A 55476-nucleotide genomic window follows, 5' to 3' on the forward strand; every position below is an offset into this window, starting at 1 on the left:
CAGCGAGCGCGGTGGCGATGTCGAGGGCCAGCGCGGCGGCCACCTGTGGCGCGCCGAGCTCCAGCAACGACACCGCGGGCTTGTCCTTCTTGATCGCGCGGACCAGCGTCGTCGCGACGCGCTGACGTTCGGACACCGCCCGCGAGCGCTGCCACAGCCGCGCCGGGCCCCGCCGCTTCGAGGGCAGCTGGGCGAGCACGGACGCGCCGAGGTGCGCGGAGATCTCGCGGCGCAGCACCGGCCGGTCGCGCGACACCGCGCCGATGGCGGCGATCGCGAGCCCCAGGACCAGGCCGAGGGCGAAGCCGATGCCGGAGTTGGTGGCGGTGGTCTTGAGGAACGCCTTCGGCAGCGCGCGGGGCGCGTCGACGATCTGGGTGCCCGCGGCGACCTGCGGGCTGCCGATGCCGGCCTGCTGGGCGCGGGAGTCGAAGTCGGAGATCTGCGACGCGAGCGCGGCGCGGCGGCCATACATGCCTTCGAGGGTGCTGGCGTTCGCGTTGCGGCCCTTGCCGGTCTCGTCGGCGATCTGCTGGTCGATCTTGGTCAGCTCGTCCTGGGCGTTCTTCCGCTGGTCGAGGATGGCCTTGGACTGCGCGGCCGCGGCGGCCTGGCTGCGCTGGACGTGGTCGGCGATGAACGTGTCGGCCAGCGCCTTCGCCTGCGCCACGGCCTCTTCGTCGCTCTTCGCCTTGACGGTGATCTGCATGACGTTGTTCGTCACGGGCAGACCCGCGTAGTTCTTCATGAACTCTTCGGGCGACTCGGTGCTGTTGAGCTTCTTCAGCGCGCCTTCGGCGATCTGGGTCGTCGACAGCACGGCGACGTCGGTGCGCATCAGCGTGCCGCTGTCGGTCGGCGAGTCGTCCTGGTGGACCACGATCACCTTGGTGACCGCGGTCGGCGCTGCCGGCAGCACGATCGCCACCAGCGCCCCGGCGATCAGCCCGAGCAGCCCCGTGGCCAGCCAGAGGCGTTTGCGGCGGCGGATCGCGACGAACAGCCGGTGGAGGTCGACCAGCGGTGCGGCCTGAGTTTCGGGGGTAGTCGTCACGCCGAACCTGCCAGGGCTTTCTCGGGGGCTTCCGCCACGGGTTCGGCTTCCGGCGCGGACGGCCGGACGGGATGGGTGAGGACCGCGCCGACGATCTCCTGGCCCGCGTCGGAGCAGGCTTCGGCGAGCCGGACGAGCTCCCACGCGGTGCGGGAGCCGGCGCCGAGCACCACCAGGACGCCGGAGCCGGGGCCGGCGTCCGGCACCGTCGGCCGCCCGGCGGCGAACTCGAAGATCCGCAGCGGCACGGACAGCCGGTCGGCCAGCTCCGCGAGCTGCCCCGCGGCCAGCTTGCCGGTTCGGTCGTCTTCGGCCACGAGCAGCAGGACGTCGGCGGGGCCGGTGGCCAGGCGGGCCAGCACCCGGCGGTAGCGGATGTCGCGGTTGACCGCGTCGGCCGACGTCGCGACCGGCGGCAGCACCCACGGCCGGTCGCCGCCGAGCAGCCGCCGCAGCTTGCCGTAGAGGCCGGTCGCCGGGAGGCGGTCGCCCTGCGGCGTCGTGACGTCGACGCCGGCGAGGATCGGCGTGCCGAGCGCCGAGGCGATCTCCGGCTCGCCCCGCAGCCGCCGGTCGGCGCGCGCGGCGAACAGGTGGCCGAACACGCCGATGAGGAAGAAGAGGACCGCGCCCCCGGCGACGAGCTGCACCATCGTCGGGGCGGCCGGCCCGGCCGGGCGCTCGGACGGCCCCAGCACCACGGTGTTGCCGACGCCGGTCGCGAGGTCGGCCTGGTTGAGGTCGTTGATGGCCTGCTCCAGCGACGTCCGCAGGCCTTCGAGCTGCGTGCGGACCTGGACGCTCTCCACGGTCAGGTCGCCGCCGACGGTCTTGGCGATGTCGCTGATCTTCTCCGTGGTCAGCTTGACCTGGGTGCGCAGCGACTCGCGCTGCTCCTGGGCCAGCTGCACCGACGCGTCCGCCGAGTTGCTGGCCAGCTGGCCGGAGTACTTGACGAACTGCTGCGCGACCTGGTCGGCGAGCTGCTGGGCGTGCTCGGCGGTGTCGGCCGAGACGGTGACCGTCACGACGTTGCCGTTCGCCACGGACGCGGTGACCTGCTTCTTCAGGTCGGTGCCGGTCGGGTGCCACGGCAGCACGGCGGCGGCGCGGTCGAGGACGACCGAGCTGGTCGCGACCTCGGCCTGCGTGAGCAGCTCGTCCGCCTGACGCGGTCCCTGGAGCAGCACGCTCGAGGAGGTCTGGTAGCCGGGTGAGAAGAGCACCGACGCGCCGGCACCGACCGCCGCGCCCAGGACGGCGAGGGCGACCAGCAGCCGCCAGCGCCGGCGGAGGACCTGCCCGATCAGGGCCAGGCGCACCGTGTCGTCAGTCAACGGCGGGATCTCCATTCCTGAGACGGGTACGCCGAACGGATTCACATGATCGGCCGGTTACCCGAACCGTCGTCGGACCGGGAGCTTTGGTTACAGGTCCGGTGACTTCTTGACCTAACGGCGATCAAGACTTCACGGCGTGCTCATACGCGGCGAGCAGGTTCTTCGCCGAGTTCTCCCACGAGAGCGCGCCGGCGACCCTGGCCTGCCCGAGCTTGCCCATCCGGACCCGCTCCTCCGGGTCGTCGAGCAGCTGCGAGACGAGCTTCGCGAACGCCGACTCGTCGTTCGCCGGGGCGTAGACCGCCGCGTCGCCCGCCGAGACGCGCGCCTCGCGCAGCTCGAACGAGACGATCGGCTTGCTCATCGCCATGTACTCCATGACCTTGTTCATCGTGGAGACGTCGTTCAGCGGGTTCAGCGGGTCCGGCGACAGGCAGACGTCGGCGGTGGAGAGGTAGCGGACCAGGTCCTCGTCGGGGATCCGGCCGGTGAACTCGACCTGGTTGGCCAGCCCGAGCTTCGCCGAGAGCGCGACCATGTCGTCGAAGGCGTCGCCGGAGCCGACGAACACCGCGTGCCAGTCGGTGCGCCCGATCTCGTCCCGCAGCTTCGCGAGCGCGCGCAGGGCGTAGTCGACGCCGTCCTGCGGGCCCATGACGCCGAGGTAGGCCAGCAGGTACGGCTTGCCCTTCTTCAGCTCGGGCTCGGCCGGGACCTCGTGGAACCGCTCGACGACCGGGGCGCTGCGCACCACGTAGACGTCTTCGGGCCGCTTGCCGCCGCGGATGCGGGCGACCTGCTTGTAGCTCTCGTTCGTCGAGATCACGACGTCGGCGGCGCGGTAGGTGGCGCGTTCGAGCGCGCACACCCCGCGGTAGAGCAGGTCCTGCCCGCGGTCGAACCGCGAAAGGTACAGCTCGGGACAGAGGTCGTGCTGGTCGAAGATGAACCGCGCGCCCTGTCGCTTCAGCACCTTCGCGACCAGGTACAGCAGGTCCGGCGGGTTGCAGGCGTGCACGACGTCGACCGGCCCGACCTTGCGCGCCAGCCGCAGCGTGTGCCACAGCGCACTGCCGTACTCCTGCAGGTAGCCGGCGGGCCCGCCGGTCGCCGCCTTCAGCGGGTACCGGTGGATGTGGACGCCGTCGACGACGGCCTCGGCCTCGGTGTCGCGCTTGGTGCCCTGCGGGCAGATCACGTGGACTTCCCACCCGGCGTCGCGCAGGGTCGTGGACTCCTGCCAGACCCGCCGGTCGAAGGGAACGGAGAGGTTTTCGACGAGGATGAGCGCTTTACCAGGCAAGGCCGGCGTATCCCTCTTCAAGGCGACGCTCGGCGGCGTCGGGCAGGCGGACGAGGTCGATGATCGCCCGGTCGCCGCCGTGCGGCAGGGCCGCCAGCACGTCCGGGTCCTTGGTGCCGACGAGCAGGACGTCGGCGTGGTCCATGACTTCTTCGACGGACCCGGCGAGGAGCTGGCCGAGGTGCGGCAGCCGGCCCTCGATGTACTCGCGGTTGGCGCCCATCAGCCGCGAGAGGCTGACGTTGGCGTCGTAGATCTTGAGGTCGAAGCCCTTGCCGAGCAGCTTCTCCGCCAGCTCGACGAGCGGGGACTCGCGCAGGTCGTCGGTGCCCGGCTTGAACGACAGCCCGAACAGCCCGACCTTGCGCTTGCCGGTGCGCGCGACCAGGTCGAACGCGCGCTGCAGGTGGTCGGCGTTGGACGCGAGCACGTGCGACAGGATCGGCACGCTGACGTCGTTGCGGTGCGCGGCGTAAACCAGCCCGCGCAGGTCCTTCGGCAGGCACGAGCCACCGAACGCGAAGCCGGGCTTGAGGTAGGCCGGGCTGATGTTGAGCTTGGTGTCGGCGAGGAAGACGTCGATCACCTGGTGCGAGTCCAGGCCGAGCGCCCGGCAGATCGAGCCGAGCTCGTTGGCGAACCCGATCTTCAGGCCGTGGAAGGAGTTGTCGGCGTACTTCGTCATCTCCGCCACGGGGATCGGCACGCGGAAGACGGGGCCCGGCAAGCCTTCGTAAAGCGCCGCGACGGCGTCGCCGCTCGCCGCGTCGATCTCGCCGATCACGGTCTTCGGCGGATCGAAGAAGTCGCGGACGCTGGTGCCCTCGCGCAGGAACTCGGGGTTCACCGCGACGCCGAAGTCGACACCGGCGGTGCGGCCCGAGGACTTCTCCAGGATCGGGATCAGCAGGTCCAGGCAGGTGCCCGGCAGCATCGTGCTGCGGAAGACGACGGTGTGGCGCTCGCTCTTCTTCGCGATCGCCTCGCCGATCTCCTCGGCGACGCGCTCGAGGAAGACGGTCGAAAGACTGCCGTTCGGCGCCGACGGCGTGCCGACGCAGACCAGCGAGATCTCGCTGTCGGCGACGGCTTGCGCGACGTCGGTCGTGGCTCTCAGCGCGCCGCTCGCGACGACTTCGGCGGTCAGCTCGCCGATCCGCTCCTCGACCACCGGGGCCTTGCCCTGGGTGATGAGGTCGATCTTGACCGGGTTGACGTCCACGCCGACCACCCGGTGCCCCTGCCCCGCCAGGCACGCGGCGGAGACACAACCGACGTAACCGAGCCCGAAGACACTGATCTTCACGCCAAAACCTCCGCTATTCCGCGCAACCCTCTCGTTGGTCGCCGCGCTCCCCTGGATCGTTACCGGCGGGACGGCGAACGGGGTAATGCGTGAGACGGCCGTTAGGCGCAACGGTTTTCCGGTGAGAATCACGTCTCGATTCGTCCCGGAAATGCATCTTGCAGGTTTGTCGGCAACGCGGTCGGCGCGGTTCCGGTCAGCGGCTCGCGAGGAGGCGTTTCCGTTCCGGGGTGTAGGTCCACCACGGCCGCGGCGGCGCGCCGTCGGCCTGGTCGACCGCCGACATGAAGGTGTCGAGCACGCAGGGGTCGTGCCGGTGGCCGTCGAGTTCGCACAGCCGCTCGTACAGTTCGACGGCGTCGCGGCCGGCCAGCTGCGCGGGCTCGGTGATGCCCAGCCGCGCGAGGTCGCGGACCATCGCGGGTCCGATGTTGGCGAGTTTCCGCAGTTCCTTGCTCATGCCCCCAGCACAGCAGCCGGGGCCGATCCCGTCTTGAACGGATCGGCCCCGGCTCGTGCGTGCGTCAGTTGTTGTTCACGAAGGTGGTGGCGAGGCTTTGGCCCTTGCTCGTCGCGGCCGAGTGGTTCTCGATCGGCGAGACCGTCGAGTTCTTGAAGCAGATGTACGTCACGCCGGAGTCGGTGCCGCCGTTGGACGGGTCGGGGTTGATGCCGAGGTCCTTCGCCGTGGCGTAGGAGGCTTCACCGATGATCTGCGTCGGCCCGGTGTCGCCGATGACCGCGTACTCGACCTTGCCGTTGTAGATCACGGCGCAGGAACCGCCGCCCTTCAGCTGCGACGAGGAGTACTTCCAGATGCTGCTCGAGCTCGGCACGACGATGTAGGGCAGCTTCGCCGCGTTGAGCGGCTTGCCGTCGGACTGGTGGAACGCCGTGTCGTCCTGGTAGCAGCAGTCGGTGTCTTCGTTGCACTGCGTAGAGCGCTGGCCGTCGCAGTCGATGTCCATGTCGGCTTTCCAGAACACGGCGCCGTTGGCGTCGCAGACGGCGACCGTCTTGCTGGAGACGTCTTCGTCGGTCTTGTACTTGCCGTTGGAGATCTGCTTGCAGCTGGTCGTCTTGGCCAGCAGCTGGGCCGCGGTCGGGGCGGCCGCGGTGGTGGCGGGCCGCGCGGCCGGGGCTTGCGCCGCCGACGCGAGGGCCGAGGGCATCACGGCCGCGGCGAGCGCCATGGTCGCGAGCAGGATCAGTTTCCGCATTCCTGGTGCTCCCTTTAGTTAGGAAACTTTCCTTTCGGCGGCGAGGCGACCAGGATGCACCCGCGCGAGGGCTGGTACAAGAGGTGACGGTGCGGGAATTTCCCATCATGCAGGCGAAGTTGACGAAAAGGCTGCTCACCGCAGTCGGCGGCGTGAGACGGGTTCGGGCGGTGTGCCGTTGGCCGGGACCGGCCGGTTCGGCGGAACCAGGCTTAACGGACAGCGCGCCGGAACACGCGGCTCACCCAGTTCCCGGCCCGCCCGTGCCCGGCGACGAGCAGGTCGTCCAGCCAGTCGTCGTCGAGATCGTGGCTGAGCTCGGTCCGCGCCTGCAGCCACCCGTCGTGGCTCGCCGCGCCGCCGTCGCTCGTGTACACCCGCGTCGCGCCCGCCTGCCGCAGCCGGGACAGCACCCGCCGGTCGTACGCGCCGAACGGCAGCGAGAACCGCCGCACCGGGCGGCCGCACAGGTCGCCGAGGAGCTTCGGCGCGTCCGCCAGCTCACGGCGGGCGTGCCGGTCGTCGAGGCGGCGCCAGTCGCGCGGCTCCCAGCCGTGCGAGCCGACCTCCATCCCCGCCCGCACGAGATCGCGCAGGCCGGCGCGATCGACGTAGCCGCGCTGGCCGAGGCGGCCGGCGAGCGGGAAGAACTCCGCCGTCATCCCGCGGTCGACCAGCCGCGGCAGGGCGATCTCGACGTCGGACTCGTTGCCGTCGTCGAAGGTCAGGTGGACGTCGTCGCGCTCGGCGACGACTTCCAGCACCTGCTCGAACTGCTCGACCGTCACCCAGCGCTCGTCCTCGCCGGGGTCGAGCTGACGAGCCGGCCGCCCGATCCCGTGCAAGGCAAGGTTCACCGTCACCGTTCTCACCGCCTGCCACCGCGAGTAGTCGATTTGTTACTTCGATTAATCGCCATGGCAAACGGGTGAGTTACAGGTTTTCCGGAAAATCAGCCCTTCCGGATTTCCAGCGTGCAGCACTTCGGGCCGCCGCCGGCTTTCCGCAGCTCAGAGATGTCGACGTAGACCGGCTCGTACCCCCGATCGGCGAGCAGTTCACCCAATCGGGTGGCCTCGAGGGGCAGGACGACGTTGCGGCCGTCGGACACGCCGTTGAGGCCGAAGCACTCGGCGTCTTCCTTCGTCGCGAGCACGGCGTCCGGGAAGAGCCGCTCCAGCACGCGGCGCGAGCCGGCCGAGAACGCCTCCGGGTAGTAGACGATCTGCGCGCGCGTCGTGTCGGTCGACTCGGCGAGCACGAACAACGCCGTGTCGAGGTGGTAGTAGAGCGGGTCGACCAGGTGCAACGAGACGACCGGGACGCCGAGGACCTCCTGCGCCTCGGCGTGGGCGGCCGGGTCGGTGCGGAAGCCGGTGCCGGCCAGCAGCAGGGTGCCGGTCCAGGCGAAGTCGCCTTCGGCCTCGTTGATCTTCTCGGGCATGGTGATGTCGCGGTAGCCGTGCTCGACGAACCAGCGGCGGAAGTGCTCGGCCTCGGCGGCGCGCTGCGGCGCGCGGAACCGCGAGCCGAGGACGCGGCCGTCGACGACCGTGCCGGAGTTCGCGGCGAAGACCATGTCGGGCAGGCCTGGCTGGGGGTCGATCTCCTCGACGGTGTGGCCGAGACGGCGGTAGGTGTCGCGCAGCTCGGTCCACTGCGCGACGGCGACGGCGGCGCTGACCGGCTGGGTCGGGTCCATCCAGGGGTTGATCACGTAGTCCACCGCGAAGTGACGCGGGGGGCACATCAGGTATCGACGGGTGGTCGGTACGCGCATCGGCGATGTTCCCTGCATGATTGCAGGGTAAGACGCCCCCAATATCGCAATCAATCGCTGTTCGCTGCGCGTATCTGTGCTAAGTGTTGCGTGTGAACACCATCGACCAGCGAATCGTTTCGTGCCTCGTGGCGAACGCGCGCTCCAGCTACGCGGAGATCGGCAAAGTGGTCGGCTTGTCCGCCCCGGCGGTGAAGCGGCGGGTCGACCGGCTCCTCGAAACGGGCATCCTCCGGGGCTTCACGGCGGTGGTCGACCCGGAGGCACTCGGCTGGGGCACGGAGGCGTTCGTCGAGGTCACGTGCCAGGGCAACATCACCCCGGCTCGCATCCGGGCCCGCCTGGAGCCGCTGCCGGAGGTCGTGGCGGCGTACACGGTGTCGGGCGCGGCGGACGCGATCGTCCACCTGCGGGCGGCGGACATCCACCATCTCGAGACGGCGTTGGAGCGGCTGCGCGGGCTGGAGATCGTGGACCGGACGGTGTCGACGGTGGTGCTTTCGCGGCTGCTGGAGCGGCCGCCCACGCCGGAGGAGTGAGCGCCGGCCCGGCGGAGGGTGCCCATACCCTGACCGGATGACCGACAGCATCGTCAGCGAGCACACCGGTGGCGTCGCGCTGCTGACCGTCGACGCGCCCGGCAGCCGCAACGCGCTCACCCTCGACCTCTCCGCCCAGCTCGTGGCCGCCGTCGAAGCCGCGGAACGGGACGAAGAGGTCCACGCCGTCGTCGTCACCGGCACGCCGCCCGCGTTCTGCGCCGGCGCCGACCTCTCCGCGCTGGGCAGCGCCGACGAGGCCGGCCTACGCGCCATCTACGAGGGCTTCCTCGCCGTCGCGCGCTGCACGCTGCCGACCATCGCCGCGGTCGGGGGCGCCGCCGTCGGCGCGGGGCTGAACCTGGCGCTCGCCGCCGACGTCCGGCTGGCCGGGCCGCGCGCGAAGTTCGTCGCCCGGTTCCTCGAGCTCGGGCTGCACCCCGGCGGCGGCATGACGTGGATGACGCAGCGGCTGGCCGGTCCCCAGCAGGCCGCGGCGCTGACGTTGTTCGGGCAGCCGCTCGACGCCGAAGCGGCCGTGCGCGCCGGGCTGGCGCTGCGGGTCGTCGAAGGCGACCTCGTCGCCGCCGCGAGGGAGTTCGCCGCACCCGCAGTCGCCGCGCCGCGTGAGGCGCTCCTGGCCACCAAGCGCAGCCTGCGGACGACCGCCTCCCTGGCCACGCACGCCGATGCCGTCGACGTCGAGATCGAGCCGCAGCTCGCGTCGCTGGCCTCACCCGAATTCGCCGAGCGGCTCGAGGCCATGCGGGCACGGATCCGGTCCCATTCCTGATCCCAGGAAGTGGACACCCCTAGGCGAGACCCGAGTCACAGCGAGGACAGGGGTTACCTGTTACCATCGGTCACACATATTTGTCGGACCAGCACAGAAGACGCGTTAGCGCAGCAATGAGGTCGTTCCGGACGGCGGGAGTCTAGGAACATCGTGGTCGGGCGCGAGCTAACCTCGTGGTAGAGCCTGGTGACCCGCGTGTCACGACACCGGGCAGGTGACCGATGGCCACGACGTCGGGAGAGAGGGAATCCCTGACCCATGAGCACGAGTGCGAACGGCAACGGCGCTGGTCACGGCTCGCTCGCCGCAACCAGGCCCACCGAGATCAGCAAGCTGGACCGGGTCGTCATCCGGTTCGCGGGCGACTCGGGTGACGGCATGCAGCTGACCGGCGACCGCTTCACGTCCGAGGCCGCCGCGTTCGGCAACGACCTGTCGACGATGCCGAACTTCCCCGCCGAGATCCGGGCCCCGCAGGGCACGATCCCCGGCGTCTCCTCGTTCCAGGTGCACTTCGCCGACTACGACATCCTCACCCCCGGCGACCGCCCCGACGTGCTGGTGGCGATGAACCCGGCCGCGCTCAAGGCGAACCTCGGCGACGTCCCGCGCGGCGGGACGATCATCCTCAACACCGACGACTTCATCAAGCGCAACCTGACCAAGGTCGGCTACGCGACCGACCCGCTCGACGACGACACGCTCAGCCCCTACCAGGTCCACCGGGTCGCCATGTCGACCCTGACCCAGGGCGCGCTCGCCGACACCGGCCTCGGCAAGAAGGACGCCGAGCGCTGCAAGAACATGTTCGCCCTCGGCCTGCTGTCGTGGATGTACCACCGGCCCACTGACGGCACCGAGCAGTTCCTGCGCGAGAAGTTCGCCAAGAAGCCGGACATCGCCGAGGCCAACATCCTCGCCTTCCGCGCCGGCTGGAACTACGGCGAGACCACCGAGTCGTTCGCGACGACGTTCCAGGTCGCGCCGGCCAAGCTGGCCCAGGGCACCTACCGGCAGATCACCGGCAACACCGCGCTCGCCTACGGGATCGTGGCCGCCGGGCAGCGCTCCGGCCTGCAGATCCTGCTCGGGACCTACCCGATCACGCCGGCGTCGGACATCCTCCACGAGCTGTCCAAGCACAAGAACTTCGGCATCATCACCTTCCAGGCCGAGGACGAGATCGCCGGCATCGGCGCCGCTCTCGGCGCGTCCTACGGCGGCGCGCTCGGCGTCACGTCGACGTCCGGCCCGGGTGTCGCACTGAAGTCCGAAGCCGTCGGCCTCGGCGTGATGGTGGAGCTGCCGCTGGTCGTCATCGACGTCCAGCGCGGTGGCCCGTCCACCGGCCTGCCGACCAAGACCGAGCAGGCCGACCTGCTGCAGGCGATGTTCGGCCGCAACGGCGAGTCGCCGGTCCCGATCGTCGCGCCGCTGTCCCCCGCCGACTGCTTCGACGCGGCCGTCGAGGCCACCCGGATCGCGCTGAAGTACCGCACCCCCGTGCTGCTGCTCTCCGACGGCGCGATCGCCAACGGCTCCGAGCCGTGGCTGATCCCGGACGTCGAGACGCTGCCCGACCTGCGCGTCGAGTTCGCGTCCGAGCCGAACGCCGACAACGACTCCGGCGAGTTCTGGCCGTACGTGCGCGACCCCGAGACGCTGGCCCGCGCCTGGGCCGTCCCGGGCACGCCGGGGCTGCAGCACCGCATCGGCGGGCTGGAGAAGGCCGACAAGACCGGCCACATCTCCTACGACCCGGACAACCACGACAAGATGGTCCGGCTGCGGCAGGCGAAGATCGACGGCATCGACGTCCCCGACCTGGCCGTCGACGATCCCTCCGGCGGCAAGGCGCGCGTCCTGGCGCTGGGCTGGGGTTCGTCGTTCGGCCCGATCGGCGCGGCCTGCCGGCGGGTGCGCAAGCTCGGGATGCCGATCGCGCAGGCCCACCTGCGCCACCTCAACCCGCTGCCGGCCAACCTCGGCGACATCCTCCGCAGCTACGACCGCGTCGTGGTCCCGGAGATGAACCTCGGCCAGCTGTCCCTGCTGCTGCGCGCCAAGTACCTGGTGGACGTCCACTCGCACACCAAGGTCGCCGGGATGGCGTTCAAGGCGGAAGAGCTGCAGAACCTGTTCTCGGAGATCATCACCGGCGTTACTACGGAGGCGGCGAAACAATGACCGCAATCGACATCGGGCTCCCGGCCATCGGTGGCCTGGACCTTGTGCCCACCACCGAAGAGCCGCAGAAGGCCAAGGACTACAAGTCGGACCAGGAGGTCCGCTGGTGTCCCGGCTGCGGCGACTACGTCGTGCTGAACGCGGTGCAGTCGTTCTTGCCCACGCTCGGCCTCAAGCGCGAGAACATCGTGTTCATCTCGGGCATCGGCTGCTCGTCGCGCTTCCCGTACTACCTCAACACCTACGGCATGCACTCGATCCACGGCCGCGCGCCGTCGATCGCGACCGGCCTGGCCACCACACGCCCGGACCTGTCGGTGTGGGTCGTCACCGGTGACGGCGACGCGCTGTCCATCGGCGGCAACCACCTGATCCACGCGCTGCGCCGCAACGTGAACATCAAGATCCTGTTGTTCAACAACCGGATCTACGGCCTGACCAAGGGCCAGTACTCCCCGACGTCGGGCCAGGGCATGGTCACCAAGTCGACGCCGATGGGGTCGGTGGACACGCCGTTCAACCCGCTTTCGCTGGCGATCGGCGCGGAGGCGTCGTTCGTCGGGCGCGCGATGGACTCCGACCGCAAGGGCCTCACCGAGGTCCTGCAGGCCGCGGCGGAGCACCGCGGGTCGGCGCTGGTGGAGATCTACCAGAACTGCCCGATCTTCAACGACGGCGCGTTCGACGTCCTCAAGGACGCCGACGAAGCCGCCACCCGCCTGATCCCGCTGCGCGCCGGCGAGCCGATCCGGTTCGGCCCGAACCAGGAGTTCGGCGTCAAGCGCGGCGACTGGGGCGGCCTCGACGTCGCGAAGGTCGCGGACATCGGCGAGGACAACGTCGTGGTGCACGACCCGTCGATCCACGACACGTCGTACGCGTTCGCACTGTCGCGCCTGGGCGACCAGAGCCTCAACCACGTCCCGACGGGCATCCTCCGCCAGGTCGAGCGCCCGACGTACGACGACGGCGCCCGCGCCCAGGTCGAGCAGGCCCGCGCGGCCCGCACCCCCGACCTGCAGGGGCTGCTGCGCGGCAAGGACACCTGGACGGTCGCCTGACCGAACGCCTCTGAAGGCCACCATCAGGGCACTGGATGCTCTGTTGGTGGCCTTCAGGGCATTTCGGGGTTGCCAAGATTGGGACACGTGTCCTAAGGTTTGGGTGATGCGACCTTTCGTGTTCTTCGACGTCCGGACGTCCGATGTGGACGGCAGCAGGCGGTTCTTCGGCGAGCTGCTGGGCTGGCAGACCTCCGGCCCGCTGCTGACCGCCGACGGCAAGCCCTGGGGCGGCCTGACGGAGCTGGCTCCCGACGACGACCGCGCGCCGCAGTGGCTGCCCTACGCGCCGGTGTCCGATGTGGACACCGCGGCGGCGAAAGCGGTGGAGCTGGGCGGAAAGATCGTGCGCGAGCGCACCGATCTGCCGGTCGGCTCCCTGGTGGTGGTCACCGACCCCGGCGGTGCGGCCATGGTCTTGTTCCAAGCGGCCTGAACGCCATGAAGGGCACCTTTATGGCTCTTAAGGCCATGAAAGGTGCCCTTCATGAAAAGTCAGCTGAGCGGCCGGAACCCGACCCGCTCGGCGTCCTCGGCGGTCCGGAACCACACCTCGGCCACCATCTTCGGGAACTGCGCCGATTCGTCGGTGCAGTACCGCAACGCCGTCACGCTGGCCTTCACTTCGAACCCGTCCCCGGGCCGCCCGCCACCGGGCCGCGGCATCGCCGAGCCGGGGCCGAACGGGCCGGGTGGAACAGCGTCGCCGGCCGCCTCACGCGCGGGAGGCGGCTCCGGTGCCGCCTGCGCGGCCTGGTTCGGCTGCACCGACGGCTCGAACAGCGAGCCGCTGTGCGCGCCGGAATGGTCGGTCTCGCGCCGCTCGACGGTGCGCATCGACGGCTGGATCGGTTGCGGCGCCTCGAATCCGCCGCGCAACGCCTCCCGCGGCTGCCGCTTCGGCAGCACCTGCGTCGCCTCGGCCGGGGTCTCGGGCGGCACGTCCAGCTCGCCGTTGGCCCCGGTGTCGTCGCCGGCGAACGCGTACTGCGGCACGTCCTCCGGCTCGTCCACTTCGGCCTCTTCGACCTGCTCGCCGCCGACCGCCAGGTAGCGCGTGCGCTCCATCGGCTCCTCGAACGCCGACCGCTCGCTCGGCTGCTCGTGGTCGAACCAGTCCGGCGCCGGCGCGTCCTCCCCCGGCGGCCGGAACAGCGAACCGGCGGCGGGTTCCGGGTCGAGCTGCCGCTCGAGCCGGGACAACGCCGGCGTGGCGGGCTCTGGCTCGTCCTCCGGCGCCAGGTACTCGGTCGCGGCGGCGCGGTACGGGTCTTCGTCCTCCGGCTCGGCGACCGGGGTCAGGAACTGCGTCTCCGAAGCCCGGTACGAAGCGTCGTCGGGCTCCGGCGCCGGCCGGAAGGAGTCGTCGGGATCCGGGTGCGTCCCCGGCGGCACCTGGGAGTCCAGCTCCGCGAAGTCCTCGTCGATGTCGTCGTGGACCTCGTCGCGGTTGTACGGCGCCGGGGCGACGAGCGTGCCCGGGTAGGAGGTCTCCTGCCGGGCGGGCTCCGGTTCCGGGCGCGACTGGGGGCGCGGCTCGGGCCGCGGCTCCGGCCGGGCGAAGACCTCGGTGCCCGGCGCGGCCAGCCCGGCGGCGTTCGCGGGGGTGCGCGCGGCGTCGGCGTGGGCCTGCGCCAGCGAACTCTCCAGCTTGCGGACGCTCTTGCGGAGCGGCAGCACCAGCACCAGCCAGGTGAGCAGCACCCCGACGAAGAACGCCGCGAGACTCCACAGCCATACCTGTCCGAAAATGGACATCTCTTTTTCCTGCCCCTGTTTAGTGCGTGCGCGCGACCAGGTAGTCGGCGACCGACTCGCACGCGTCCCGGGCGGGTGACGCGGGCAACGCGGCGAGCTCGGCTCGCGCGCGCTGAGCGTAGTCGGAAAGGGTGACGCGTGCTCGATCGAGTCCGCTACTCGCCCGCAGCAGCTCCAAGGCCTCCTGGACGACGGTGTCGTCGGCGATCGGGCCGGACAGCAGCTCGATGAGCCGTGGGTCCGTGCCCGGGTCGGCCAGCGCGTACAGCATGGGCAGCGTCCGGACGCCTTCGCGCAGGTCGGTGCCCTGGGCCTTGCCGAGCTCGTCGGACGGCGAGGCGATGTCGATGATGTCGTCGGAGATCTGGAACGCGGTGCCGATGATGTCACCGAACCGGCGCAGCGCCTGGATGTGCTCCTCGGCGGCGCCGGACATCATGCCGCCGAAGCGGCCGGACGTGGCGATCAGCGACCCGGTCTTCTGCGCGATCACGGTGAGGTAGTGCGCGACGGCGTCGTCACCCGGGCCGGGACCGACGGTCTCGCGCATCTGGCCGGTGACCAGCTCGCCGAAGGTCTCGGCGATGATCCGCGCGGCGTCCGTGCCGAGGTCGGCGACCAGGCGCGAGGCGTGGGCGAACAGGAAGTCGCCGGTGAGGATGGCGATGGTGTTGTCCCAGCGCGCGTTGACGCTCTCGGCGCCGCGCCGCATGTCCGCCTCGTCCATGACGTCGTCGTGGTAGAGCGTGGCGAGGTGCACCAGCTCGACCGCGGCGGCGGCGATCACGACGTGGTCGTCCTGCTTCGGGCCGAACTGCGCGGACAGCAGCGTGAAGAGCGGACGGAAGCGTTTGCCCCCCGCCTCGACCAGGTGCAACGCGGCGTCGTTGACGGCCTGGACATCGCTGCGGACGACCTCGCGAAGCAGCTTCTCGACGTCGGCCAGCCCGCCGGCGATCGCGCGCAGCAGGGTCTCGTCGGCGATCTGCAGGCCGACCGACGCGCGCAGGTCCTCGAGGGCGCCACCCGGCGCAGCGGGGAGGGATCCCGCCCCGGGGGCTGGGGATGGCACAGACACGTCGGCTCCGCTCTACTCGTGCACCGGTCGGGTTATGTCTTGAGCGTAGTGGCTACCCCGCGCGGTCGTTTACCCGCTGTCCTGCGGAAACGGTGACGAACATGACACCTGAACGGCACCTCGCGCTCCACCGGTTCCCCGGCCCTCGGCTCGGACTGGTCTCGCGGGTGGCCCTGGGCGGGCCGGTCGAACCTGCCCCGGACGAGGACACGGCCCGCGGCCTGCGCGTTATACAGGGTTGTATCCGGATACCGAAGGGATCATCCGACGGGTGGTTCATGATCCACGAAGGGGTGATCAGCGGTTTCGGGCGCAACGGACGTCTCCGGCGGGCGGATATTCAGCTCGAGGAAGAGCGTCGCTCTCCCCGGTCGTCAAGGAGGACGCGACATGCGCAACACCATCGCGAGGCGGGCCGCGCTCGCCGGGACACTGATGCTGGCCGGCCTGGCCGTGGCGGCGCCCGCGCAGGCCGCACCGCAACCGGGCGTGGCGAACATCGGCTCGGCCGAGTTCACGAAGGCGGGCTCGACGATCAAGGTCCCGAACCAGGGCCACTGTTCGGTGGACGGCCCGACGAGCGCGACGGCCCAGGTGGTGGCGAAGACGGGCATCACCTTCGGCGGCGGCACGTCGTCCTGCACGACGACGGTGACGGACCCCAACACGGACGCGACCACGACGACGTCCACGGCGACGGGCAAGAACTTCGAGCTGTCGGCCCTGGTGAGCGCGGGCGGCCCGCGCGTCAAGCTGTCGACGTTCTCGGTGAAGTGCACGGCGACCCAGACGCAGACGAACGCGAACTGGACGTACGGCGGCATGGCGGGCATCCCGAACCCGCCGAGCCCGGTCCCGGTCGGCTACACGTCGCCGATCAAGAAGTCCAACGGAACGGTGCTGGCGAACGCGGTGTTCAACACGCAGAACCTCCCGGGCGACGGCAGCATCGGCTTGACGATGCTGAAGATCAATTTCCTCCCGGCGTCGGGAATCAGCGGATCGGTGGTGCTGGGCCACACGTCCTGCTCACCGACCCCGTAGGTGAACCGAGGGCCGCGGCCGAGGGGGCCGCGGCCCTCGTTCTTTCCCGGCTTTTGGGGTGTGGGAACCCTGGTAGTCTGCTGGCCGTCGGATACGCAGGGTGCCCGGGGCGGAGCACACTGCAAGCTAGGGGAGAGCTGATGACGACGGGGTTGCACAATGCCTGAGGGGCCGATTTACGACCCACACGGCACACGACGGGCGCCGCTGCGCCCGATCACGCCGCGGGCGGGGTCTTATGGGGGCGAGCCGGGGAGCGGTGGGAGCAGTGGGGGCTTCCAGTACGACGAAGCGACGCTTCGTGAGTTGATGCACGAGTGGAACGACCTGGCGAACGAGTTCAAGCTCGACCAGGAGACCGCGATCGTCCTCGCCCGCACTCGGGGACCCGGCACCGAGTACGCGAGCGGCGACAATGCCGAAAGAATTCAAGAGTCGGGGAACGCCCTCCTACAAACGCTGAGCCAGCGTGAGGAGTACTGCCGGGGCATGGCCGCTAAATTTAAGGCTGCCTTGGGACGTTATGCACGAGCCGAGGACGACCAGACCGCCGTAATCAAGCAGACCGGGGGCAGTCTCTGATGCGCCGCACCGCTCTTCTAACGCTCAGCGCATTGGTGCTGGCCACCACGGCGTGCTCGACTACCAATCCGGGTCGGCCGTCACCTTCGAGCGGTACAACGAGCACGAACGGCTCGCCCGAGGATGGAACCGCCGTGCCAGGTCCAGGAGTCCCGAAGGTTCAACATCCGGTCGATGTCACCCGGTTCAAACGAGCCCCTTGCGATGCACTCAACGCCACTCAAATCACGGAACTGCTGGGTTCCGCAGTATCGGGAAAGTCTGACCCGCAAGCACCAGCAGGCCCTAGTTGTGCCTGGGACTCATCAGATGTCTCCCAAGCCGGCGTGGCGGTAATATTCACAGCTGCGGACAAACTCGGCCTGACCAGTGTTTATGCAGCCCAGGGCAAGCAGTACCAGTTCTTCCAGCCCCTGGCTACTATCGATGGTTTCCCTATCGTGGCGTATGGCGTGAGCGATGAACGAACAACTCGCGGCCGCTGCGCTGTCGCGCTAGGAGTGAGCGACACTCAAGCCGTTGACATCCATGTCGCACAATCTGAAGACAATATCGGTAGAAAAGATCCCTGTGATGCGGCCCATGACATTGCTTCACAGGTACTCAGCAATCTCCGCGGAGCGAACTGATGGTTACCGAAGGGCCGTTGACGGCGGCACAAATTTACGAGCAGATCACAGGCGGCGAAGGCCTTGGCTCGTTGTCCGATGCACAGGTCAGTGCCAGTCAGTTGACCAGCCGGATGGTTGAGCGGGCTCAGCGGATCAGTTCCCTCCGAGCCAAGACCATGTCCGGATGGCAAGGCAGCGCCGGTCAGTCCGCCGCTGATGCCACCCTTCCTCTCGTTCAAGCCGCCGCTGATGATGCTGTTCATCTCAAGACTGCGCAGACTGCTGTTGGTGCTCAGATGGATGCCTTTGGGACCGCCAAGAACTCCGTCAAACCCGTTGCGCCCCAGCCACCGGAACTTACCTCGGCGGATCTTCTTCGTGCCCTCGATGGGGACGGTTTCGGGTCCTACAACACCAAGGTCGCCGGCTGGCAGGCCGATAGTCAGGCCAACATCGACGCCTTCAGTGCCTATCACTCCGCCAGCGGCACCAATGGCAAGCAGATGCCCGCCCAGTACGCGCAACTCGCCGACTCCGGGGCGCCCATCGGTATGACCGGTCCCCGGGATGATGCGGATCGCAAGGCCGGCCCCAGCGATACCGGTGAATGGGCGCGCAACCCGCGGCAGCCGCAAGTTCCCGCTCAACAGAACCGGCAGACCGTCCAACCCGGACAGAGCCAGGTTCAGAATCAATTCACGGAACAGAACCAGAACCAAACCCAGAACCAGGTTCAAAGCCAGAACCAAGTTCACCAGCCCGGCACCAATGACCGGGACAACACCCACGCCAACAGCTACGTCACGCCGCCCGCCGCTCAAGGTGGGTATCAGTTCGGGCCTACCGGGCAGTCCGGCGGCAACCTTGGCGGGAACAACACCTACGCCCCGTTCGGCCCTGGCACCGGCGGCTACACGAGTGGCGGCTTCGGGCCCGGCGGCTACGGAAGCGGAACGAACACCGGCACCGGCACCGGCACCGGGTACCGCCCAGGCCCAGGCCCAGGATCAACGCCAGGGACAGGCATGCGAACCCCCGGAGCGAACACCGGCGCCCGTATGCCCGAGGAACGGCTTCCCGGCGGAACAGCCGCCCGGGGTGCCGCCGGCGCTCGGGGGGCCAATGGCATGCCCATGGGCGCGCCCGGCGGGGGACGCGGGGGCAAAGAAGAAGACAAAGAAAAGAAAACCGCTCCCTACCTCCGCAACCCCGATCCCGACGAAACCTTCGGCGGGTTCACCGAAAAGCCGATGCCGCCCGTGATCGGCGAGAACCGGCCCAAGAACTAGAGACATGCTCAAAGCCGAATTCACCCTGAACACGCTGCTCACCGCCCTGCGCAACGCCGGCTGCGGCGATCCGCACCCGGTTTTCGCCCAAGGACTCAGGTATATCCCGCCGTCGGCGACGAAGACCACGAACCGCGAAGCCTTCGAGGAACTCAGCCATTACGGCTTCACCCAAGGCGACGGCTTCACGCCCGAATTCGAAGACGTGCTGCACCTCATCGACCGCCCGAAAACCGAGTTCTTCGCCTACGCCCGGGACACCGCCAGCCAAATCGGCATCCTCGTCGCCGCGCAGAACCGGACCGCTGTCAGCGTTGTCTGCCGGGGCGAGACCGTCGAACTCGCCGAAATCTCCCCCGACACCCACCCTGCCGACGCCCTCGTCGCGAACCTGCCGCCGTACGAGCCCGCGCCGATCAAGCCTTTCTCGCTCCCCCAGAAAGACTTCGAACCGCACGAGGAAAGCGACATCTTCGACGACGCCCCCGCGCGGAGCCGGGAAGCGCAGGAGCTCGACGCCCTCTTCCGGCAGCCCCACTTCGGCCTCGGGCAGCTCTACGCCGGGACCACGACGGTCAACTACCTGGATCTGACCGAGGGACGCGTCGGGGTCGCGCTCGCCGATGGCTACATCAGCGTCTTCCCCGGCGAACCGCGGCAACTGAGCCACAAAACGAAAGCCGCCACCCCCCGATAAGGAGAGTGGCGGCCGGAAAACCGAACTCAGGAAGCGAACCCGCCCGCGCCGGCCCAGCTCAGGGCGAAGGCCGGGACCAGGCCGAGGATCAGCGTCACCGCCGTGCCGAGGAAGATCGCCGTTCCTGTGCCGAAGCCCGGCACCGAGACCGACGGGCCGTCGGCCGCCGGCTCGGAGAAGTACATCAGGACGATCACACGCAGGTAGAAGAACGCCGCCACCGCGCTGAACACCAGGGCCACCACCACCAGCGGGGCCATGCCGTCCGACAGCGCTGCCGAGAACACCACGAACTTGCCGACGAACCCGGACGTCAACGGGATCCCCGCCAACGCCAGCAGCAAGAACGTGAAGACCCCGGCCACCAACGGCGAACGCTTCGCCAGCCCGGCCCACGCCGAGAGGTGCGTTGCCTCGCCCGAGGAATCGCGGACCAGGCTGATCACGCCGAACGCCGCCAGCGTCGTGAAGCCGTACGCCAGCAGGTAGAACAGCGTGCTCGAGAGCCCGTCCTTCGTGATCGCGATCGCGCCGACCAGCAAGAAGCCCGCGTGGGCGATCGACGAGTACGCGATCATGCGCTTGACGTCCGTCTGGGTCAGACCCAGCACCGCACCGATCACCATCGAGATGATCGCGACGCCCCAGAGGACTCCACGCCATTCCCAGCTGGTCGAGCCGAACGCCACCGACAGGACCCGCAGGATCCCGCCGAACGCCGCGACCTTCGTGCACGCCGCCATGAACGCCGTCACCGGTGTCGGCGCGCCCTGGTAGACGTCCGGGGTCCACGTGTGGAACGGGCCGACCGAACCCTTGAACAGCAAGCCCACCACGAGCAGGCCGAGGCCCGCGAACAGCAGCGTGTCCGACCGGTCCGAGCCCGCCGCCGCGGCCGCGATGTCGCCCAGCTTCACGGAGTTCGCGTAGCCGTACAGCAGCGCCAGTCCATAGAGGAAGAACGCCGAGGAGAACGCGCCGAGCAGGAAGTACTTGACCGCCGATTCCTGCGACAGCAGCCGCTGGCGCCGGGCCAGGCCGCACATCAGGTACAGCGGCAGCGAAAGCACTTCCAGCGCGATGAACATCGTCAGCAGGTCGTTCGACGCGCAGAACGCCATCATGCCGCCGAGCGCGAACAGCGTCAGCGGGAAGACTTCGGTCTGCATGACCGTCGCCGTCTGGGCGCGGTCCTGGACCGTGCCCGGGCGGATGCCGGCCTGCGCGACCAGCGCGCCGCCCGGCTCGACCACGCGGTCGGAGATCAGCAGCACCGCGCCGACCGCCAGGGCGAGCAGCGTGCCCCAGAGGAACAGCGCCGGCTTGTCGATCGAGATCGCGCCGCTGAACGTCTTCACGCCGCCCGCGGGCGCGTCACCCGTGGCGTAGAGGAACAGGCTGACACCGGCCGCGACGATCGCCGCCAGGCTCAGCCCGACCTGCACGCCGAAGCGCGAGCGCTTCGACGCGAACGCCTCGACCAGCACGCTGACGCACGCCGCACCGAAGACGATCAGCATCGGCAGGACCGCCGGGTAGTCCACCGACGGCGTCGTGATCGGCGGCTCCGGCGCCTGGGTCAGGAGGATGTCGAGCACGGTTACTTGCCTCCCTGGACCGCGGACAGCGTCTGCTGCACCGTCGGGGTGACTGTGTCGAGCACCGGCTTCGGGTAGAAGCCGAGGAAGAGGACCAGCACGACCAGCGGCGCCAGGATCGCGATCTCGCGGCCGCTCAGGTCGCGGATGGCCTTCTTCGCACCCAGCTCCGGCGCGATCGCGGTGCCCGGGCCGCCGCCGACGCCCACCAGGGCGTCACCGCGGACGGGACCCTGCATGACGCGCTGGTAGAGCCACAGGACGTAAGCCGCGGCCAGGACCATGCCCACCGTGGCGAGGATCGTGTAGACCGGCTGGTCCACGAACGCCCCGATGAGCACCAGGAACTCGGAGACGAACGAGTTGGTGCCCGGCAGCGAAAGCGTGGACAGACCGGCGAGCAGGAACAGGCCCGCCAGCAGCGGCGTCACCTTGGCCATGCCGCCGTAGTCGGAGATCTTCGACGAGCCCCCGCGCGCGATCACCAGGCCGATCACCACGATCAGCATGCCGGTCGCGATGCTGTGGTTCAGCATGTACGTCGCCGAGCCGACCATCGCCTGCTCGTTGAACGCGAAGATGCCGAGCGAGATGAAACCGAAGTGCGCGATGGACACGTAGGCGATGAACCGCTTCATGTCCCGCTGCCCCGCGGCGAGGATCGATCCGTAAAGGACACCGATCACCGAAAGCACCAGCACCAGCGGCGCGAGGGTCTTGCTCGCGTCCGGGAACATCGGCAGGCAGTAGCGCAGGAACCCGAACGTGCCGACCTTGTCCAGCACGCCGACGAGCAGGACGGCGACGCCGATCGGCGCCTCCCCCGCCGCGTCCGGCAGCCAGGTGTGGAACGGCACCAGCGGCGCCTTGATCGCGAACGCCAGGAAGAACCCGAGGAACAGCCAGATCTGCGTGCTCAGCGGCGCGTCGCGGACGACCGTCACCAGTGTGGCCCAGTCGAACGTGCCGTGCCCGAGCTTGTCCTTCGCGAGCGAGTACGCCCCGATCGCCGAGGCCAGCATGATCAGGCCGCCGAGGAACGAGTAGAGGAAGAACTTCACCGCCGCGTACTGCCGGTTCGCGCCGCCGTAGCCGCCGATCAGGAAGTACATCGGGATCAGCATGATCTCGAACAGCACGTAGAACAGGAAGACGTCGGTCGCGGCGAACACGCCGATCGTGAGCGCTTCCTGCAGCAGGATCAGCGAAAGGAACCCGCCCGCGCTGCGACCCGGCGGCAGCTTGTCCAGCGTGCCGAGGCCGCCGACGACGATCGGCACCAGCAGCGCGATCACCGCGATCATGATCAGCGAGATGCCGTCCGTGCCGAACGCGATGTGCACGCCGAAGCTCGGGATCCAGTCGAAGCTCGACGTCTGCTGCAGCCGCGCGCCGGACGGCGAGTAGCTGAGCCAGAACGGGATCACGAGCAGGAACTCGAGGATCGAGAACCCCAGCGCGGCCAGCACCGCGGCGCGGTCGTTCCCCTTGAGGAACGCCAGCACCAGGGAACCGGCGAGCGGCACCAGGATGAGGATGAGCAACCAGGTCATCAGGAGAACCTCACCAGCAGGAGAGCCGCCAGAAGCAGGAACGCGCCGCCCAGCATCGAGAGCGCGTAGGACCGGACGAACCCGGTCTGGAGCCGCCTCAGCCGGCCGGAGCCGCCGCCGAGGGAGGCGGCCAGGCCGTTGACCGCGCCGTCGACGCCGCGGTTGTCCACGAACACCAGCGCCCGCGAGAGCCAGGTGCCCGGGCGGGCGACCAGCGTCTCGTTGAGGGCGTTGCCGTACAGGTCCTTGCGGGCCGCACGGGTGACGAACGAGACGCGCTGCGGCTGCTCGACCGGGACGTCGCGGCGGAAGATCAGGTACGCGATCAGCACGCCCAGCACGGAGAACACGATCGCGGCGACGGAGATCACCCAGGCGTCGAACGGCGCGTGGTGGGCTTCCTCCAGCTCGCCGACCGCCGGGGTCAGCCACTCGGCGAAGCGGTCACCGAGGGCGAAGAACGCACCGGCGCCGACCGAGCCGACCGCCAGCACCGCCATCGGGATCCACATGATCGACTTGGACTCGTGCGGGTGGAAGTCGCGGCCGTCGCTGGACTTGATGTCCTTCCAGCGCTCCTTGCCGAAGAACGTCATCACCATCAGGCGCGTCATGTAGAACGCGGTGAGCCCGGCGCCCAGCAGCGCGGCGCCGCCCATCACCCAGCCGCGCCAGCCGCCCTGGCTGAAGGCCGCTTCGATGATCGCGTCCTTGGTGAAGAAGCCCGACAGCGGCGGGATACCGATCAGGGCCAGGTAGCCGAGGCCGAACGTGATGAAGGTGATCGGCATCTTCTTGCGCAGGCCGCCGAACTTCCGCATGTCGACCTCGTCGTTCATGCCGTGCATGACCGATCCGGCCCCGAGGAAGAGCCCGGCCTTGAAGAAGCCGTGCGCGACCAGGTGCATGATGCCCAGCGCGTACGCGATGGGCCCGAGCCCGACCGCCAGCATCATGTAGCCGATCTGGCTGACCGTGGAGTACGCGAGGACCTTCTTGATGTCGTCGTACGCGCAGCCGATGATGCACCCGAGCAGCAGCGTCACCGTGCCGACGAGCGTGACGATCAGCCTGCCGTCCTCGGTGGCGTTGAAGATGTCCTTCGAGCGGGCCACCAGGTAGACGCCGGCGGTGACCATCGTCGCCGCGTGGATCAGGGCCGACACCGGGGTGGGGCCCTCCATCGCGTCCGGGAGCCAGGCCTGCAGCGGGAACTGGCCGGACTTACCGCAGGCGCCGAGCAGGAGCAGGATCGCCATCGCGGTGATCGCCCCCGGCGAGAACTTGCCGTCGCCGACCGCCTGGAAGACCTGCGCGTAGCCGGTCGAGCCCGCGTACTTGAACATGATGAAGATCGCCAGCGCGAGACCCACGTCGCCGACGCGGTTCATCAGGAACGCCTTCTTCGCCGCGGTCGCGGCGGACGGGCGGCCCTGGTACCAGCCGATGAGCAGGTAGGACGCGAGACCGACGCCTTCCCAGCCGAGGTACAGCGTCACGAAGCTGTTGCCCAGCACCAGGATCAGCATCGACGCGACGAAGAGGTTCAGGTACGCGAAGAAGCGGTACCGGCCTTCGTCGTCGGCCATGTAGCCGATCGAGTAGAAGTGGATCAGCATGCCGACGCCGGTGATGAGCAGCACGAACGTCAGCGACAGCGCGTCGATCCGCAGCCCGAAGTCGATCTGCAGCGCGCCGGCCGGGATCCACGAGTACAGCTTGGTGTCCGTCGTGGTGCCCGTGTTCGCGGTGAAGAACAGGATCAGGCCGTAGACGAAGGCCAGCGTGACGGTGGCACAGCCGAGCAGATGCCCCCAGGCCTTCGCGCGCTTGCCCATGAGCAGCAGGACGAGCGCGCCGAGGGCAGGGAAGGCCACCAGCAGCCACGATGATGCGGTCACTCGGTGTCTCCTAGTACTTCAGCAGGTTGGTGTCGTCGACCGAGGCCGAGCGCCGGGTGCGGAAGATGGCCATGATGATCGCCAGGCCGACCACGACCTCGGCGGCCGCGACGACCATGACGAAGAACGCCATGATCTGGCCGTCGAGCCCGCCGTTGATCCGGGCGAACGTGACCAGCGACAGGTTCACGGCGTTGAGCATCAGCTCGATGCACATGAACACGACGATCGCGTTGCGCCGCACCAGCACGCCGACCGCGCCGAGCGCGAACAGCAGCGCCGACAGCAGCAGGTAGTACGTCGGGGTCATTCCTTCTCCCCCTCGGTTTCCGAAGAGTGCACAGTGTCTGAGCCGACCAGCGCGTGCGCGTCCGGGTGCGGGCCCTCGTCCTTGACGAGCTTGCGTTCCTTCGCCAGCTCGATCGCCGAGGTGGACTCGATGATCGCCGAGAGCGACTCCGGGGCGACCGAGCCGTCCGGCAGCAGCGCCGGCGTCGCGACCGAGTTGGCGGTGGCGAAGACACCCGGGCCGGGCAGCGGCGACGGCCGGTCGTGCTCACCGCGGAAGCGCAGCAGGACGAGCTCCCGCTGGGTGAGCTTGCCGCCCTTGCCGTGCCGGTCGGTGAAGGCCAGCACCATCGCGCCGACCGCGGCGGTGATGAGCAGCGCCGACGTCAGCTCGAACGGGAACAGGTAGTCGGTGAAGATCAGCCGCCCCAGGCCCTTCGGCCCGCCGCCGGCCGAGGTGGCCGAGTCGAGCGGGGTGGCCGGGGTGACGTTCTCGAGCGCCCGGTAGATGCCGGTGGCCAGCAGCGCGGCGAGCCCGATGCCGAGCACCGTCGCCGCGAGCCGCTGTCCGCGCAGGACCTCGACGACCGAGTCGGAGCTCTCGCGGCCGACCAGCATCAGCACGAACAGGAACAGCATCATGATCGCGCCGGTGTAGACGATGATCTGCGTGAAGCCGAGGAACGGCGCCGACTGGATCATGTACAGCGCGCCCAGGCTCAGCATCGTGAGCACCAGCCACAGCGCCGAGTGGACGGCGTTGCGGGAGAAGATCATGCCGAGGCCGCCGAGCAGCGAAAGCGGGCCGAGGATCCAGAACGCGATGGCCTCGCCGGTCGAGACGCCGGCAGCGGCCCCCGTCGGAGCCTGGGCCAGGAGGGCGGCGATCCCTGTTTGAAAAATCACAGCATGCCCTCCCCGCGCGCGAGTTCAGGGCCGTTGACGTAGTAGTCCTGCTCGTTTTCGCCCAGCCGCATCGGGTGCGGCGGCTGCTCCATGCCGGGCAGCAGCGGGGCGAGCAGGTCTTCCTTCGTGTAGATCAGCCGCTGGCGGTCGTCGTCGGCGAGCTCGTAGAAGTTGATCATCGTCAGCGACCGCGTCGGGCAGGCCTCGATGCAGAGACCGCAGCCGATGCAGCGCAGGTAGTTGATCTGGTAGTCCGCGCCGTACCGCTCGCCCGGGGAGAACCGGGCTTCCTCGGTGTTGTCACCGCCCTCGACGAAGATCGCGTCCGCCGGGCACGCCCACGCGCACAGCTCGCAGCCGACGCACTTCTCGAGGCCGTCCGGGTGGCGGTTCAGCTGGTGCCGGCCGTGGTACCGCGGGGCGGCGGGCGCGCCGGCCTCGGGGTACTCCTCGGTGGCGACCTTCTTGAACATCATCCCGAAGGTGACGCCGAAGCCCTTGACGGGATCAAGAAACCCCATCTTGCGCTCCTTCCTTTGCGGTACCGACGGCCGCCGGCTTGCGGCGGGCCGCCTTCGCCTCGGCCTTGGCCAAGGCCTTCTGACGCGGGGTGGTCTTGGGGACCTTGAGGTCCAGCGGCGGGACCGGGAAACCGCCACCGGTCACCGGCACCGTTTCGCTGTCCTCCTCGCGGCCCGACGCGCGGACGTAGAAGAACAGCGCGATGACGATGAAGATCGCGACCGCGGCGATGATGATCGACGCGGTGTTCCAGGCGATGACCTTCGCGAAGGTCACCATGACGATCCACACCAGGTTCAGCGGGACCAGGACCTTCCAGCCCAGGCGCATGAACTGGTCGTAGCGCAGGCGGGGCAGCGTGCCGCGCAGCCAGATGAACCCGAAGAGCAGGACGAACATCTTCGCGAAGAACCACAGCACCGGCCACCAGCCGGTGTTGAGGACGTTGTTCCCGATCAGCGACAGCGGCCACGGGGCCATCCAGCCGCCGAGGAACAGCGTCGTGGCGAACGCCGAGACGATCACCATGTTGACGTACTCGGCGAGGAAGAACATCGCGAACTTCATCGAGCTGTACTCGGTGTGGAAGCCGCCGACCAGCTCCGACTCGGCCTCGGGGAGGTCGAAGGGAGCGCGGTTGGTCTCGCCGACCATCGAGATCAGGTAGATCACGAAGCTCGGGATCAGGTAGAGGAACCACGCCGGCTGCTGCTTGGCGACGATGTCGGCCAGGTCCAGCGAACCGGACTGCAGGATGACCGCGACGATCGACAGGCCCATCGCGATCTCGTAGGAGATCACCTGCGCCGCGCTGCGCATGCCGCCCAGCAGCGGGTACGGCGAGCCGGAGGCCCAGCCGGCGAGCACGATGCCGTAGACGCCGATCGAGGAGCAGGCCAGGATCACCAGCGCGCTGACCGGCAGGTCGAGCAGCTGCAGCACGGTCCGCTCGCCGAAGATCGAGACCACCGGGCCGAACGGGATGGCCGCCAGCGCGATCAGCGGCGGCACCACGCAGATGACCGGCGCGAGGAAGTACACCTTGCGGTCGGCGGTGTCCGGGATGATCTGTTCCTTGAACGGCAGCTTGAGCGCGTCCGCCAGGGACTGCAGGTAGCCGTTCGGGCCGACGCGGTTGGGGCCGGGCCGGTTCTGCATCCGGCCGACGGCCTTGCGCTCCCAGACGATCAGCAGGATCGTCAGGATCGGGCCGATCAGCAGGATGACCACGGACTTCAGCAGGATCATCCAGAACGGGTCGTCCGCCAGCAGCGCCGCCCGCGTCGCCGCGTCCGGGACACTCCCGACGGCAGCCTCGGTCAGCAGCGGGATCATTGCTCACCCCCAGCGAGGTTCACGACGGCGCCGTGCCCGGCGCCGAGCGTCTTGAACACGGCGGAGCCGTCGGAGTTGCCCGGCAGCCACACGACGCCGTCGGGCAGGTCCGCGATCTCCACCGGCAGCGTGATCGCACCGCGTTCGGTGCTGACCTTCACGGTCGTGCCCAGCCCTTCGGCGGTCGTCGCGGACAGCCGCGCGACCGGCGTGCGCTGGGTGCCCTTCAGGTGCGGCTCGCCGTCCTGCAGCGACCCGTTGTCGATCAGCTGGCGCCAGCTCGACAGGACCGCCTGGCCGGCACCGGGAGCCGCCGTGGCTCCGCCGGTCTCGGCGGCGACGTTGCCCCAACGCAGGGCCGAGGCCGGGGCGAGCTTCTCGAAGTCACCGCGGGAGGCGGCCGGCGTCTGCGTGAACAGGTCGGCGTCCATCTCGACGGCGAGGGTGTCGAGCACCCGGCAGTCCGGCAGGGCGCCGGTGCCTTCGAGGGTGACGTCGAACGGGCGGGTGCGGCCCTCCCAGTTGAGGTAGCTGCCCGCCTTCTCGTCGGACGCGGCCACCGGGAGCACGACGTCCGCGCGCTCGGTCACCGCGCTGTGCCGCAGCTCCAGGCTGACGACGAAGCCGGCGCCGTCCAGCGCGCGCAGCGCGAGGTCCGGGTCCGGCAGGTCGAACGGGTCGACACCGCCGACGAGCAGGCCGCCGAGCTCGCGGCTCGCCGCCGCCCGCAGGATGCCGGTGGTGTCGCGGCCCGGCACGGCCGGGATCGGGACGCCCCAGGCGTTTTCGACGGCGACGCGGGCCGCGTCGTCGCCCACGCGGTGACCACCGGGCAGCAGCGTCGGCACGCAGCCGGTCGCCAGCGCGCCCCGGTCGCCGGCGCGGCGCGGGATCCACGCGAGCCGGACGCCGGTGCGCTCGACGAGGTCGTGCAGCGCGGAGAACAGGCCGGGCACCTGGGCGGCGCGTTCGCCGACCAGGACGACGGCGTTCTCGCCGCGCAGGGCCTCGTCGAGGTCCGGCGCGTGCTTGGCGATGGCTTCGACGGCCGCGGCCTCTTGGCCGGGGACGCAGGCGAGCAGCTCGCCGAACGTCTTGCGCACCGACGACGTCGTCCACTGTCCCAAGTGGACGACCCGGGTGCGGTTCTTGCGGGCCGCCTTGCGCAGCCGCAGGAACACGATCGGCGCCTCGTCCTCGGGCTCGAACGCCACGCACAGGACCGTGCGGGCCCGCTCGATCTCGGCGAAGGTGACGCCGGACTCCGGCGTCACGCCCACGACGTGCGAGGTGAGGAAGGACAGCTCCTCGGCCGAGTGCGGGCGGGCGCGGAAGTCGACGTCGTTGGTCTGCAGCGCGACACGGGCGAACTTCGAGTACGCGTAGGCGTCCTCGACGGTCAGCCGGCCACCGGGCAGGACCCCGACCCCACCGTCCGAGCGGGCCGCCGTGAGACCGGCCGCCGCGGCGCGCAGCGCGTCGGTCCAGGACGCCTCTTCCAGCTCACCGGTCTCGGTGTTGCGGACCAGCGGACGCCGGATGCGGTCCTCGGCGCCGGTGTAGCGGAAGGCGAAGCGGCCCTTGTCGCAGATCCACTCTTCGTTGACCTCGGGGTCGTCGCCGGCCAGCTTGCGCTGGACCTTGCCGCGCCGGAAGTCGGTGCGCTCGGCGCAGCCGGACGAGCAGTGCTCGCAGACGCTCGGCGAGGACACCAGGTCGAACGGGCGGGAGCGGAACCGGTAGGCGGCGCTGGTCAGCGCACCGACCGGGCAGATCTGGATGACGTTGCCGGAGAAGTAGGACTGGAACGGCTGGCCGCTTGTGGTGCGCGACGCCATGTCCAGGACGTCCGCCGTCTCCGCGGTGCCGATCTGCTGGTGGGCGCCGCGTTCGAGGAGCTCGATGAACGGGTCGCCGGCGATCTCGCTGGAGAACCGGGTGCAGCGCTGGCAGAGCACGCAGCGTTCGCGGTCCAGGAGCACCTGTGTGGAGATCGGCAGCGGCTTCGGGAACGTCCGCTTGGTGTCGACGAACCGCGACTCCGTGCGGCCGTGGGCCAGCGCCTGGTTCTGCAGGGGGCACTCGCCGCCCTTGTCGCAGATCGGGCAGTCCAGCGGGTGGTTGATGAGCAGGAGCTCCATCACGCCCTGCTGGGCCTTGTCCGCGACCGGCGACGACAGCTGCGTCTTGACGACCATGCCGTCGGCGACGGTCATCGTGCAGGACGCCTGCGGCTTCGGCATCGGCCGGCCGCCCATCTCGACCTCGACGAGGCACTGGCGGCAGGCGCCGGCCGGGTCGAGGAGCGGGTGGTCGCAGAACCGCGGGATGACCGTGCCGAGCCGCTCGGCCGTGCGGATGATCAGCTCGCCCTTGGGGGCGATGACCTCTTCGCCGTCGATGACCAGCTTGACGTGGCCCTCGGGGACCACTGTCTCGGTCGTTTCAGGCTTGTCGGGGGCGATCGTCATGCCTGCGCTCCCACGAGTTCGGGCTTGGTCTGTTCGTGCCGGTTCTTCTCGCACAGCGCGAGGAACTCCTCGCGGAAGTACTTGATGCCGCTCTGGATCGGCGACACCGCGCCGTCACCGAGGGCGCAGAACGACCGGCCGAGGATGTTGTCGCAGACGTCGAGGAGGGTGTCGATGTCCTCTTCGGTGCCGTGGCCCTCGACCATCCGCTCGAGGATCTGCGCCAGCCAGTACGTGCCTTCACGGCACGGCGTGCACTTGCCGCAGGACTCGTGCTCGTAGAACTGCGTCCACTTCATCACGGCCCAGGGCACCGACACGGTCTCGTTGAAGACCTGGACGGCGGTGGTGCCGAGCATCGAGCCGGCTTCCGCGGCGCCTTCGAAGTCCAGCGGGACGTCGAGGTGCTCGGCGGTGAACATCGGGGTGGACGAGCCGCCCGGGGTCCAGAACTTGAGCGGGACGCCGTCCTTCATGCCGCCCGCCATGTCGAGCAGCTCGCGCAGCGTGGTGCCGAGCGGGCACTCGTATTGGCCGGGCTTCTCGACGTGGCCGGAGATCGAGTAGATCTTCGGGCCGGGCGACTTCTCGCGGCCCATCTCGCGGAACCAGCTCGAACCGCCGTTGACGATGAACGGCGCGCTCGCGATGGTCTCGACGTTGTTGACCGTGGTCGGCGCGGCGTAGAGACCGGCGGCCGCGGGGAACGGCGGCTTGAGCCGCGGCTGGCCACGACGGCCCTCCAGCGAGTCGAGCAGTGCCGTCTCCTCGCCGCAGATGTACGCGCCCGCTCCCGCGTGGACGGTGATCTTGAGGTCGAAGCCGGAGCCGAGGATGTTCTCGCCCAGGTAACCGGCCGCTTCGGCTTCGCGCACGGCCGCGTTGAGGCGGCGGATGCAGTGCAGCGCCTCGCCGCGGACGTAGATGAAGCAGTGGTTCGAGCGCATCGCGTACGAGGCGATGATGCAGCCCTCGATGAGCGAGTGCGGGTCCGCCATCATCAGCGGGATGTCCTTGCATGTCCCCGGCTCGCCCTCGTCGGCGTTGATCACCAGGTAGTGCGGCTTGTCGAAGTTCGGCGGCATGAAGGACCACTTGATGCCGGCCGGGAAGCCCGCGCCGCCGCGGCCGCGCAGGCCGGAGTCCTTGACCAGCTGGACGAGCTGCTCCGGCGTCCCGGCCAGGGCCTTGCGGACGGCGGTGTAGCCCTCGAGAGCCTCGTACGTCCCGATCTGCCAGGAGTTCGGCGACAGCCAGCGCTTCGTGAGGACCGGAGTGATGGGGTCGGCCATTACTTCTTCTCCACTTCAGGCAGTGGGACGTCTTGCGCGACCGGGGCGACCCAGCCGCGGTCCTGCGCGAGCTTCGCGCCCCGCAGCGTCTCGACGGCCTGCGACGGGCCGTCGACGTCGGTGCGGTACTGGCGCTCGTCCTCCGGGAAGAACCCGGCGAGCTGCAGCTCGGCGCCCTTGAAGTTCGACAGCGGCGCACCGCGCGTCGGGGCCGGCTTCTTGCCCGCCTGCAGCGCGTCGACCAGCGCGACGGCCTTGTCCTCGGTCTGGTTGTCGAAGAACTCGTAGTTGACCTGGATGACCGGCGCGAGGTCGCAGGCCGCGAGGCACTCGGCGTGCTCGAGGGTGATCGAGCCCGGCTCGTTCGGCGTGCCCGCGGTCTCGTTGTGCCCCAGCGGGTTCTCCTCGGAGCCGAGGTGCGTCTGGAGCCTCTTGTAGATCGCGTCGCCGCCCATGGCCGCGCACAGCGTGTTGGTGCAGACGCTCACGAGGTGCTCGCCGCACGGCTTGCGCTTGTACATCGTGTAGAACGTGGCGACCGCGCTGACCTCGGCGTCCGACAGCTCGAGCTGCTTCGCGCAGAACGCGATGCCCTCCTGGCTGACGTAGCCCTGCACCGACTGCACGAGGTGCAGCATCGGCAGCAGCGCCGAGCGGGACTGCGGGTAGCGCGCGATCAGGTCCTGGGCCCGCGCCACGACACCTTCGTCGAAGATGTCTTCGAGCGGCGTCTCGGCGATGATCCCGGCGGCCACCTCGGGGTCCGGCGCGATGGCGACGACGTCGGTGTCCGGCGCGGCGGCCGCGTACGTCGTGGCGGCCGCGTTCGGCCCGGGTTCGGGCAGTGCGGTTGAAGAACTCATCGGTCCACTCCCCCCATGACGGGGTCGATCGAGGCGATCGCGGCGATCACGTCCGCGACCAGGCCGCCTTCGGCCATGGCGGGCATCGACTGCAGGTTCACGAAGCTCGGTTCGCGCACGTGGACCCGCAGCGGCCGCGTGCCGCCGTCGGACACCAGGTGCACGCCCAGCTCGCCGCGCGGCGACTCGACCGGCGCGTAGACCTGTCCCGCCGGCACCTTGAAGCCCTCGGTGACCAGCTTGAAGTGGTGGATCAGGGACTCCATCGACTGGCCCATGATCTTCTTGACGTGCTCGAGCGAGTTGCCCATGCCGTCGCTGCCGATCGACAGCTGCGCGGGCCAGGCGACCTTCTTGTCCTCGACCATGACCGGGCCCGGCTCGAGCTTCTCCAGGCACTGCTCGATGATCTTGAGGCTCTCGTGCATCTCGTGCACCCGGATCAGGTAGCGCGACCAGCAGTCGGCGCCGTTGTCGACCGGGACGTCGAAGTCGAACTCGTCGTAGCAGGAGTACGGCTCGGTCTTGCGCAGGTCCCACGGGAGGCCGGCGCTGCGCAGCACCGGGCCCGTGACGCCGAGCGCGAGGCACGCGTCGACCGGCAGGTAACCCACGCCCTTGAGCCTGTTCCGCCAGATCGGCTGACCGGTGAACAGCTTGTCGTACAGCGGAAGGCGCTTCTTCATCGTCTTGATGAATTCGCTGACCTTCTCGTGGTAGTCGGCCGGCATGTCCTGCGCGAGGCCGCCGGGGCGGATGAACGCGTGGTTCATGCGCAGGCCGGTCAGGTGCTCCAGCAGGTGCAGCACCTCTTCGCGCTCGCGGAAGCCGAGCGTCATCGCGGTGGTGGCGCCGAGCTCCATGCCGCCGGTGGCGATGTAGACGAGGTGCGAGCCGATCCGGTTGATCTCCAGCAGCATCACGCGCAGCAGCTGCGCGCGGCGCGGGGCCTCGATCTGCAGCAGCTTCTCGACGCCGAGGCAGTACGCCATCTCCGTCGAAAGCGGCGCCAGGTAGTCCATGCGCGTCACGAACGTGACGCCCTGGGTCCAGGTCCGGTACTCGCAGTTCTTCTCGATGCCGGTGTGGAGGTAGCCGATGACCGACCGCAGCTGCGTGACGGTCTCGCCCTCCATCTCCAGCACGAGCCGGAGCACGCCGTGCGTCGACGGGTGCTGCGGGCCCATGTTGATGACCATGCGCTCGTCGTGCGCCGCGTCCGCGATGACGTCGTCCCAGTCGCCGCCGGAGACCGAATAGACGCGGCCCTCGGTGGTGTCGCGGGAGTCCGCGTAGTTGACGTCGTCGGTGCTGTCACTGCCCGGCGCGCTGGTGTCGGTGCCGGTCGTGACGTCGGAAAGGTTCTCGGTGCTCACGAGTACGACCTCCGCTGGTCCGGCGGCGGGATCTCCGCGCCCTTGTATTCGACCGGGATCCCGCCGAGCGGGTAGTCCTTGCGCTGGGGGTGGCCGTCCCAGTCGTCCGGCATGAGGATCCGGGTCAGCGCCGGGTGACCGTCGAAGACGATGCCGAACATGTCCCAGGCTTCGCGCTCCTGCCAGTCGGCGGTCGGGTAGAGCCCGACCAGCGACGGCACGTGCGCGTCCTCGACGTCGAGGGTGACCTCGAGGCGGATCCGGCGGCGGTAGGTCAGCGACGTGAAGTGGTAGACCGCGTGCAGCCGCTGCGGGACGTCGACGCCGTAGTCCACCCCGGACACCGAGGACAGCAGCTCGAAGCGGAGGCCGCCGTCGTCGCGAAGCACCTTCGCGATTTCGACCAGCTTCTCGCGGGCTACGTAGAAGGTGATCTCGCCGCGGTCGACCGTCGTCTGCAGGATCGACTCGGCGGGGATCTTGTGGTCGGACAGGGCCGCGTAGAACTCGTCGGCGAACTGGTCGAACCAGCCGCCGTACGGGCGCTCGGCCGGGGCGGGGCTGTAGGCCGGGAGCCGGACGCCGCCGTAGCCGGAGGTGTCGCCGGTGCCGTGGACGCCGAACATGCCCTGGCGTTCGCGACCGGTGACGACCGGCTCGGCGGGGCGGGTGCCGCGGGGTTCGAGGCCGCCTTCGGGACGATCGGCGCTGGACTGCTCTTCGCCGGGTTTCGGGTTCTCAGCCATCGCTCTACTTCTTCGCGTACTTGATCGACGACGCGACGAGCTCGGTGCGGGCCCCGCTGGCGGCGCGGATGGCGGCGCGGCGGGCGTTGATCGGCTCGTCCTGGATCTTGGCGTGCAGCTTGAGGATCGCGTCCAGCAGCATCTCCGGCCGCGGCGGGCAGCCGGGCAGGTACATGTCGACCGGCACGACGTGGTCGACGCCCTGCACCACGGCGTAGTTGTTGAACATGCCGCCGGAGGAGGCGCAGACGCCCATGGCGAGGACCCACTTGGGCTCGGCCATCTGGTCGTAGATCTGGCGCAGGACCGGGGCCATCTTCTGCGTGACCCGGCCGGCGACGATCATCAGGTCGGCCTGCCGCGGCGTCGCGCTGAAGCGCTCCATGCCGAAGCGGGCGATGTCGTACCGGGAACCGCCGACGGTCATCATCTCGATCGCGCAGCAGGCGAGCCCGAAGGTGGCCGGCCACATCGAGTTCTTCCGCGCCCAGTTGACGAGACCTTCGAGGCTGGCCAGCAGGATGCCGTTGGGGAGTTTCTCTTCGAGGCCCATGGGTCTAGTTCCAATCCAGGCCGCCGCGCCGCCACACGTAGGCGTACGCGAAGCCGACCGTCGCGATGAACAGCAGGATCTCCACCAGGCCGAACGTGCCCAGCGCGTCCGCCTGCACGGCGAACGGGTAGAGGAAGACCATCTCGATGTCGAACAGGATGAACAGCATCGCGGTGATGTAGTAGGCCACCGGCATCCGCCCGGCGCCGACGAGCGGCTGCGGGGACGGTTCGATGCCGCACTCGTAGGCGGCGAGCTTGGCCTTGTTGTACCGGCTGGGGCCGACGAGCGGGCCCAGCAGGACCGACAGCACGGCGAACGCCAGTGCCAGCACGAACAACAGGACCAGGGGCAGGTAGGGCTTCAGGCTCGGGGCCTCTTGCGCCAGCTGCACCGTGTCGGTTCGGGTCAGCAACGTCAGCACGGGGTCTTCGCCATCCTTTCCGCGCCGATGCGGTTGTGCTTGTGGTGGGGAACCGCTTGGCCTCGTCGGCACCCTAAGGGACCTGGGTCACACCGCCGAGGGTCAGGGTCTCCTTACGGCCCGTGGCTGGACCGCACGGTGCTTGTGAAATAGTTCACAAGCCACTCGTCGCGGATGTGAAGGGATTCACAAAGCATGGGGGGAGTGTAGGACGCGACTCACATTCTTGTCCCTAGGGCCCCATGTTATGAGGGTGCCCTAACCTCCGGCGCCAACGTTGTCACGACCCGGCAACGGCGCGCGTGCGACCTGCGCGAAGACCCCTCGAGATCGCTCTTCGGCCGGACAATCCGGGCGCTGACCTGTGAGCTATCCCACTGGCCGTACGGCCAACTTGTTAGGCCACCCGAGTGTCCGCGCGCGTTGAAGACCGAGCTTTCACGTGAAAGCTCGGGCAGTGGGCGAGAGTCAGCGGGGGGTGGGGGTGGCGCGTGCCAGGGCCGAGATCAGGCGGTCGACGCCGTCGCCGCCCTTGGCGTCGTAGCAGCCCGACAAGCCCTTGTAGACCAGCGGCAGCAGCTTGTTGATGCGCAGCCCGTACTTCGTGCAGGCGTGCATGATCTTCGGCTTGCCGATGATCTTCGCGAAGACGTTGCCCAGCCGGTAGTAGCCGCCCATCAGCTCGCCGACCGCGCGCGGGTACGCCTCCAGCGCCCGCTCGCGCGAGGCCCCTTCGCGCCGGGCCAGGGCCTGGACGACGACCTCCGCGGCGATCTGCGCGGACTCCATGGCCGCCGAGATGCCTTCGCCGTTGAACGGGCTGACCATGCCGCCCGCGTCGCCGAGCAGCAGGAGCCCGTCGCGGTAGTGCGGGGTGCGGTTGAAGCCCATCGGGAGGCCGGCGCCGCCGACCTTGCCGATCGCGTTCTCCTCGCGGTAGCCCCACTCCTCCGGCGTCCCGTCGAGCCACTGGCGCAGCAGCGCGCGGTAGTCGGTGTTCCGGAACGACGCCGACGTCGACAGCATGCCGAGGCCGACGTTCACCGTGCCGTCGCCGAGCGGGAACGCCCAGCCGTAGCCCGGCAGCAGCTTCGGGTCGCGCGGGTCGGAGCGGTCCCACAGCTCGAGGTGGCCCTCGATGAACGGGTCGTCGTGGCGCGGGCTCTTGTAGTACTGGCGCACCGCCACGCCCATCGGGCGCTTTTCGTTCTTCTGGATGCCGACGCTCAGCGCGAGCCGCGCGGACACGCCGTCGCAGGCCAGGACCAGCGGCGCGCGGTAGTGCACCGGCGTCCGCTCCGGGCCGACCTTCGCCTCGACGCCGACCACGCGCCCGGCCGGGTTGGTGATCGCGCCGGTGACTGTCGTCCGCTCGTACAGCCGCGCGCCCGCCTTCACCGCGAGCTTCGCGAGCAGGTCGTCGAAGTCGTGGCGAGTGCGGGAAACGCCGTACGGCGGGTAGCTCGTCAGGTCCGGCCAGTCGAGTTCCAGCGTCAGGTCGCCGGTGAGGATCCGCAGGCCGCGGCTGTGCACCCAGCCGGCTTCCTCGCTCGTGTCGATCCCCAGGTCGATCAGCTGCTTGACGCCACGCGGGGTCAGGCCGTCGCCGCAGACCTTCTCGCGCGGGAACTCGGTCTTCTCCAGCAGCAGGACGTCGACGCCCGCGCGGGCCAGGTACGTGGCCACGGTGGACCCAGCGGGTCCGGCGCCGACGACGATGACTTCGGCGTCCTGGTCTGCGGTGCGTCGCGTCATGAACGCGAGTTTAGGCAGGCTTGCGCGCGCGGTGGATCGCCACGACGCCGAATGTGAGGTTCAACCACTCGACGTCGGTCCAGCCCGCGCTCGCGATGATCTCGCCGAGCGTCCGCTGGTCCGGCCAGGCCAGCATCGATTCGGCCAGGTAGGAGTAGGCCTCGGGGTTGGACGACGTCCGCTTGCCGACCCAGGTGAGCAGCTTCAGCATGAACCGCCGGTGGACGAACCGGATCGGCGCGAACGGCGGCGTCGAGACCTCGCAGATCACCAGGCGGCCGCCCGGCTTGACCACGCGGGCGATCTCGGTGAGCGCGGCCTTCGTGTCGACGAAGTTGCGCAGCGCGAGGGAGATCGTCACGGCGTCGAAGCTCTCGTCGGCGAACGGCAGGTTGAGCGCGTCCGCCGCGACCATCGGGACCTTGCGGTGCAGCCCGGCGCGCAGCATGCCGAACGAGAAGTCCGCGGCGAGGCACCAGGCGCCGCCGCGGGCGTACTCGACGGTGGACACCCCGGTGCCGGCGGCGAGGTCCAGGACCTTTTCACCGCGGCGGGCGTCGAGCACGCGGGCGGTGGTGGTGCGCCAGCGCCGGTCGAAGCCGAAGGTCATGAACGAGTTCGCCCGGTCGTACCCGTCCGCGACGCCGTCGAACATCGCGGCGACCTCGTGCGGGTCCTTGTCCAGGCTTGCGCGTGACATGCACCGAATCTAGACCGACTATCGTTCGGCCATGGAAGGTCCCCGCCCCGGCAGCGCGTTCCTGCTCGCGCAGGTCGGCGCCCACGCGGCGCGGCGGTTCACCGAGCGGCTCGGCGAGCTGGACCTGACGCCGGCGCAGCTGAGCCTGCTGCGGCTGGTCGCGGCGCGGCCGGGACAGAGCCAGCAGAAGCTGGCCAAGCAGCTCGGCACCCCCGCGACGCGCCTGGTCCCCCTGGTCGACGGCTTGGAGAAGCACGGCCTGATCGAGCGGCACCGCAACGCGGAGGACCGGCGGCTCTACGCGCTGGAGCTGAGCCCGGCCGGTCGTGAGCTGATGGGCCGCGTCGCGCAGGCGGCCGCGTCGCACGAACGCTCGATCACCGCCGCGCTCACCGAAGACGAGCGCGCGACCCTCCAGGGCCTGCTGGCGAAGATCGTCGCCGACCACGGCCTCAGCGGAACGTAGCCAGCATCCCGGCGACCGACGCCGGCCAGGTGAACTCCTCCGCCCGCGCCCGGGCCGCCGCGCGGCGCACGTCCTCCGGGCTCTCCAGCAGGTCCGTCACCGCCGAGGCGAACGCGGGCGCGTGGTCGTCCACCGCCGCGCCGCAGCCGGGCCGCACGATCTCCCGCAGAGCCGACGACGCCGACACCACCACCGGCGTCCCCGAAGCCAGCGCTTCCAGCGCGGCGAGCCCGAACGTCTCGTGGGGACCGGGCGCCAGGGAGACGTCCGCGCTGGCCAGCAGCCTCGCGACGTCGCCGCGGCCGGACAGGAACCCCAGGAACGTCACCGGCAGGCCGCGCGCCCGGCGCTCCAGGGCCCGCCGTCGCGGCCCGTCGCCCGCCACCACCAGCCGGACCCGCGCGCCCGCCTCCGTCAGCTCCGCCACGGTGTCCACGCTGCGCTCCACGTGCTTCTCCGGCGACAGGCGTCCACAGTGGACGAGCAGCGCGTCCGCTCCCCCGGCGAGGCCGGTGCGCCAGCCGTCGTCGCGCATGGCGGGCCGGAACGTCGCCAGGTCGACGCCGAGCGGCACGCGGTGGACGTTCGGCGCCTCGATCCGGTCGAACTCGGCGCGCGCGAACGCCGTCGTGCAGACGACCGTGTCGTAGCTCGCGGCCATCCGCCGGTTCGCGACGTCGGCGACGCGGCGCGCCACCGGCTCCGGCAGCAGGAACTGCTCCAGCAGCCGGTCGAGGCGCTCGTGCGAAATGACCGTGCTCGGGACACCGTGCCGCCGCGCCCAGCCACCCATCCCCCGCAGCGTCAGCCGGTCCGACACCTCCAGCCGGTCAGGTTCGAGTCTTCGCAGCACCGCGCGGACGCGGTGCGGGTCGACGGCGCGGTAGCCGCCGGTGCCCGGGATCTTCGGCGCCGGCAGGGAAAACCGGCGGACGCCGGTCGGCAGGACCTCGTCGGCGTACCACGTGCCGGGCACGACGAGCGTCACCTCGTGCCCGCTCGCGACGTACCCGGCACCGAGGTGGTGCAGCGCCGTGCGCAGCCCGCCCGAACGCGGCCCGTAGAAGTTCGCGAGCTGGACGATGTGCATGTCAGGCCGCGCGGGCGGCCCGGCCCTGCACGGCTTCGTAGTGCCCCATCAGCTCGCGGCAGACGGCGGGCCAGGTGCGGCCCAGCACCACCTTGCGCGCCTTCTCGCCGAGCCTCGCCCGCAGCGCGGGATCACGCAGGGCGTCGACCTTCTCGACGAGCGCCGGGCCGAACAGCTCGCGGTCCACGGGCAGCAGGTAGCCGGTGCGGCCGGGCAGGACGAGGTCCTTCGGGCCGCCCGCGTCCGGCGCGAGCACCGGCAGGCCCGACGCCATCGCCTCCTGCACCGCCTGGCAGAACGTCTCGTGCGGACCTGTGTGGACGAAGACGTCGAAGCTCGCGTACGCCGCTGAGAGCTCTTCGCCGTACTTCGCGCCGAGGAAGGCCGCGCCGGGCAGCTGCTCCCGGAGGTTTTCGAGTTCGGGCCCGTCGCCGACGACGACCACGCGGACCCCGGGCATCCCGGCCAGCGCGACCAGCCGGTCGACCTCCTTCTCGGGCGCCAGCCGGCCGACGAACCCGACGAGCAGCTCGCCGTCCGGCGCCAGCTGGGCCCGCAGCGCCGCGTCGGCGTGGTCCGGGGAGAACCGCTCGATGTCGACGCCCCGGGCCCAGCGGTGCACGCGCGGAACGCCGTGCAGCTCCAGCTGCTCGACCGAGTCGCTGGACGGGGCGAGGGTCCGGTCGGCGCGGGAGTGCACCCGCCGCACCCAGCGCCACGCGGCGCGCGCGGCGATGCCGAAGCCGTACGCGGCGGCGAACCCGGCGATGTCGGTCTGGTAGACGGCGATCGACGGGACGCGCAGCCGGCGCGCGGCGGCCAGCCCACGCGCGCCGACCACGAACGGCGAGGCCAGGTGCACGACGTCCGGGCCGAACGCGGCGAGCGCGTTGAGCACCGTGCGCGTCGGCACGCCGATCGGCAGGGAGTTGACCCCGGGGAAGTCCAGCGCGGGGATCCGCACGACCGGGGCGCCGCGGTAGGAGTCCGGGCCGGGGCCGGGAGCGATGATCAGCACGTCGTGCGCGCGTTCGCGCAGGTGCTCGACGACCCGCAGGACGGAGTTGGTCACGCCGTTCACCTGGGGCAGGAAACTTTCGGTGACTATGGCGACTCGCACGTCCTGGACGATCGCACCCGATCCTGGCGGCGGCGTGACACTGCGGCCAACGCTGCCGGAACAGATCGGCTACGACATGTCATCTCAAGGTCGTGTCCCGGAAACCAGGGTGACCCAGACTAAGCAGGCATGACCCTCTTGTCCTCCCGGCCGCCGCGGCCCGTCGAGCCCGGCCTGCTGTCGAGGGCGCTCGAAGTGGCCGGACGGCTGGCCAACGACGCCACCGACGTGATCACCGCGACCGCCGGCCGCGGCGCCCACCCGTCGACGCTGGATTCGCCGTTCGACTGGGTCACCGACACCGACCGGATCCTCGAACGGCACACCCGGCGCGTGCTGACCGCGGAGTTCCCGGGCATCCCGGTGGTCGGCCACGAGTTCGGCGCGGACCACGGCGCGGACGTCGCCGAGTACCGCTGGGTGGTCGACTCGGTCGACGGCACGGCGAACTACGTGGCCGGGGTGCCGTGGTGCGCGTACAGCCTGGCGCTGGTCGACGCGGCGGGACCGGTGGTGGGCGTGGTGGCGGACCCGTACCGGGCCCAGATCTACGCGGCCGCGCGCGGACGAGGGGCCCGCGCGAACGGCAAGCCGGTCCGGCTGACGGACCGCTGCGTGACGGCGGGCGCGCTGGTCTGCACGGAGTTCGCCCGCCAGGGACCGTGGCCGGGGATGGGCGGGTTCATCGAGCGGGCCGCGGCCGCACATGCAGGGGTGCGAGTGCTGGGGTCCGCAGCGTTGTCGATCGCTCAGGTGGCGTTGGGGCATGCTGCGGCGGCGGTGTTGCACAGCTACCACGAGTGGGACGTGGCCGGGTCCGTGACGATGGCCATCGAGGCCGGGGCGGTGGTGCTGGACAAGCACGGGGAGGACACGGCGCTACCGACGGACGGCCTGCTGGTGGCGGCGCCGGGGGTGGCGGACGAGGTACTGGGCTGGTGGCAGGAGACGGCCGGAACAGGCTGAGCGGGTTGGCCCCTGCACACAACGCGGCTGAGGCGGGCGGAGCGGGCAACAGCCCGCCCTAGACCTCCCCCGCCCCTCGTCCCAGCCGCAGTCAGCACCGGAGACCCGGGGTCAAGGGTGAGCGAAGCGAATCGCGAAGCGACGCCGAAGGCGCCCTTGAGGCCGGGTCTCCGGTGTTGAACAATGGAGGACGAGGAGCGGAAGACAGCTCACGCGACCTAATCGACTTGCCCCCGCTGTGAGGATCGGGACATGCCGACCCTCCAAACCCAGCGGCTCACCCTCCTCCCCCTGACCGACGAGCACCTCGAACTCGAGTACGAGCTCGACTCCGACCCCGAGGTCATGCGCTACCTCACCGGCCGGGCGTCGACGCGGGCCGAGGTCGAGCGGGCACACCTCCGCCGGATCAACACAGCGCCCGGGTTCGGCTTCTGGATGGGCTTCGCCGATGAAGAATTCATCGGCTGGTGGATCCTGCGCCCACCACACGGCCCGGACCAGCCGGACGTCGAAGGCGAAGCCGAGCTCGGCTACCGGCTCCTGCAAAAACACTGGCGCCGGGGCTACGCGAGCGAAGGCTCACGCGAACTGATCCGCTACGGCTTCGAAGAACTGGGCCTCGACCGCATCTTCGCCCAGACGATGGCGGTCAACACCGGGTCCCGCGCGACGATGGCCTCGGCCGGGCTCACCTTCGCGAGGGCGTTCACCTCGGCCGAGGCCTACGAAGACCCCGTCGAAGGATCCGAGCAGGGCGAAGTCGAGTACGAGATCACGCGGAAGACGTGGCTGGAGCAGGCGCGCTGACCCGCTTGTTCAGCCGGCGGATCCACCACAGCACCGGCCCCGCCACCAGCCACGTGAAGAACACGAAGCTCCCGAGCGGCAACAACGTCAAAGTCGCCGAGCGACCCGCCACCCTGGCCAGCTCCGGGTCGGACGCGTCGTACTCGATGCGGACCAGCTGACCCGCCGCAAGGCCGTCCGGGTAGAGAACCCCGTTCGCCGGGCTGTGGACGATGCCGTCCGGGGTCTCGAAGTGGATGATCGTGCGGTCGAACGCCACCGAGTCCACCGTGGCGTTCGCGGTGCCGAGCTGGGCCGCGATCGCGCCGTCGTTGCGGATCGCCGCGAACAGCAGGCACACGCACATGACGGTGAGGAGCGAGGCGACGCCGAGGGTGGTCCACCACCCGACGCGCCTCACCCGCTCACCTCTCGTGCTCACGCCGCGAGCGTAGCGGTCCCGATCAGTGCGTGTGTTCGGCGGCGAGATTCCGGTGGTTCGCCTGGATCTGGTCGTACGACCGCGGCTTCACCGAGGCCGAACGCGCGGTGAACGCCGCCGGCGAAGCGCCGTTCGGACCGACCGCCGGCTTGCCCGCCGTGTACAGCCAGGTCTGGAACAGGTCGTACAGCGGCTTGCCCGAAACCTTCTCGGCCAGCGCGATGAACTCCTGGATCCGCCCGTCCTTTCCGCCCTTCTGGACCTGCCACGTCTGCAGGATCTTGAAGAACGCCTCGTCCCCGACGGCCGTCCGCAGCGCCTGCAGCGTCAGCGCGCCGCGGTCGTACACGGCGTTGTCGAACTGGTTGTCCGCGCCCGGGTCGGCCGGGACGAGCTTCCACAGGTCGCCGTCGGCCGGGTTCGAGTCGTAGGTGTACTGCGCGAGCTCGGCGACCGTGCCCTCACCCTCGTGCTCTGACCACAGCCACTCCGCGTAGGACGCGAAGCCCTCGTTCAGCCAGATGTCGCTCCAGCGGCCGAGCGAGACGTTGTCGCCGAACCACTGGTGGGCGTTCTCGTGCGCGATCAGCGTCGTGTTGGAGCCGGCGACGAAGTTGCGCGCGCCGTAAGTCGGACGCGTCTGGTTCTCCAGCGAGAACGTGATGCCGGTGGTCACGACGCCACCCTCGGCCTCGAACGGGAACGGCCCGAACTTCGTCGCCAGGAAGGCGTCGATCTCCGGCGTCCGCTCGACGCTGGCCTTCGCCGCGTACAGCGAGTCGCCCAGGTCGGACCCGTACGCCGTGATGAACGGCTTGCCGTCCGGGGTGGTCGACTGGTTCAGCTCGTACTTGCCGACGATGAACGACGTCAGGTACGTGGCCTGCTGCTTGGTGCTGCGCCACTGCCAGCGGGTCCAGCCGGCGCGGCTCTTCGTCTTGCGCACCAGGTTGCCGTTGGAGACGGCGACGTTGTCGTCCGGCGCCTCGATGGAGACGTCGTAGGTCGCCTTGTCGGTCGGGTGGTCGTTGGCCGGGAACCACCAGGCCGAGCTCTGCGGCTCGTCGATGCCGAGCGCGCCGAAGGAGCCCTTCTTCCACGCGTTGAGGCCGTCGACGGTCTCGGTCGACGGGGTGTCCGAGTAGGCGACGACGACGGTTGCGGTCTGGCCCTTGAGCAGCGGCTGCGCCGGGGTGACGACGAGCTCGCCGTTGCCGTTCTGGTTCGCGAACTGCGCGGGGCGGTTGTCCACCAGGACGCTCGACGCCTTGAGCGCGAAGTCCAGGTCGAACCGCGAAAGGTCCTGCGTGGCGGTGAGGAGTAGCGTGGTCGTGCCCGCCAGCACGTCGGTCGCGGGCTGGTAGGTCAGCCGGATGTCGTAGTGCAGCACGTCCGTGCCGCCGTTGCCGGCGTTCGGGTAGTACGAGTCACCGACACCGGGGGCACCGGGCGCCGGGGCCGCACCGGCGGTCCCGGCGAGCAGCACCGAGGCGACCCCGGCCGCGAGCACACCGAGGCCGGTGCGAGTTCTTGCACGCATTCGAATCCCTCCAACGGGTGAGGATCAGCGCGCTCGAACGTAGCCAGCCAGGAAGCACCCAGGAACAGCCGAAGGGAGGATCTTGCCTGCTGAGATCACACCCGGAAAGCGGTTGACCGGCGGCCCCGAGCCGGAGCTTTCACGTGAAAGCTCCGCGCTCAGACCGCCGAAACGGCCGTGCTGACCGCGGAGCGCAACCGGGAGTGCAGGTCGCGGTGCCGCGACCGGTCCACCCGTACCTCGACGACCCGCAGCCCCGGCGCCGGCCGGAGCGCCGCGCGGAACTCCGTCAGCGTCTCCGCCACCACGTGCGGCACCCGGTACCCGGCGCACAGCGCACCCAGGTCCGCGCCGTGCGGCGTGCCGAACACCCGCTCGAAGCTCGCCGCGTGCTCGGGCGCGCCCTGCTCCAGCAGGGAAAAGATCCCGCCGCCGTCGTCGTTGCACACCACGATCGTCAGGTCCGGGCGCTGCTCCGCCGGGCCCGTCAGCAGGCCCGACGCGTCGTGCAGGAACGTCAGGTCGCCCAGCAGCGCGTACGACGGCCCGCGGTGGACGTACGCCGCGCCGATCGCCGTCGAGACCGTGCCGTCGATGCCCGCCACGCCGCGGTTGCGGTGCACCAGGACGTCCGGGCGCAGCCGGCCCGCCAGCGCCACGTCGCGCGTCGGGTTGGACGAGCCCACCACCAGCAGCGAGTCCGAAGGCAGCGCGTCCACCAGCTCGGACGCCACGCGCAGTCCCGACGGCCAAGCCTCCGCGTCCAGCACCGACGCGACCGCCGAAGACGCCGCCGCGTCGGCTCGGCGCCAGCTCGCCAGCCACTCCGGGTCGGCCGGCTTGGTGGGCTCGTCGAACCACTGCCCGACCTGCCGGACGTTGTGCGCGGGCGCCGGCCAGTCCGAGTCCGGGCGCACCAGCAGGACCTCGACCGACGGGTCCGAGATCACCTTCTGGATCTGCCGGAACACCGTCGGCCGGCCGAGGCAGAGCACCTGCTCCGGCTTGTGCTTCGCGATGAACTCTTCGACGCCCAGCAGCCACGCGCCGGACGAGATCGCCGTGCCGCCGGACAGCCCCAGCCCGCCCGTCTCCGACACGACCGGCCAGCCGTGCTGCTCGGCCCACTCGCTGGCCGCCTGGACGCCGGTGTCGCACGCGATCACCAGGCCGTGGCGCGCCGAGGGCACCACGAACGACGGCAGCGCGCCGAAGTCCGGCAGCTCGGTCCAGCGGGACCCGTCGGGACGGCCGTCCAGGGACTCGTACCACTCGCCGTCATCGTCGAGATCGGGCACGAGCGGCTCGCGGAATGGGATGTTCAGGTGCACCGGCCCGCAGCGCCACTCGCCGTAGGCCGCGTTCCAGGCCCGGCAGATCTGGCTGCGCCAGTACGAGTTCTGCCCGGCCCGCCGCTCGGCGACGGCCAGCTCGTCGAAGTAGCGGGCGGCGGCGCCGTAGAGCTGGTGCTGGTCGATGACCTGGGACGCCCCGGCCGCGCGCAGCTCCGGCGGCCGGTCGGCGGTCAGGACGATCAGCGGGACGCCGGCGCGGTCGGCCTCGAGGACCGCCGGGTGGAAGTTCGCGGCCGCGGTGCCGGACGTGCAGAGCACGGCCACCGGACGGCCGGTGCGCGCCGCGATGCCGAGGGCGAGGAAGGCGGCGCCGCGCTCGTCGATGCGGACGTGGAGCTGGAGCTTGCCCGAGGCCGCGGCGTCATAGAGCGCGATCGACAGCGGCGCGTTGCGGGAGCCCGGGCAGAGGACGACGTGCGAAACGGTGTTGCGGACGAGTTCGTCGACGATGACCCTGGCCTGCGCGGTGGAAGGGTTCACCGGCAGGCGCCAAACAGATCCGAAGTGTCCACAGGTCCTATTCTCCCAAACGTGGATGACGCCCGAGTTTCCGAGCTGTTCGACCCCGCCGCGTGGACCGAGGTCGAAGGTTTCGCCTTCACCGACATCACCTACCACCGTTCCGCTGAGAACCGCGGCGGCAAACGCGTGGTGCGCATCGCGTTCGACCGTCCGGAGGTCCGCAACGCCTTCCGGCCGCACACCGTCGACGAGCTCTACCGGGCGCTGGACCACGCCCGGATGAGCTCGGACGTCGGCTGCGTCCTGCTCACCGGCAACGGCCCCTCGCCCAAGGACGGCGGGTGGGCGTTCTGCTCCGGTGGTGACCAGCGTATTCGCGGACGCTCCGGGTATCAGTACGCGAGCGGCGAGACCTCCGACACGGTGGACCCCGCGCGAGCCGGCCGGCTGCACATCCTCGAGGTCCAGCGGCTGATCCGGTTCCTGCCGAAACCGGTGATCGCGGTCGTGCCGGGCTGGGCCGCGGGCGGCGGGCACTCCCTGCACGTCGTGTGCGATCTCACGCTCGCCTCGGCCGAGCACGCGAAGTTCAAGCAGACGGACGCCGACGTCGGCTCGTTCGACGGCGGCTACGGCTCGGCCTACCTGGCCAAGATGGTCGGCCAGAAGTTCGCCCGGGAGATCTTCTTCCTCGGCCGCGAGTACTCCGCCGAGCAGATGCACCAGATGGGTGCGGTGAACGCTGTCGTCCCGCACGCCGACCTCGAAAAAGAGGCTCTGACCTGGGCGTGGGAGATCACCCGCAAGTCGCCGACGGCGCAGCGGATGCTCAAGTACGCGTTCAACCTCACCGACGACGGCATGGTCGGCCAGCAGCTCTTCGCCGGCGAGACCACCCGGCTGGCGTACATGCAGGACGAGGCCGTCGAAGGCCGTGACGCGTTCCTCCAGAAGCGCGACCCCGATTTCAAGGACGTCCCCTATTACTACTGAGCTGCTCCCCGTCCACCTCGACGGCTCCCCGGAGGCGCTCGAGGCGCTGAAGACGGCTCTCGCGGACGCGCTGGGCGGCGGCCCGGCCGTGCTGCCGTTCGTCGATCCGTCGATGCGCGACGCGATGTCGCCGGCCGAGTCCGCCGAGCCGGACACGGCCGTGGTCATCGCCACCTCTGGCTCGACCGGCGCGCCCAAGGGCGTGCTGCTCTCGGCCCGCGCGCTGACCGCGTCCGCCGAGGCCACGCACGCGCGGCTCGGCGGCCCGGGCCACTGGCTGCTGGCGACGCCGGCGCACTACATCGGCGGCCTGCAGGTGCTGGTCCGGTCGCTGCTGGCGGGCACCGAGCCCGCTTTCCTGACCGGTGCCGGCTTCCGGCCGGGCGACTTCGCGGCCGCGGCGGCGAAGCTGAACGGCGGCCCGCGGTACACGGCGCTGGTGCCGACCCAGCTCGTCCGGCTGCTCGACGACGGCGGCGCCGGGCTGGCCGCGGCGAAGGCGTTCGACGCGATCGTGGTCGGCGCGGCGGCGACGTCGGCCGCCCTGCGCGAGCGCGCGGCCGACGCCGGCGTCCGGATCGTGCCCGCGTACGGGATGAGCGAGACGGCGAGCGGCTGCGTCTACGACGGCTTCCCGCTCGACGGCGTCCGCGTCGACGTTTCCGGTGACCGGATCCGCATCGCGGGTGACGTCCTGGCGCACGGCTACCGTGGACGGCCCGACCTGACCGCGGAGTCCTTCGCGGACGGCTGGTTCACGACGTCCGACCGTGGGGTTCGTCACGACGACGGCCGCGTCGAGGTCCTCGGCCGGGCCGACGACATGATCAACACCGGCGGCGTGAAGGTGTCCGCGAACGCGATCGAGCGGGTGCTCGGCGCATGGCCGGGCGTCCGGGACGCGTGTGTCGTCGGGCTGCCGGACCCGGAGTGGGGCGAGGCCGTCGTGGCGCTGGTCGTCCCGGAAGGTGAACCTCCCGAAGCGGACGAACTGCGCGCCGCGGTCCGGGCCGAGCTGGGCGCGGCGGCCACGCCGAAACGCGTCGAATACAGCGCTGAGCTGCCCCTTCGAGGCCCGGGCAAGATCGATCGCGCGGCGGTGAGGGCGCGACTTCTGTCGGGTTTGAGCGGCTGAACGGCCGCACTTCGTTGACATGTACGGCGTGCACCCGCTTGGCTACTCACCATGACGCGCTGGATCAGAATCGCCCTGGCAGGCACCGCCGTCACGCTGGGGCTGCTGCTCCCCGCGGGCGCCGCACTGGCCGACCCGCCCGCCGCGGATCCCCACAGCGGCACGCTCACCTGGCAGCTGCCGACGACGGACTGACTTCCCGGGTTCTCGTTCCCGGGTGATCGTCATGGCGTTGAATGGCGCCATGGCGAGCTTGAGCGAGTGGATCGAAGGGGCCCGGCCCCGGACGCTGCCGAACGCGGTGGCGCCGGTGGTGGCGGGCGTCGGCGCGGCGATCGCGCTGGACGCGTTCTCGTGGTGGCGCTCGGCCTTGGCGCTGCTGGTCTCCCTCTCGCTGATCGTCGGCGTCAACTACGCCAACGACTACTCCGACGGCATCCGCGGCACGGACGAGAACCGCGTCGGGCCGTTGCGACTGGTCGGGTCCGGAGTCGCCGCGCCCAAGGCCGTGCTGACGGCGGCGCTGGTCGCACTCGGCCTGGCCGGGGTGCTGGGCCTGGTGCTCGTGGCGGTCAGCGGGCACTGGTGGCTGCTCGCGATGGGCGCGCTGTGCATCCTCGGCGCGTGGTTCTACACCGGCGGCAAGAAGCCTTACGGCTACTACGGTTTCGGCGAGATCGCCGTGTTCGTGTTCTTCGGGCTGGCCGGCGTCCTGGGCACGGTGTACGTCCAGGCCGGGCACGTCAGCTGGGCCGCGCTCGCGTGCGCCGTCGCGGTCGGCAGCTTCTCGACGGCGGTCCTGACGGCCAACAACCTGCGTGACATCCCGACCGACGTCGAGTCGGGCAAGCGCACTCTCGCAACGCGCCTCGGCGACCAGGGCACCCGCCGCCTCTACCTGGTGCTGCTGGCGGTCCCGTACGTGATCAGCGTGGTCCTGGGCTTGACCGTCAGCCTGTTCGCCGCGCTCCCCCTGATCACGGCGTTCCTGCTGGACAAGTCCGTCAAGGCGATCCGGCGCGACGCGACCGGCCGCGACCTCGTCCCGGCGTTGCGCGACACCGGTCTCGCGATGCTGGCCTGGGCCGCGCTGACCGCGGTCGGCCTGAACCTCTAGCTCTCCGGGACGAACTTCCCGGTGGTCAGGAACTCCTCGAACAACGCCGTGTGCGGCGCCAGGTCGAGATCCTGCTGCGCCACCCACTCGTCGTTGTAGTACGTGTGCGCGTACCGCTCGCCGCCGTCGCACAGCAGCGTCACGACGCTGCCCGCCTGGCCGTCCTCGACCATCCGCGAGATGAGCCGGAACGCGCCGTAGAGGTTCGTGCCGGTCGAGCCGCCCGCCCAGTGCCCGGTGCGCTCGCGCAGCAGCCGGATGGCCGCCAGGGAGCCCGCGTCGGGGATCTGGAACATCTCGTCGATGACGCCCGGCACGAACGACGGTTCGCAGCGCGGCCGGCCGATCCCCTCGATCCGCGACGGCATGCCCGTCGCGTAGTCGAGCGCGCCGGTCTCCCAGGCGCCGAAGAACGACGAGTTCTCCGGGTCGACCACGCAGATCTTCGTCGTGTGGCGCTTGTAGCGGACGTACCGGCCGAAGGTCGCGCTCGTGCCGCCCGTGCCCGCACCGACCACGATCCACGCCGGCGCCGGGTGGCGTTCCGAGCGCATCTGCGCGAACACCGACTCGGCGATGTTGTTGTTGCCGCGCCAGTCCGTCGCGCGCTCGGCGTAGGTGAACTGGTCGAGGTAGTGGCCGCCGCACTCGGCCGCGAGCCGCTCCGCCTCGGAGTACATGGCCGGCGCCTCGTCGATGTAGTGGCACTCGCCGCCGTAGAACTCGATGAGCGCGATCTTCTCCTTCGACGTGCGCCGCGGCACGACGGTGATGAAGCGCAGGCCGAGCATGCGGGCGAAGTAGGCCTCGGACACCGCCGTCGACCCGCTGGAGGCCTCGACGAGCACGGTGTCCGGGCCGATCTGGCCGTTGACGAGCCCGTAGAGGAACAGCGACCGGGCCAGCCGGTGCTTCAGCGAGCCGGTCGGGTGGACGGACTCGTCCTTGAGGTACAGGTCGATGCCCCACTCCGGGGGCAGCGGGAAGACGTGCAGGTGGGTGTCGGCGCTGCGGTTCGCGTCGGCCTCGATGATCCGGACGGCCTCGCGGACCCAGCTGCGGGCGTGCAGGCGGCTCATTCGGGCTGGCCTCATTCGGGCCGGCCGGCGACGTCACCGCGCAGCTGCGCGCGCAGGTCGGCGCGGGCCCGGGCGCGCTTCTCGTTGCGCTTCGCGAGGCCGGCCGTGACGCGGGCGTTCAGCGGGCGGAACAACAGGAGACCCAGCGGCAGCCCGACGACGAGGCCGACGACCAGCGCGACCAGCAGCGGCACGCCGACCAGGGACAGCACCCACGCGATCACCGCGACCAGCACGAACCGCGCCAGCAGGTACAGCGTCAGGTCACGGGCCAGCTGCGGGGCCTTCTCGTCGCTCACACCAACGCAGGCTACGCGCCGCCCGCCCGGTCGCGCTGCAGGCCCGCGTTGTTCGGGCGGCCCTCGAAGCGCGTCGAGAGCACGACTGTCGTGTTCGTCCGCCCGACGCCGGGGATGCGGCGGAGACGGCCGAGGGTCCGCTCCAGCTCGTCGACGGTCGCGACGCGCACCTTGACGACGAACGCCTCGTCACCCGCCACCGCGTAGCAGCTCTCGACCTCGTCGAGTTCGGCGAGCGCGTCGGCGACGTCGTCCTCCGTGGCGGTGTCGGTCGGGTGGATGCTGACGAGGGCGGTGACGCCGAGGCCGACCGAGTTCGGGTCGACGACGGCGTGGTAGCCGGTGATGACGCCGCCGGCCTCCAGCTTGCCCACCCGCTCGTGCACCGACGACGCGGAGAGCCCGACGGCCCGCCCGAGGTCGGCGTAGGTGGCCCGTCCGTTGATGCGCAACGCCGCGATGATCTTCCGGTCCAACTGATCCACGGGGATCACTCTATGCGGTTGGACAATCCCCCATTGGCACCACGCCTCGCGGCCGATAACCGGGTCGAATGACATCCGAGCACGTCAGGTCACCGGAAAATTAGTTGCACAACGTAAGCAAACTGTCCGTTTTGACCTTTAAGGGCTCTTTACTGTTGGACAACCGTTCGAGTACCCGACGGGTGAAGTGCAACGATTGCCGTGTTGGCTACCCCGGCGGAACGGGCCAGAAGGGCCCGGACGCCTCCGGTATAGCAGTGAGGTCGTTAAGGAGGCGGAAAATGACCGCGACGATGGGCGGACGGCTGCTCACCCCTGGTGAGGTGGCAGCACTGTTCCGAGTGGACCCCAAGACGGTCACCCGGTGGGCGACGGCAGGCCGGATCGGCTCGATCCGGACCCCGGGCGGGCACCGGCGGTTCCGGGAGTCCGAGGTGAACGAGCTCCTCGCGGAGCTGACCACGGACGCCAGCGAACCGGCCCGCAAGGCCTGAACCATCTCGAGCGCCGGGCCGTGTCGGGTACGGGGGACTTTCCCCCGCCCCGCGCGGCCCTTCGTGTTCTGGTCGTCACCCCGCTCGACGGGGTTCGGGCCGAAACCGGCTCGACGGGTTAACCTCGGGGGACCCACACGGAAGGATCCGGCATGCTCGCTCTGCTCGCAGCGGTCGGCGCGCTGGTCGTCGCCCTGCTCCTGTGGCGGTCGTTCGCCGGTCAGCGGATGGTCACTTCGCCCCCGCGCCGCGCCCCGATCGCCCCGGACGACGACCCCGACTTCCTGCGTCAGCTGTCCGAACAGCAGCGCAAGCGCCGGGACGAAGACGGCTGAGCCTTTACTTTCGCTTGCCCGGAACCCGTGACTCGCGTGACTGAACCCGGAACTGGCGTGATTGAAGCCGGAACTCGCGAGTTCCGGCTTCAATCACGCGAGTCACGGCTCTGATCACGCGAGTTACGGCTTAGCGGTAGCCCTGCGAGAGCGGGGTGGCGAAGCCGTCGGCCACGGTCGCGGCCAGGTCCAGCAGGGCCAGGCGCGTGTCGCCGGACAGGCGGTCCAGCTCGATCTCCGCGCCCTCTTCCAGGTGCGGGTCGAACGGCACCTTGCACACCGCCCGGACCTTCGCGCCGAAGTGGGCCGACAGCTTGTCGAGGTCGACCGAGCCGCCCTTGGGACGGACCGAGTTGATCACCGCCACCGAGCGCTTCACCAGCTCGCCGTAGCCGTGGGCCTCGAGCCAGTCGAGCGTCGCCGAGGCGCTGCGGGCGCCGTCGACCGAGCCGGACGACACGACGACCAGCGCGTCCGCGACGTCCAGGACACCCTTCATCGCCGAGTGCATCAGGCCGGTCCCGCAGTCGGTGAGCACGATGTTGTAGAAGTGCTCCAGCAGGTTGACCGTGCGCCGGTAGTCGTCCTCGGAGAAGGCCTCGGAGACGGCCGGGTCCTGCTCGCTCGCGAGGATTTCCAGCCGGCTGGCGCCCTGGGACGTGTACGACCGGACGTCGCTGTAGCGCGTGATGCGGGCCGCGTCGCGCAGAAGGTGGCGGACTGTCGCCGTCGTCTCCAGCGGGAGCTTCTGCGACAGCGTGCCGCGGTCCGGGTTGGCGTCCACGGCCACCACGCGGTCACCGCGCAGCGAAGCGAACGTCGCCCCCAGCGTCGTGGTCACCGTCGTCTTGCCGACGCCGCCCTTCAGCGACAGCATCGCGATCTTGTAGCACCCGCGCAGCGGCTGGTTGACCCGCGCGATGAGGTCACGGCGCTGCGTGTCCGCCGGGCTCTCGCCGGGGTTGAGCAGCTTGCCCGTGCCGACGTAGACGGCCTTGCGCCAGCCCGACTGCGGGGGCCGCTTGATCTGCTTGACCAGGTGCGCGGTCGACAGATCGTGGCCGTGGCCCGGCTGCTGCGGCGGTGCCGCGTGCCGCCCGCCCTGCGGCTGCGGCAGGCCCGAAGGCTGTCCCGGAGGCTGCTGGGGGTACTGGGCCTGCGCCTGGGCGTACTGCTGCGCGGGGTCGCCGTACTGCGGCTGCAGCGGCGGGAGGTTCTGGTCGTAGCCGTAGCCCGTGGGTACCTGGTGCGGCCCCGAAGCGCCCGGCACCTGGTGCGGGCCGGACACGGCCGGGTTCGGCACCTGGTGCGGGCCGGACACCGCCGGGTTGGGCGGCGGCGCGACGGCCTGCGTCGGCTGCACGTCGAAGGCCCCGGACGTCTCGGGGTGCGGGTGCGAGTCCGTCCGGTCTTCGGCGAACAGGCTCGGCTTGGCCCCCTCGGGCTGCTGTTCGGCCTGTTCGGGGTGGCCAGGAGCCGATTCTTCGCTGGGTCCGGTCACCGGTGTAAACCTCCGCGCACTCCGCCCGACATCGTTCCCCCTGATGACGACGGTAGTCGGCGGACCCGCGGCCCGCTCAGCCCACCCCGGCGTACGAGTGCAAGCCCGCCGTGACGAGGTTCACGAAGAACAGGTTGAAGATCATCGCGGCGAACCCGACGATGTTGATCGCCGCGGCCCGGGCCCCGCGCCAGCCCGCGGTCGCCCGCGAGTGCAGGTAGGCCGCGTAGATCACCCACGCGATGAACGCGACAGTCTCCTTGGGGTCCCAGCCCCAGAACCGGCCCCAGGCCGACTCGGCCCAGACCGCGCCGCAGAGCACGCCGAAGGTGAAGACGGGGAAGGCGAAGATCGTCGTCCGGTAGGCGATCCGGTCGAGGACGTCGGCCGCGGGCAGCTTCGAGGCGAACCGGGCGAACTTCGTCTCGTCCTTTTCGTAGGCCGCGCGGAAGAGGTACAGCACGCTGGCGACACCCGGCACGAGGAAGACGCCGGAGCCGATGATGGCCGCCGAGACGTGGATGACCAGCCAGTACGACTGCAGCGCGGGCTGCACCGGCGCCGCGGTCGTGTACAGCAGCGTGCCGTTGATGAACATCAGGATGACGACGGGCAGCAGCAGGAAGCCGGTGAGGTGCCGGACCGGGAACTTCCACATCACGACGATCCAGGTGACCACCGTGATGAAGGTGACCGCCATGCCGTACTCGTACATGTTGCCCCACGGCGCGCGGTGCACGGCGAGCCCGCGCAGCACGATCGCCGACAGCTGCAGCAGCGCGCCGAGCACGAGCAGCGACGCACCCATCCGGCCGATCCGCTCGGGGCGGCCGACCGCGCGCTGCGCCGCCTGGACCTCCTCGATCGGCGGCCCGCCGGCGCCGACGAGCTCGCGCGCCCGGAGCTTCGCGCGCTCGGTGGCGAGCCGGCCCTTGGCGCCGAAGCCCTGCTCGATCAGCGTCATCATCAGCGCGACGACGTAGATCGCCGCGGCGGTGGTGTAGAGCCAGTCGCTGTACTGCGACAGCGTCTCGTCGATCGGCATTGCCTCAGCCCTTCTGACCACTGATCAGGCGTTCACTGATCTTGTGGAACTCTTCGCCGTACCCGGCCTGGTCGGTGCGGGCCAGTCCGGCGACCTCGATCACGGTACCCGGGTCGTCCTCGGTCCCCGGCTTCACCCGCACCCACAGCCGCCGGCGCTTGACCAGCAAGGACGCGCCGAGGCCGAGGAACATCGAGATGGCGAAACCGAGCACGAAGCCCTGCGTCGGGTCGTGGGAGACCTGCAGGGAGACCCAGTGGTTGACGCCGTCGAAGCGGATCTTCGTGCCGTCGTCGAGCTTGATCTCCTGGCCCACCTTCATGTTCTCGCGGGCGATCTTCTTCAGCCTGCCGTCGTCCACGAGCGACTGGTCGATCTCGAACACCGACTGGCCGCGGCCGGCGTCCAGGCCGAGGTCGCCGCGCATGATGTCGACGGCCACGGCGGGGTCGTTCAGCTCCGGCGCCGACGACGTCAGGACGTTGCCGTGCAGGAACGACGTCGGCGCGAACAGCCCGGTGATGGCGAGCTGGCGGGTCCGCCGCTGCACCTCGTCGGTGACGCCGGGCTGGTCGAACTTCGTCGCGCCCTCGGCGAGCATCGTGGTCGGGTCGACCGTGCGCCACTGGGTGTTCTGGGTGCGCTTGTCGCCGTTGGGGAAGGTCACCGTGAACTGCGGCGAGTAGCCCTGGCCGAGCAGGTAGACGCGGTCGCCGGCGGTGCGCAGCGGCGAGTTGACCTCGAGGCCGTACGGGCGCCAGGTGTTCGTGTCGAGGTCTGGGCCGGACTGGTACTGGATGTTCGCGTGGTAGTACTCCGGCTCGCCGGCCGGGGT

56 protein-coding genes (2 of these 56 cut by a window edge) are annotated in these 55476 nt (G+C 70.0%); 19 read left to right on the forward strand and 37 right to left on the reverse strand.

Annotation, left to right across the window (positions count from 1 at the left end):
* The 8 genes from AB0M59_RS18005 to ddaH form a co-directional block, all read right to left on the reverse strand.
* On the reverse strand, nt 1-1054 hold the 5' portion of the coding sequence (locus AB0M59_RS18005) for a Wzz/FepE/Etk N-terminal domain-containing protein (RefSeq protein WP_364616113.1). It extends 773 nt beyond the left edge of the window; only the first 1054 of its 1827 coding nucleotides appear in the window; it begins with the start codon at nt 1052-1054; its stop codon lies beyond the left edge, outside the window.
* On the reverse strand, nt 1051-2406 hold the full coding sequence (locus tag AB0M59_RS18010; protein WP_364616116.1) for an exopolysaccharide biosynthesis protein: 1356 nt from the start codon (nt 2404-2406) through the stop codon (nt 1051-1053). Before AB0M59_RS18010 ends, AB0M59_RS18005 begins: the two co-directional genes overlap by 4 nt.
* 109 nt (nt 2407-2515) lie before the next feature.
* Nucleotides 2516-3697, reverse strand: coding sequence for a glycosyltransferase family 4 protein (locus tag AB0M59_RS18015; RefSeq protein ID WP_364616118.1), 1182 nt, complete (start codon nt 3695-3697; stop codon nt 2516-2518).
* On the reverse strand, nt 3687-5003 hold the full coding sequence (locus AB0M59_RS18020) for a nucleotide sugar dehydrogenase (RefSeq protein WP_364616121.1): 1317 nt from the start codon (nt 5001-5003) through the stop codon (nt 3687-3689). Before AB0M59_RS18020 ends, AB0M59_RS18015 begins: the two co-directional genes overlap by 11 nt.
* 196 nt (nt 5004-5199) lie before the next feature.
* A complete protein-coding gene (locus AB0M59_RS18025; RefSeq protein ID WP_364616124.1) occupies nt 5200-5463 on the reverse strand; it encodes a helix-hairpin-helix domain-containing protein in 264 nt (87 codons plus the stop codon).
* A 64-nt stretch (nt 5464-5527) separates the two neighbouring features.
* The gene (locus tag AB0M59_RS18030) at nt 5528-6223 is read right to left on the reverse strand and encodes a glycoside hydrolase family 75 protein (RefSeq protein ID WP_364616127.1); all 696 of its coding nucleotides are present in this window, start codon (nt 6221-6223) and stop codon (nt 5528-5530) included.
* Between the two features lie 212 nt (nt 6224-6435).
* A complete protein-coding gene (locus AB0M59_RS18035; protein WP_364616130.1) occupies nt 6436-7095 on the reverse strand; it encodes a polysaccharide deacetylase family protein in 660 nt (219 codons plus the stop codon).
* A gap of 80 nt (nt 7096-7175) precedes the next feature.
* The gene (gene ddaH / locus AB0M59_RS18040; protein WP_364616133.1) at nt 7176-8021 is read right to left on the reverse strand and encodes a dimethylargininase; all 846 of its coding nucleotides are present in this window, start codon (nt 8019-8021) and stop codon (nt 7176-7178) included.
* A 74-nt stretch (nt 8022-8095) separates the two neighbouring features.
* On the opposite strand from ddaH, the gene AB0M59_RS18045 reads away from it, so the two are divergent.
* From AB0M59_RS18045 to AB0M59_RS18065, 5 genes are all read left to right on the forward strand, one after another.
* Complete coding sequence (locus AB0M59_RS18045) at nt 8096-8542, forward strand: Lrp/AsnC family transcriptional regulator (protein ID WP_026468878.1); 447 nt, start codon at nt 8096-8098, stop codon at nt 8540-8542.
* A gap of 37 nt (nt 8543-8579) precedes the next feature.
* Entirely contained in the window at nt 8580-9335 is a 756-nt protein-coding gene (locus AB0M59_RS18050; protein WP_364616136.1) for an enoyl-CoA hydratase, read from the forward strand.
* Between the two features lie 261 nt (nt 9336-9596).
* On the forward strand, nt 9597-11525 hold the full coding sequence (locus tag AB0M59_RS18055) for a 2-oxoacid:acceptor oxidoreductase subunit alpha (RefSeq protein ID WP_364616139.1): 1929 nt from the start codon (nt 9597-9599) through the stop codon (nt 11523-11525).
* On the forward strand, nt 11522-12586 hold the full coding sequence (locus tag AB0M59_RS18060; RefSeq protein ID WP_364616142.1) for a 2-oxoacid:ferredoxin oxidoreductase subunit beta: 1065 nt from the start codon (nt 11522-11524) through the stop codon (nt 12584-12586). The genes AB0M59_RS18055 and AB0M59_RS18060 overlap by 4 nt, the downstream gene beginning before the upstream one ends.
* 106 nt (nt 12587-12692) lie before the next feature.
* Complete coding sequence (locus AB0M59_RS18065; RefSeq protein WP_364616145.1) at nt 12693-13022, forward strand: VOC family protein; 330 nt, start codon at nt 12693-12695, stop codon at nt 13020-13022.
* Nucleotides 13023-13081: 59 nt separating this feature from the next.
* Here the strand turns inward: AB0M59_RS18065 and AB0M59_RS18070 are convergent, their stop codons facing one another.
* Nucleotides 13082-14344, reverse strand: coding sequence for a hypothetical protein (locus AB0M59_RS18070; RefSeq protein WP_364616148.1), 1263 nt, complete (start codon nt 14342-14344; stop codon nt 13082-13084).
* 19 nt (nt 14345-14363) lie between these two features.
* Nucleotides 14364-15416 (reverse strand): polyprenyl synthetase family protein, encoded by a 1053-nt coding sequence (locus AB0M59_RS18075; protein WP_364616491.1) that lies wholly within the window; start codon nt 15414-15416, stop codon nt 14364-14366.
* 396 nt (nt 15417-15812) lie between these two features.
* Here AB0M59_RS18075 and AB0M59_RS18080 point away from each other — a divergent pair, with 396 nt between their 5' ends.
* The 5 genes from AB0M59_RS18080 (at nt 15813) to AB0M59_RS18100 (ending at nt 19645) form a co-directional block, all read left to right on the forward strand.
* Complete coding sequence (locus tag AB0M59_RS18080) at nt 15813-16466, forward strand: hypothetical protein (RefSeq protein WP_364616150.1); 654 nt, start codon at nt 15813-15815, stop codon at nt 16464-16466.
* A gap of 309 nt (nt 16467-16775) precedes the next feature.
* Nucleotides 16776-17048: a hypothetical protein gene (locus tag AB0M59_RS18085; RefSeq protein WP_364616153.1), complete on the forward strand. Its 273-nt coding sequence runs from the start codon at nt 16776-16778 to the stop codon at nt 17046-17048.
* Nucleotides 17048-17677 (forward strand): DUF3558 domain-containing protein, encoded by a 630-nt coding sequence (locus AB0M59_RS18090; protein ID WP_364616156.1) that lies wholly within the window; start codon nt 17048-17050, stop codon nt 17675-17677. Before AB0M59_RS18085 ends, AB0M59_RS18090 begins: the two co-directional genes overlap by 1 nt.
* Nucleotides 17677-18948, forward strand: a complete 1272-nt coding sequence (locus AB0M59_RS18095) for a hypothetical protein (protein WP_364616158.1) — start codon at nt 17677-17679, stop codon at nt 18946-18948. The genes AB0M59_RS18090 and AB0M59_RS18095 overlap by 1 nt, the downstream gene beginning before the upstream one ends.
* Nucleotides 18949-18952: 4 nt before the next feature.
* A complete protein-coding gene (locus tag AB0M59_RS18100) occupies nt 18953-19645 on the forward strand; it encodes an ESX secretion-associated protein EspG (RefSeq protein WP_364616161.1) in 693 nt (230 codons plus the stop codon).
* Nucleotides 19646-19671: 26 nt separating this feature from the next.
* Here AB0M59_RS18100 and nuoN read toward each other — a convergent pair whose 3' ends face one another.
* The 16 genes from nuoN to AB0M59_RS18180 all read right to left on the reverse strand — a co-directional run bounded on the left by nuoN (nt 19672) and on the right by AB0M59_RS18180 (nt 37928).
* Complete coding sequence (nuoN, locus tag AB0M59_RS18105; RefSeq protein WP_364616164.1) at nt 19672-21243, reverse strand: NADH-quinone oxidoreductase subunit NuoN; 1572 nt, start codon at nt 21241-21243, stop codon at nt 19672-19674.
* Nucleotides 21244-21245: 2 nt separating this feature from the next.
* Nucleotides 21246-22796, reverse strand: coding sequence for an NADH-quinone oxidoreductase subunit M (locus tag AB0M59_RS18110; RefSeq protein WP_364616167.1), 1551 nt, complete (start codon nt 22794-22796; stop codon nt 21246-21248).
* On the reverse strand, nt 22796-24697 hold the full coding sequence (nuoL, locus tag AB0M59_RS18115; RefSeq protein ID WP_364616170.1) for an NADH-quinone oxidoreductase subunit L: 1902 nt from the start codon (nt 24695-24697) through the stop codon (nt 22796-22798). Before nuoL ends, AB0M59_RS18110 begins: the two co-directional genes overlap by 1 nt.
* A gap of 10 nt (nt 24698-24707) precedes the next feature.
* On the reverse strand, nt 24708-25007 hold the full coding sequence (nuoK, locus tag AB0M59_RS18120; RefSeq protein WP_003081840.1) for an NADH-quinone oxidoreductase subunit NuoK: 300 nt from the start codon (nt 25005-25007) through the stop codon (nt 24708-24710).
* The gene (locus tag AB0M59_RS18125; RefSeq protein WP_364616173.1) at nt 25004-25891 is read right to left on the reverse strand and encodes an NADH-quinone oxidoreductase subunit J; all 888 of its coding nucleotides are present in this window, start codon (nt 25889-25891) and stop codon (nt 25004-25006) included. The genes nuoK and AB0M59_RS18125 overlap by 4 nt, the downstream gene beginning before the upstream one ends.
* The gene (gene nuoI / locus AB0M59_RS18130; protein WP_364616175.1) at nt 25888-26412 is read right to left on the reverse strand and encodes an NADH-quinone oxidoreductase subunit NuoI; all 525 of its coding nucleotides are present in this window, start codon (nt 26410-26412) and stop codon (nt 25888-25890) included. Before nuoI ends, AB0M59_RS18125 begins: the two co-directional genes overlap by 4 nt.
* The gene (gene nuoH / locus AB0M59_RS18135) at nt 26399-27748 is read right to left on the reverse strand and encodes an NADH-quinone oxidoreductase subunit NuoH (RefSeq protein ID WP_364616178.1); all 1350 of its coding nucleotides are present in this window, start codon (nt 27746-27748) and stop codon (nt 26399-26401) included. Before nuoH ends, nuoI begins: the two co-directional genes overlap by 14 nt.
* A complete protein-coding gene (locus AB0M59_RS18140; protein WP_364616181.1) occupies nt 27745-30219 on the reverse strand; it encodes an NADH-quinone oxidoreductase subunit G in 2475 nt (824 codons plus the stop codon). The genes nuoH and AB0M59_RS18140 overlap by 4 nt, the downstream gene beginning before the upstream one ends.
* Entirely contained in the window at nt 30216-31511 is a 1296-nt protein-coding gene (nuoF, locus tag AB0M59_RS18145; protein ID WP_364616184.1) for an NADH-quinone oxidoreductase subunit NuoF, read from the reverse strand. Before nuoF ends, AB0M59_RS18140 begins: the two co-directional genes overlap by 4 nt.
* Nucleotides 31511-32374 carry an NADH-quinone oxidoreductase subunit NuoE gene (gene nuoE, locus AB0M59_RS18150; RefSeq protein WP_364616187.1) on the reverse strand — a complete coding sequence of 288 codons (864 nt, stop codon included), beginning with the start codon at nt 32372-32374 and terminating at the stop codon, nt 31511-31513. Before nuoE ends, nuoF begins: the two co-directional genes overlap by 1 nt.
* Nucleotides 32371-33750 carry an NADH-quinone oxidoreductase subunit D gene (locus tag AB0M59_RS18155; RefSeq protein ID WP_364616190.1) on the reverse strand — a complete coding sequence of 460 codons (1380 nt, stop codon included), beginning with the start codon at nt 33748-33750 and terminating at the stop codon, nt 32371-32373. The genes nuoE and AB0M59_RS18155 overlap by 4 nt, the downstream gene beginning before the upstream one ends.
* The gene (locus AB0M59_RS18160) at nt 33747-34496 is read right to left on the reverse strand and encodes an NADH-quinone oxidoreductase subunit C (protein ID WP_364616193.1); all 750 of its coding nucleotides are present in this window, start codon (nt 34494-34496) and stop codon (nt 33747-33749) included. The genes AB0M59_RS18155 and AB0M59_RS18160 overlap by 4 nt, the downstream gene beginning before the upstream one ends.
* Before the next feature lie 4 nt (nt 34497-34500).
* Nucleotides 34501-35049 (reverse strand): NADH-quinone oxidoreductase subunit B family protein, encoded by a 549-nt coding sequence (locus AB0M59_RS18165; RefSeq protein WP_364616196.1) that lies wholly within the window; start codon nt 35047-35049, stop codon nt 34501-34503.
* A 4-nt stretch (nt 35050-35053) separates the two neighbouring features.
* Nucleotides 35054-35473 carry an NADH-quinone oxidoreductase subunit A gene (locus AB0M59_RS18170; RefSeq protein WP_364616198.1) on the reverse strand — a complete coding sequence of 140 codons (420 nt, stop codon included), beginning with the start codon at nt 35471-35473 and terminating at the stop codon, nt 35054-35056.
* A 468-nt stretch (nt 35474-35941) separates the two neighbouring features.
* Nucleotides 35942-37228: a geranylgeranyl reductase family protein gene (locus AB0M59_RS18175; protein WP_364616201.1), complete on the reverse strand. Its 1287-nt coding sequence runs from the start codon at nt 37226-37228 to the stop codon at nt 35942-35944.
* A gap of 10 nt (nt 37229-37238) precedes the next feature.
* Complete coding sequence (locus AB0M59_RS18180; protein ID WP_364616204.1) at nt 37239-37928, reverse strand: demethylmenaquinone methyltransferase; 690 nt, start codon at nt 37926-37928, stop codon at nt 37239-37241.
* Between the two features lie 31 nt (nt 37929-37959).
* On the opposite strand from AB0M59_RS18180, the gene AB0M59_RS18185 reads away from it, so the two are divergent.
* Nucleotides 37960-38394, forward strand: coding sequence for a MarR family transcriptional regulator (locus AB0M59_RS18185; RefSeq protein ID WP_364616207.1), 435 nt, complete (start codon nt 37960-37962; stop codon nt 38392-38394).
* On the opposite strand, the gene AB0M59_RS18190 is transcribed toward AB0M59_RS18185, so the two are convergent.
* Together AB0M59_RS18190 and AB0M59_RS18195 are read right to left on the reverse strand one after the other, a co-directional pair.
* On the reverse strand, nt 38381-39484 hold the full coding sequence (locus AB0M59_RS18190; protein WP_364616210.1) for a glycosyltransferase family 1 protein: 1104 nt from the start codon (nt 39482-39484) through the stop codon (nt 38381-38383). The genes AB0M59_RS18185 and AB0M59_RS18190 overlap by 14 nt on opposite strands.
* Nucleotide 39485: 1 nt before the next feature.
* Nucleotides 39486-40556, reverse strand: a complete 1071-nt coding sequence (locus AB0M59_RS18195; RefSeq protein ID WP_364616213.1) for a glycosyltransferase family 1 protein — start codon at nt 40554-40556, stop codon at nt 39486-39488.
* Nucleotides 40557-40733: 177 nt separating this feature from the next.
* On the opposite strand from AB0M59_RS18195, the gene AB0M59_RS18200 reads away from it, so the two are divergent.
* Both AB0M59_RS18200 and AB0M59_RS18205 read left to right on the forward strand, forming a co-directional pair.
* Nucleotides 40734-41570 (forward strand): inositol monophosphatase, encoded by an 837-nt coding sequence (locus AB0M59_RS18200; RefSeq protein WP_364616215.1) that lies wholly within the window; start codon nt 40734-40736, stop codon nt 41568-41570.
* Nucleotides 41571-41822: 252 nt separating this feature from the next.
* Entirely contained in the window at nt 41823-42380 is a 558-nt protein-coding gene (locus tag AB0M59_RS18205) for a GNAT family N-acetyltransferase (protein WP_364616222.1), read from the forward strand.
* Here the strand turns inward: AB0M59_RS18205 and AB0M59_RS18210 are convergent.
* From AB0M59_RS18210 to menD, 3 genes are all read right to left on the reverse strand, one after another.
* Complete coding sequence (locus tag AB0M59_RS18210; RefSeq protein ID WP_364616225.1) at nt 42346-42801, reverse strand: DUF3592 domain-containing protein; 456 nt, start codon at nt 42799-42801, stop codon at nt 42346-42348. The genes AB0M59_RS18205 and AB0M59_RS18210 overlap by 35 nt on opposite strands.
* 22 nt (nt 42802-42823) lie before the next feature.
* Nucleotides 42824-44341: a M1 family metallopeptidase gene (locus AB0M59_RS18215; protein ID WP_364616228.1), complete on the reverse strand. Its 1518-nt coding sequence runs from the start codon at nt 44339-44341 to the stop codon at nt 42824-42826.
* A 158-nt stretch (nt 44342-44499) separates the two neighbouring features.
* Nucleotides 44500-46176, reverse strand: coding sequence for a 2-succinyl-5-enolpyruvyl-6-hydroxy-3-cyclohexene-1-carboxylic-acid synthase (gene menD / locus AB0M59_RS18220; protein ID WP_364616231.1), 1677 nt, complete (start codon nt 46174-46176; stop codon nt 44500-44502).
* A gap of 51 nt (nt 46177-46227) precedes the next feature.
* Here menD and AB0M59_RS18225 point away from each other — a divergent pair, with 51 nt between their 5' ends.
* From AB0M59_RS18225 to AB0M59_RS18240, 4 genes are read left to right on the forward strand one after another with little or no spacing between them, the layout of a single operon-like run.
* Nucleotides 46228-47151, forward strand: coding sequence for a 1,4-dihydroxy-2-naphthoyl-CoA synthase (locus tag AB0M59_RS18225; RefSeq protein ID WP_364616234.1), 924 nt, complete (start codon nt 46228-46230; stop codon nt 47149-47151).
* Between the two features lies 1 nt (nt 47152).
* Entirely contained in the window at nt 47153-48286 is a 1134-nt protein-coding gene (menE, locus tag AB0M59_RS18230; protein ID WP_364616494.1) for an o-succinylbenzoate--CoA ligase, read from the forward strand.
* A 51-nt stretch (nt 48287-48337) separates the two neighbouring features.
* On the forward strand, nt 48338-48481 hold the full coding sequence (locus tag AB0M59_RS18235) for a hypothetical protein (protein ID WP_364616237.1): 144 nt from the start codon (nt 48338-48340) through the stop codon (nt 48479-48481).
* Between the two features lie 49 nt (nt 48482-48530).
* The gene (locus AB0M59_RS18240) at nt 48531-49403 is read left to right on the forward strand and encodes a 1,4-dihydroxy-2-naphthoate polyprenyltransferase (RefSeq protein ID WP_364616240.1); all 873 of its coding nucleotides are present in this window, start codon (nt 48531-48533) and stop codon (nt 49401-49403) included.
* On the opposite strand, the gene AB0M59_RS18245 is transcribed toward AB0M59_RS18240, so the two are convergent.
* Genes AB0M59_RS18245 through AB0M59_RS18255 form a run of 3 tightly spaced genes read right to left on the reverse strand, consistent with a single transcriptional unit; the run spans nt 49400 to nt 51266 of the window.
* A complete protein-coding gene (locus AB0M59_RS18245) occupies nt 49400-50482 on the reverse strand; it encodes a PLP-dependent cysteine synthase family protein (RefSeq protein ID WP_364616243.1) in 1083 nt (360 codons plus the stop codon). The two genes, AB0M59_RS18240 and AB0M59_RS18245, sit on opposite strands and share 4 nt — an antisense overlap.
* Nucleotides 50483-50493: 11 nt before the next feature.
* A complete protein-coding gene (locus AB0M59_RS18250; RefSeq protein WP_364370597.1) occupies nt 50494-50781 on the reverse strand; it encodes a DUF4229 domain-containing protein in 288 nt (95 codons plus the stop codon).
* A gap of 11 nt (nt 50782-50792) precedes the next feature.
* On the reverse strand, nt 50793-51266 hold the full coding sequence (locus AB0M59_RS18255; protein WP_364616245.1) for an Lrp/AsnC family transcriptional regulator: 474 nt from the start codon (nt 51264-51266) through the stop codon (nt 50793-50795).
* A gap of 281 nt (nt 51267-51547) precedes the next feature.
* On the opposite strand from AB0M59_RS18255, the gene AB0M59_RS18260 reads away from it, so the two are divergent.
* Complete coding sequence (locus tag AB0M59_RS18260; protein ID WP_072474890.1) at nt 51548-51760, forward strand: BldC family transcriptional regulator; 213 nt, start codon at nt 51548-51550, stop codon at nt 51758-51760.
* Nucleotides 51761-51912: 152 nt separating this feature from the next.
* On the forward strand, nt 51913-52095 hold the full coding sequence (locus AB0M59_RS18265; RefSeq protein ID WP_360472197.1) for a hypothetical protein: 183 nt from the start codon (nt 51913-51915) through the stop codon (nt 52093-52095).
* 130 nt (nt 52096-52225) lie between these two features.
* Here AB0M59_RS18265 and AB0M59_RS18270 read toward each other — a convergent pair whose 3' ends face one another.
* From AB0M59_RS18270 to AB0M59_RS18280, 3 genes are all read right to left on the reverse strand, one after another.
* On the reverse strand, nt 52226-53596 hold the full coding sequence (locus AB0M59_RS18270) for an AAA family ATPase (protein WP_364616248.1): 1371 nt from the start codon (nt 53594-53596) through the stop codon (nt 52226-52228).
* Between the two features lie 76 nt (nt 53597-53672).
* Nucleotides 53673-54641, reverse strand: a complete 969-nt coding sequence (gene ccsB, locus AB0M59_RS18275) for a c-type cytochrome biogenesis protein CcsB (RefSeq protein ID WP_364616251.1) — start codon at nt 54639-54641, stop codon at nt 53673-53675.
* A 4-nt stretch (nt 54642-54645) separates the two neighbouring features.
* Nucleotides 54646-55476 carry the 3' portion of a cytochrome c biogenesis protein ResB gene (locus AB0M59_RS18280; RefSeq protein WP_364616254.1) on the reverse strand. The gene runs 765 nt beyond the window's last position, so the window shows 831 of its 1596 coding nt (coding positions 766-1596); the start codon falls outside the window, past its right edge — the gene reads right to left on this strand; it ends in the stop codon at nt 54646-54648.

Origin of the sequence: Amycolatopsis sp. NPDC051371 (assembly GCF_040682155.1) — a bacterium.
GTDB lineage: Bacteria > Actinomycetota > Actinomycetes > Mycobacteriales > Pseudonocardiaceae > Amycolatopsis.

What these genes read in the sequence shown, in the direction of transcription:
- AB0M59_RS18010 (WP_364616116.1), bottom strand. Translation starts at nt 2,406, where the DNA reads ATGGAGATCCCGCCGTTGACTGACGACACGGTGCGCCTGGCCCTGATC.
- AB0M59_RS18025 (WP_364616124.1), bottom strand. Translation starts at nt 5,463, where the DNA reads ATGAGCAAGGAACTGCGGAAACTCGCCAACATCGGACCCGCGATGGTC.
- AB0M59_RS18030 (WP_364616127.1), bottom strand. Translation starts at nt 6,223, where the DNA reads ATGCGGAAACTGATCCTGCTCGCGACCATGGCGCTCGCCGCGGCCGTG.
- ddaH (WP_364616133.1), bottom strand. Translation starts at nt 8,021, where the DNA reads ATGCAGGGAACATCGCCGATGCGCGTACCGACCACCCGTCGATACCTG.
- AB0M59_RS18050 (WP_364616136.1), top strand. Translation starts at nt 8,580, where the DNA reads ATGACCGACAGCATCGTCAGCGAGCACACCGGTGGCGTCGCGCTGCTG.
- AB0M59_RS18055 (WP_364616139.1), top strand. Translation starts at nt 9,597, where the DNA reads ATGAGCACGAGTGCGAACGGCAACGGCGCTGGTCACGGCTCGCTCGCC.
- AB0M59_RS18060 (WP_364616142.1), top strand. Translation starts at nt 11,522, where the DNA reads ATGACCGCAATCGACATCGGGCTCCCGGCCATCGGTGGCCTGGACCTT.
- AB0M59_RS18065 (WP_364616145.1), top strand. Translation starts at nt 12,693, where the DNA reads ATGCGACCTTTCGTGTTCTTCGACGTCCGGACGTCCGATGTGGACGGC.
- AB0M59_RS18070 (WP_364616148.1), bottom strand. Translation starts at nt 14,344, where the DNA reads ATGTCCATTTTCGGACAGGTATGGCTGTGGAGTCTCGCGGCGTTCTTC.
- AB0M59_RS18080 (WP_364616150.1), top strand. Translation starts at nt 15,813, where the DNA reads ATGCGCAACACCATCGCGAGGCGGGCCGCGCTCGCCGGGACACTGATG.
- AB0M59_RS18085 (WP_364616153.1), top strand. Translation starts at nt 16,776, where the DNA reads ATGCACGAGTGGAACGACCTGGCGAACGAGTTCAAGCTCGACCAGGAG.
- AB0M59_RS18090 (WP_364616156.1), top strand. Translation starts at nt 17,048, where the DNA reads ATGCGCCGCACCGCTCTTCTAACGCTCAGCGCATTGGTGCTGGCCACC.
- AB0M59_RS18095 (WP_364616158.1), top strand. Translation starts at nt 17,677, where the DNA reads ATGGTTACCGAAGGGCCGTTGACGGCGGCACAAATTTACGAGCAGATC.
- AB0M59_RS18100 (WP_364616161.1), top strand. Translation starts at nt 18,953, where the DNA reads ATGCTCAAAGCCGAATTCACCCTGAACACGCTGCTCACCGCCCTGCGC.
- AB0M59_RS18110 (WP_364616167.1), bottom strand. Translation starts at nt 22,796, where the DNA reads ATGACCTGGTTGCTCATCCTCATCCTGGTGCCGCTCGCCGGTTCCCTG.
- nuoK (WP_003081840.1), bottom strand. Translation starts at nt 25,007, where the DNA reads ATGACCCCGACGTACTACCTGCTGCTGTCGGCGCTGCTGTTCGCGCTC.
- nuoI (WP_364616175.1), bottom strand. Translation starts at nt 26,412, where the DNA reads ATGGGGTTTCTTGATCCCGTCAAGGGCTTCGGCGTCACCTTCGGGATG.
- nuoH (WP_364616178.1), bottom strand. Translation starts at nt 27,748, where the DNA reads ATGATCCCGCTGCTGACCGAGGCTGCCGTCGGGAGTGTCCCGGACGCG.
- AB0M59_RS18140 (WP_364616181.1), bottom strand. Translation starts at nt 30,219, where the DNA reads ATGACGATCGCCCCCGACAAGCCTGAAACGACCGAGACAGTGGTCCCC.
- nuoF (WP_364616184.1), bottom strand. Translation starts at nt 31,511, where the DNA reads ATGGCCGACCCCATCACTCCGGTCCTCACGAAGCGCTGGCTGTCGCCG.
- nuoE (WP_364616187.1), bottom strand. Translation starts at nt 32,374, where the DNA reads ATGAGTTCTTCAACCGCACTGCCCGAACCCGGGCCGAACGCGGCCGCC.
- AB0M59_RS18160 (WP_364616193.1), bottom strand. Translation starts at nt 34,496, where the DNA reads ATGGCTGAGAACCCGAAACCCGGCGAAGAGCAGTCCAGCGCCGATCGT.
- AB0M59_RS18165 (WP_364616196.1), bottom strand. Translation starts at nt 35,049, where the DNA reads ATGGGCCTCGAAGAGAAACTCCCCAACGGCATCCTGCTGGCCAGCCTC.
- AB0M59_RS18175 (WP_364616201.1), bottom strand. Translation starts at nt 37,228, where the DNA reads ATGACGCGACGCACCGCAGACCAGGACGCCGAAGTCATCGTCGTCGGC.
- AB0M59_RS18180 (WP_364616204.1), bottom strand. Translation starts at nt 37,928, where the DNA reads ATGTCACGCGCAAGCCTGGACAAGGACCCGCACGAGGTCGCCGCGATG.
- AB0M59_RS18185 (WP_364616207.1), top strand. Translation starts at nt 37,960, where the DNA reads ATGGAAGGTCCCCGCCCCGGCAGCGCGTTCCTGCTCGCGCAGGTCGGC.
- AB0M59_RS18190 (WP_364616210.1), bottom strand. Translation starts at nt 39,484, where the DNA reads ATGCACATCGTCCAGCTCGCGAACTTCTACGGGCCGCGTTCGGGCGGG.
- AB0M59_RS18200 (WP_364616215.1), top strand. Translation starts at nt 40,734, where the DNA reads ATGACCCTCTTGTCCTCCCGGCCGCCGCGGCCCGTCGAGCCCGGCCTG.
- AB0M59_RS18205 (WP_364616222.1), top strand. Translation starts at nt 41,823, where the DNA reads ATGCCGACCCTCCAAACCCAGCGGCTCACCCTCCTCCCCCTGACCGAC.
- AB0M59_RS18215 (WP_364616228.1), bottom strand. Translation starts at nt 44,341, where the DNA reads ATGCGTGCAAGAACTCGCACCGGCCTCGGTGTGCTCGCGGCCGGGGTC.
- AB0M59_RS18235 (WP_364616237.1), top strand. Translation starts at nt 48,338, where the DNA reads ATGACGCGCTGGATCAGAATCGCCCTGGCAGGCACCGCCGTCACGCTG.
- AB0M59_RS18240 (WP_364616240.1), top strand. Translation starts at nt 48,531, where the DNA reads ATGGCGAGCTTGAGCGAGTGGATCGAAGGGGCCCGGCCCCGGACGCTG.
- AB0M59_RS18245 (WP_364616243.1), bottom strand. Translation starts at nt 50,482, where the DNA reads ATGAGCCGCCTGCACGCCCGCAGCTGGGTCCGCGAGGCCGTCCGGATC.
- AB0M59_RS18260 (WP_072474890.1), top strand. Translation starts at nt 51,548, where the DNA reads ATGACCGCGACGATGGGCGGACGGCTGCTCACCCCTGGTGAGGTGGCA.
- AB0M59_RS18265 (WP_360472197.1), top strand. Translation starts at nt 51,913, where the DNA reads ATGCTCGCTCTGCTCGCAGCGGTCGGCGCGCTGGTCGTCGCCCTGCTC.
- ccsB (WP_364616251.1), bottom strand. Translation starts at nt 54,641, where the DNA reads ATGCCGATCGACGAGACGCTGTCGCAGTACAGCGACTGGCTCTACACC.